The sequence below is a fragment of the Limimaricola sp. G21655-S1 genome (assembly GCF_027213785.1).
Classification (GTDB): Bacteria; Pseudomonadota; Alphaproteobacteria; order Rhodobacterales; family Rhodobacteraceae; genus Limimaricola.
This window is the reverse complement of sequence record NZ_JAPWGO010000002.1, coordinates 224566-280680: the sequence shown is the minus strand read 5'-3', so window position 1 is coordinate 280680 and position 56115 is coordinate 224566. Positions and strand designations below refer to the sequence as shown.

Sequence of the window (56115 nt, the reverse complement as noted above, 5' to 3'; positions counted from 1 at the left end):
CTTCACGGTGAAATCGCCGTCGAACTCCGCCTGCAGCGCCTTGGTGAGGCGGGGCAGGCTGTGCAGCCGGGCCACCTCGTACTCGTCCTTGTAGGACATCAGCTTGAACAGCGATTTTGCGGCAAGGCGGGTCAGTTCCTCGGCTTCCTCCGCGGGACGGGCTAGGCTCTTGCAGAAGTGCGAGAGCCGGTCGCGGTAGCGCTGCGCCCAGGCCGCGTCCTGGTAGTCCTCGAGAAAGGCGGCGCGGCGGTCGATCAGCCGCTCCAGCGGCTCTTCCCCGGCGGGCGCCTGACCCAGTGCCTCCCGCAGCAGCTCGGGGCGCGCCGCGAGCAGGCGGCCATAGGCGAGCGCCATGCGGTTCTTCTCGATCGCGACGCCGTTCAATTCGACCGCCTGCTCGAGCGCGGCGAGGCTCACCGGCACCATGCCGCTCTGCCAGGCATGGCCCAGCATGATGACGTTGGAGAACACCGCGTCGCCCAAGAGCGCCTCGGCGACGGCGTTGGCGTCGAAGGCGTCGAGCTTGTCGGCCCCCACCGCCGCGGCGATCGCCGCCTCTCGCGCATCGACCTTCAGATCGGCGTCGCGGTGCAGCACCAGATCGCCGGTCGGCATCTCGGCGCGGTTCAGCACCACGCGCGTACCACGGCGGTAGCACACGCTCGCCTTGGGCGATGACGATGCGACGATGTCGCAGGCGATCACCGCGTCGGCCGTGCCCGCCTCGATCCGCACCTGGTGGATATCGTCGGGGCTGCGGGCAAGGCGGATGTAGCTCAGCACGGTGCCGAATTTCTGCGCGAAGCCGGTGAAGTCGAGCACGCTCGACCCCTTGCCCTCGAGATGCGCCGCCATGGTGATCAGCGCGCCCACGGTGACGACGCCGGTGCCGCCGACGCCCGAGATCAAGAGCTCGTAGGGCGTCGACAGGGCGGGCAGGGTGGGCATCGGCAGATCGGCGGCCAAAGCCAGAGCGTCGATCCCCGCGCCTTCGCGCTTCTTGCGGGTCGCGCCCTCGACGGTGACGAAGCTGGGGCAGAAGCCTTCGAGACAGGAGAAGTCCTTGTTGCAGCTCGACAGGTTGATCTTCCGCTTGCGGCCGAACTCGGTCTCCTTGGGTTCGACGCTCAGGCAGTTCGAGGCGACCGAGCAGTCGCCGCAACCCTCGCAGACCAGCTCGTTGATATAGGCGAAGCGCTTGGGGTCCTCCATCGTGCCGCGCTTGCGGCGGCGGCGCTTCTCGGTGGCGCAGGTCTGCTCGTAGATGAGAACCGTGACGCCGGGGATCTCGCGCAGTTCGCGCTGAATCCGGTCGAGATCGCGGCGATGGTCGATGGTGGTGCCCTTCGGGAAATCGGCGTGATCGAACTTCAGCGGGTCGTCCGAGACCAGCGCGATCCGCTCCACCCCCTCGGCGCGGCAGGACTGGGCGATGCCTTGCACGCTGACGGGGCCGTCCACCGGCTGGCCGCCGGTCATGGCGACGGCGTCGTTGTAGAGGATCTTGTAGGTGATGTTGGCCTGCGCCGCGACGGCCTGACGGATCGCAAGGCTGCCCGAGTGGTACCAGGTGCCTTCGCCGAGGTTCTGGAAGATGTGGCGGCCGCCATTGAACTTCGACGCCGCGACCCAGGGCACGCCTTCGCCGCCCATCTGCGCGTAGCCCAGCGTTTCGCGATCCATCCATGACGCCATGACGTGGCAACCGATGCCCGAATTCGCCTGGCTGCCCTCGGGCAGCTTGGTCGAAGTGTTGTGCGGGCAGCCCGAGCAGAAATAGGGCGTGCGGGTCGCGCCGGGGATCGACAGGATCGGTGGCGGTGTCTCGGTGAGCGCCCGCGCCTTGGCCGGAAAACCCTCCTCGGGAAACAGCTTGTCGAGCCGCTTCGCGAGGGCGGGCAGCAGCACCTTGGGCGACAGTTCTCCGGTCCAGGGCAGCAGCGGGTTGCCCGGCCCGTCGAACTTGCCGACCATGCGCGCGGGCTTGTGGCCGGGCCAGTCGTAGAAATATTCCTTGAGCTGGCTTTCGATGATGCCGCGCTTTTCCTCGACGACGAAGACCTCCTGCTTTTCCTGCACGAAGTCGAGCGCAGCCTTGCGCGCCAGCGGCCAGACCATGCCGACCTTGTAGACGTCGATCCCGAGGCGGCGGCACTCGGCCTCGTCGAGGCCAAGCAGCCGCAGCGCCTCCATCAGGTCGAGATGGCCCTTGCCGGTGCTGACGATGCCGAAGCGGGCGTCGGGGATGCCATAGATCGCGCGGTCGATCGGGTTGGCCTCGGCAAAGGCCTGCACGGCGGCAAGCTTGTGCTGCATCCGTGCCTCGATCTCGGGGCTCGGCAGGTCCGACAGGCGCACGTGGAGCCCGCCCTGGGGCGCGGTGTAGTTCGGCTGTGCAAAATCGCGCGGGGGGAGAAGCTCGACCGATTGGCCGCTTTCGACCGTCTCCGAGACGGCCTTGAAGCCGACCCAGGTGCCGGAAAAGCGTGACAGCGCGAAGCCCCATTCGCCGAAGGGGAGGTATTCGGCGACCGAGGCCGGGTTCAGCACCGGCATGAACCACGCCATGAAGGCGACGTCGGATTGATGCGACATCGACGACGAGACGCAGCCATGATCGTCGCCCGCCACCACCAGAACGCCGCCCTTGGGTGACGAGCCATAGGCGTTGCCGTGCTTGAGCGCGTCGCCGGAGCGATCGACGCCCGGACCCTTGCCGTACCACATCGAGAACACGCCCTCGACTTCGGCACGCGGGTCGAGCGCGAGCTGCTGCGCGCCCAGAACCGCGGTGGCGCCGAGGTCCTCGTTCACGGCGGGCAGGAACTCGATGCGATGCTCTTCGAGCTGCGTCTTGCCGCGCCACATCTCCATGTCGAGCGCGCCCAGGGGCGAGCCGCGATAGCCGGAGACGAAACCGGCGGTGTTCATGCCTTCGGCTCTGTCGCGCCGGGCCTGATCGAGCATGATGCGCACCAGCGCCTGCGTGCCGGTCAGGAACACGCGCCCCTCGGTGCGCCTGTAGCGGTCCGACAACTGGTAGCTGCGGAAGCTGTGCGATTGATCTGTCATGGCGGAGTCCTCCCCGACTCTGGCTTGCTCCACTGTGGACCCGGCACGGTGGATATTGCTTTCAGTTTCGCGCGACTGGCGCTAGTTTGCGGAACGCCGTTTCATGCGGCCGCCTGTTCTCGGAATGAAATGGTCACATCTCTCGATCCTGCCGACATCCGTATCCTTGCCGCCTTGCAGGAGGATGGCCGGCTGTCGAATGCCGATCTGGCGGAAAAGGTCGGCATGTCCGCCTCCTCCTGCTGGCGCCGGGTGCGGGCGCTGGAAGAGGCCGGGGCGATCGAACGTCCCGGGGTCAGGCTCAACCCCGAGGCCTGCGGGCTGACGTTTCAGGCGATCGTGCATGTCAGCCTCGTACGTCACGAGATGCGGCCCGTGGAGGATTTCATCCGCGCCGTTCAGTCGCGGCCCGAGATCCAGGAATGCTACGCCACGACCGGTCAGGCCGATTATCACCTGAGGGTGCTCTGCCGCGACCTTGCCGCCTACAACGCGTTTCTCGAACAGTTCCTGTTTCGCCAGCCGGCGGTGGCCAGCGCGCAGACCAACATGGTGCTGCGCGCGGTCAAGACGCGCGGCGTGCTGCCGCTCTAGCCGGTCGTCACATCTGCGGCGTGGCGAGGTATTTCGGATCGTAGGCCGGGGCCTCGATCCGCCTCCGGCCCTCCTCGGCGCGGGGCAGGGGGTCGCAGGCCACGAGCTTTTCCCCCGCCTCCGCCGCGAGCCGGGTGTAGATCGCGGTGCCTTGGCTTTTCCACGCGACCTCTTCCTCGGTCAACTCGCGGATCACCTTGGCGGGCATGCCGACCACCATCGAGCGCGGCGGGATCTGCATCCCGGCCTTCACGAAGGCCAGCGCGGCGACGATGCTCTCGGCCCCGATGACCACGTCGTCCATGATCACCGCGTTCATGCCGACCATGGCGTTCTCGCCGACCCGGCAGCCATGCAGCACCGCGCCATGCCCGACATGGCCGCGTTCCTCGATCACCACGTCCTTGTTCGGAAAGGCGTGCATGACGCAGGTTTCCTGCAGGTTGGCGTTGGCCCCGACGACGACCCGGCCGAAATCGCCGCGCAGGATCGCGCCGGGGCCGATATAGGCGCCGGGGCCGACATGGGTGTCGCCGATCAGCACCGCCTCGGGGTGGACGAAGGCCGAAGCGTCCACCACCGGCACGACGCCGTCATAGGCATAGACCTTGGCCATCAGAGGTCGCGCTGTTGCTTGGCGACCAGCGTCAGCACGTCGTATTGCGCCACCACCTCGGCATCGTCGCGCAGCACGGTGCAGTCCCAGCGGACCTCGCCGTAATCATCCGTCTCGCGCGGGTTGATCTGCTTGGCGGTGAGCTGAACGCGCAAGCTGTCGCCCGCGTTCACCGGGGTCATGAAACGCAGGTTGTCGACGCCGTAATTGGCGAGCACCGGGCCTTCGTCGGGCTGCACGAAAAGGCCTGCGGCGAAGGAGACGATCAGGTAGCCATGCGCGACGCGGCCCTCGAAGAACGGGTTCCGCTGCGCCGCTTCCTCGTCCATGTGGGCGTAGAAGGTGTCGCCGGTGAAGTTGGCGAAGTGCTCGATGTCCTCGAGCGTGACCTTGCGCGCCTCGGTGACGATGGTGTCGCCGATCTCCAGCTCGGCCAGCGACTTGCGGAACGGGTGGACGTCCGTCTCGTTGCGGGTCGCGCCGGGCATCCACTGCCCGATGACCGCCGTGAGCTGGTCCGGCGTGCCCTGCAGCGCCGTGCGCTGCATGAAGTGCTTCACCGCGCGCATGCCGCCCAGCTCCTCGCCGCCGCCCGCACGGCCCGGGCCGCCATGCACCATCTGGGGCAGGGGAGAGCCGTGGCCGGTGGAGGTCTTGGCAGAGCGGCGGTTGCCGAACAGCACCCGGCCATGCAGCTTAGCGATGCCGCGGCCCAGCGTCTTCGCGACCTCGGTGTCGTCTGTGAAGACCGAGGCGACCAGCGAGCCCGCGCCCCGATTGGCGATCTCGATAGCCTCGTCGAGGCTGTCATAGGGCATCAGCGTGCAGACCGGGCCAAAGGCCTCGATCTCGTGCGGAGCCTTGGCGGTCAGCGGTGCGTCGCAAACCAGCACGCAGGGAGACACGAAGGCGCCTTTCTCCGGCACCGGCCCCGGCGCGATGGCGATGCGGGCCTCGGCACCGATCGCCTCGACGGCACGATGCACCTCCTCGACCTGATCGGTCGAGGCAAGAGCGCCCATGCGGGTGGCGGCGTCACCGGGATGGCCGATCACCGTCTTCTCGATCCGCGCCCGCAGCGCCTCGACCGCCGGTTCGACCAACGTGCGCGGCAGGATGGCGCGGCGGATCGCGGTGCATTTCTGGCCCGCTTTGGTGGTCATCTCGCGATGCACTTCCTTGACGAATAGCTCGAATTCCGGGCTATCGGGTGTGGCATCTTGACCAAGAATGCAGGCGTTGAGGCTGTCGGCCTCGGCGGTGAAGCGCACAGCGTTCTTGATGATCGCGGGCGTGTTGCGCAGCTTGCGCGCGGTGGCCGCCGAGCCGGTGAAGGTCACCACGTCCTGGCAGGTGACGCGGTCCAGAAGGTCGCCGGTGCGGCCGCAGATCAGTTGCAGCGCGCCTTCGGGCAGCTCGCCGGTTTCCAGCATCAGCCGCACGCAGGCCTCGGTGAGATAGGAGGTCTGGCTCGCGGGCTTCACGATGGCGGGCATGCCGGCGAGCCAAGTCGGGGCGAGTTTCTCTAGCATGCCCCAGACCGGGAAGTTGAAGGCGTTGATGTGGATCGCCACGCCTTCGAGCGGCATCAGCACGTGCTGACCGATGAAGCTGCCATCCTTCGACAGGATCTCGGGGTTTCCGTCGGGGATGACATGCGCATTGGGCAGCTCGCGGCGGCCCTTCGAAGCATAGGAGAGCATCGTGCCGATGCCGCCCTCGATATCGATCCAGCCATCCGAGCGGGTGGCGCCCGTCGCAGTGGAGATCGCGTATAGCTCCTCCTTGCGCTCCATCAGCGCCAGCCCGAGGCGCTTCATCATCATCGCGCGCTGATGCGTCGTCATCTCGCGCAAGGCCGGGCCGCCGACCTCGCGGCCGTGGCGCAGCATCTCTTCCATGTTGATGCCGGTGGCGTCGACCCGGGCGACCGGATCGCCGGTCGCGGCATCGGCGACGATCTGGCCCTCGCCGGTGCCGGCCTGCCAGCGGCCGGCAACATAGGACTCGAGGCGGCGCGGCTCGGTGGGAATGGCGTCCAGCATGCTCAGTGTCCTTCGTATTCGATGGTGATCTCGTCCGAGAGCGGCAGGCACTGGCAGGTCAGCACCAGCCCGTCCGCCACCTCGTTGTCCTCGAGCGCGTAGTTCTGCATCATCTCGACCTCGCCGGACTTCACCCGGCCGATGCAGGTCGAGCAGACCCCGGCCTTGCAGGAGAAGGGTGCGTCGATGTCATGCTCGCGCGCCGCGTCGAGCACCGACTGGCCGCTACGCGGCATCTGGAAGCTGCGCGACACGCCGTCGAGGATCACGGTGGCGCGGATCATGTCGCCGCTCTCGCGCGCGGCTTGGGCAGCTTGCCGCATCTTGGCGCGGCCCGGCTGGGCGGCGCCGAACAGCTCGAACTTGATCCTGTCCTTGGGCATGCCCGCCTCTTCGAGCGCGGTGGCCACGTCCTTCATCATCGCCTCGGGGCCGCAGATGAAGGCCATCTCGGCCTTCGGGCTGACCCATGGGCCGAACAGCGCGTGGCATTTCTCGGCGTCGATCCGGCCCGAGAACAGCTCGATCTCCTGCGCCTCGCCCGAGAAGATATGCACCACGTTCAGCCGGTCGAGATAGCGATCCTTCAGGTCGCCGATCTCGCGCTTGAACATCACCGAAGACAGTTGCCGGTTGCCATAGACCAGCGTGAAGCGGGCGGCGTCGGAGCCGGCAAGGATGCTCTTGGCGATCGACAGCACGGGGGTGATGCCGGAGCCGGCGGCGAAACCGAGATAGTGCTTCTCGCCCGCCTCCTCGGGGGCGTGAAAGCGGCCCTGTGGCGGCAGCGCGTCGAGCGTGTCCCCGACCTTCAGCTCGTGCTTGGCAAAGCTCGAGAACGCCCCGCCATCGACCTTCTTGATGCCGACCCGCAACCCCTCCTCGGGGGTGGCGCAGATCGAGTAGGAGCGGCGCAGCTCCTCGCCGTCGAAATCGCGGCGGAAGGTCAGGTATTGGCCCGGGCGAAACCGGAACTTGTCGCGGTCGCCCTTCGCGGGGGCGAGCGAGACCACCACGGCGTCGCGGGTGTCGTGGTCGATGCCAGTGACGGTCAGCGGATAGAACTCTTGCATCAGATCGCCTTGAAATAATCGAAGGGCTCGCGACAGTCGCGGCAGCGGAACTGCGCCTTGCAGGGGGTGGAGCCGCGCGCCGCGATCGCCTCGGTGTTCTCCGAGCCGCATAGCGGACAGGCGGCGCTTTGGGCCGAGAGCACGCCCGCGCAGTTGGCGGCATTCAGCTGCGGCGGCGCGATCCCGTAGTCGAGCAGCTTCTGCCGGCCCTCGGGGCTGATCCAGTCGGTCGACCAGGGCGGCGACATGCGACGGCGCACCTCGACCTTCTCGAGGCCCCGCTCGCGCAGCGCCGTCTCGATGTCGAGCGCGATCACCAGCGTTGCGGGACAGCCCGCATAGGTGGGCGTGACGTCGACCACCAGCGTGTCGTCCTCCCAACCCACGTCGCGAACGATGCCGAGATCGACCACCGAGATCGCCGGGATCTCGGGGTCGGGGACCTCGCCCAGCCAATCGCGCACTGTGTCGGTGTCCGGGCGCATCGCGCTCACCAACGGGCGTCGGGATAGCTGCGAGGGACCTGCTGCATCTCGGCCAGGATATAGCCCATCGTCTCGGTATGGATGCCGGTGCGGCCACCGGTGCGGGCGTGGCCGTTCGCCGGGATATCCAGCGTCGCGCGGGCCATCGTTGCGGCGGTCTCGGCCTCGAAGGCCCTGCGCACGCGGGCCAGATCCGGCAGCACGCCCTGCGCCGCCAGCGTCTCTTCGACCGCGTCGGTCGCCATCAGGTCGGCGGCATAGGGCCACAGCGCGTCGAGCGCGGCCTGCATCTTGGCCCGGCTCTCGTCCGAGCCGTCGCCCAGCCGCACGATCAGGTCGCGCGAGCGGTTGATGTGGTAGCGCACCTCCTTCACCGATTTCCGCGCCAGATCGCGGATCGCCTCATGGCCGCTCTCGCACAGCGCCTCCTGCATCGGCAGGTGCCAGGCGTCGAACAGGTATTGCCGCATCAGCGCATGGGCGAAATCGGTGTTGGGCCGCTCCACCAGCTGCGCGTTGAGGAACTGCCGCTCGGTGCGGAAGAAGGCGAGATCGTCGGGGGTGCGGCCGCGGCCCTCGGCCTCTGCCGCGATCTCGTACCACAGCTGGGTCTGGCCGATCAGGTCGAGCCCCATATTGGCGAAGGCGATGTCTTCCTCGAGCACCGGCGCGTGGCCGCACCACGCCGCCGTCTGCTGGCCGAGGATCAGCGTAGTATCGCCCATCCGCAGGCAGAAGGTGACAAGCGAGTCCATCACATCGCCCCCACATCGTCGGGGATCTCGAAGAAGCTCGGGTGGCGGTAGACCTTGGATTTCGGCGCGGCGAAGTTCTGCTCGGCGGTATCCGGATCGAAGGCGGTGATCTTGGCGGACTCGACCACCCAGATGCTCATGCCCTCGTTGCGCCGCGTATAGACGTCACGCGCGTTCTTCAGCGCCATCTCGGCGTCGGGCGCATGCAGGCTGCCGACATGCCGGTGCGACAGCCCGTGCTGACCGCGGATGAAGATCTCCCACAGGGGCCATTCCTTGCTCATGCCGCTCACTCCGCCGCGATGGTCTGTTGTTTCTCGGCATGGGCGATCAGCCCGTCGCGATACCACGCGCCGTCGTCCCAAGCCTTGTTGCGCGCCGCCAACCGGTCGCGGTTGCACGGGCCGTTGCCCTTGAGCACCTCGTAGAACTCGGACCAGTCCGGTTCGCCGAAATCGTAGCCGCCCTTCGCCTCGTTCCAGGCGAGGTCGGGGTCGGGCACGGTGAGGCCCAGCCATTCGGCCTGCGGCACGGTCTGGTCGACGAATTTCTGCCGCAGCTCGTCATTGGTGTTCTGCTTGATGCCCCATTTCATCGACTGCTCGGAATGCACCGAGTCCTTGTCCGAGGGGCCGAACATCATCAGCGACGGCCACCACCAGCGGTTCAGAGCGTCCTGCGCCATCGCCTTCTGGTCGTCGGTGCCCTGGCAGAGCTGGCGCATGATGTCGAAGCCCTGACGCTGGTGGAAGCTCTCTTCCTTGCAGACGCGGATCATCGCACGGGAATAGGGGCCGTAGGAGCAGCGCTGCAGCGGCACCTGATTCATGATCGCGGCACCGTCCACGAGCCAGCCGACCGCGCCGATATCGGCCCAGGTCAGGGTCGGGTAGTTGAAGATCGAGGAATACTTGGCCTTGCCCGACAAAAGCTGCGCGGTCATCTCGTCGCGGCTGATCCCCAGCGTCTCGGCGGCGCAGTAGAGGTAGAGCCCGTGCCCGGCCTCGTCCTGCACCTTGGCCAGAAGGATCGCCTTCCTTTGCAGCGACGGCGCGCGGGTGATCCAGTTGCCCTCGGGCAGCTGACCCACGATCTCGGAATGCGCGTGCTGGCTGATCTGGCGGATCAGCGTCTTGCGGTAGCCCTCGGGCATCCAGTCATTGGCCTCGATCCGCACGCCGCGATCGATCTTCTCCTGGAACTCGCGGTCCTTCTCGGATGTCTCGGCGGCCCCGGTCTCGACGAGCTGAGCGTACATGTCGGATCTCCTGCGGCTTGCAACGAGTCGGTTTCCGCACGGGATTCATCGACTCTCCCGAATTATGTGACATGTGATGTGGCACATTTCAAGTCACAAGATCGGATGCGTGTGATGTATCGTGACGGCGTTCCGCAGGGTGGAACTGCCCCGTCGGATCAGTGGTAGGAGAGATCGGCGATGCGACGGGCGATGCGGGTCGGATCGGCCCTGAGAGGGCCGTCGCGGTCGACGAAATCGCGCGCCACGGCGGCATCGGCGCCGGGGGTGAGGTGCAGGTAGAGCCGGGCGAACAGCGCGCGCACCTCCGGGCCCTGCCAATTCTCGGGCAACATCCCCAGAGGCAGCGCCGGGTCCGACAGCGCGATGTCGCGGTAGACATGCACCAGCAGCAGCCGTAGCCCCAGCGCCTCTTCGGGGCTGCAGGACACGCCGTCGAGCGGTGCGAAGCCCTCCATGAAACGCGCCATCCGTTCGGCCAAGGCGTCGAGCGGCCATGCCGCGCGAGCCATCTCGGTCAGGTCGTCCTCGGTGGTGGCGTGGAAATGCGGCGCGCCCAAGGGGGGCAGGGGGTCGCCGCGATTTGGCAGGATCGCGAGATAGGGCTCGGCCATCCCGAAGCGCAGTCGCGTCAGCCGTGTCACCAGCGCTTCGCGCCCCGGCCCCTGCGGCAACGCCACGAGATGCCAGCCCCTGAGCGGCGCGGCGCGGGGGCGGCGATAGATCAGCCGCGCGGCGCGCTGGAACTCCTTTTCCGCCGAGGCGGTGAGCCGGTAGTAGCTCTTGCGCCCGTCCTTCACCCCCTCGATCCGCTCGGCGGCGACGAGCCGCGACACGGCGGTGCGCACCCGGCTTTCACTCAGGCCGACGGCGGCGCAGGCCGAAATGATGTTGCCCATCCAGATCTCGCCGCCGCGTGGCGCCACCACATCGCCATAGAGCGTGACGATGAAGGCACCGGCGCTGACCGGATTGGCGGCGAGGACGTTGTGCAGGGCATCTGGCGACATGTCGGCTCCGGGTTGTGCGCGAGAACCGGTGTAGTGCCCTCGCGCCATGGGCACAATTCAGCCCTTGGGCCGCTCGTCGACGACGCGCTTCGCCTTACCCTCCGAGCGTGCGATGCTGCCACAGGGCTTGATCTCGACCTTGCAAGACACGCCGACCACGCTCTTGACGTGGCCCATCAGCTCGCGCGCGGCCGCCTGTGCCGCGGCCTCGTCGCCATCGGTCTTGCACTCGCAATGGATGCACATCTCGTCCATCCGGCCCTTGCGGGACAGGTGGATCTGGTAATGCGGGGCCAGCGCCGCGCATTTCAGGATCTGCTCCTCGATCTGGGTTGGGAAGACATTGACGCCGCGCAGGATGATCATGTCGTCGCTGCGGCCCGTTACCTTCTCCATCCGCCGCATCGACCGCGCGGTGCCGGGCAGCAGCCGCGTCAGGTCGCGGGTGCGGTAGCGGATGATCGGAAAGGCCTCCTTGGTGAGCGAGGTGAAGACCAGCTCGCCTTCCTGCCCGTCCTCGACCGGCTCCCCGGTCTCCGGATCGATGATCTCCGGGTAGAAGTGGTCCTCCCAGATGTGCAGACCGTCCTTGGTCTCGACGCATTCCTGCGCGACGCCCGGGCCCATCACCTCGGAGAGACCGAAGATATCGACTGCATCCATGTCGAAGGCCTGCTCGATTTCCTGGCGCATGGCGTTGGTCCAGGGCTCGGCCCCGAAGATGCCGGTCTTGAGCGAGCTTTCGCGCGGGTCGAGCCCGGCGGCGCGGTAGGCGTCGAGGATCGACAGCATGTAGGAGGGGGTGACCATGATGATCGAGGGCTTGAAATCCTCGATCAGCGTGATCTGGCGCTCTGTCATGCCGCCGGAGACCGGGACCACGGTGCAGCCCAGCCGCTCGGCCCCGTAATGCGCGCCAAGCCCGCCGGTGAAGAGGCCGTAGCCATAGGCGACGTGGCAGATGTCGCCCGGCGCGCCGCCCGCGGCGCGGATCGAGCGCGCCATCACGTCGGCCCAGGTGTCGATGTCGTTCTTCGTATAGGCCACGACCGTCGGCTTGCCGGTGGTGCCAGAGGAGGCGTGCAGCCGCGCGATCCGGCTTTGCGGCACCGCGAACATGCCGAAGGGATAGTTGTCGCGCAGGTCCTGCTTCACGGTGAAGGGGAATTTCTTGAGGTCCGAAAGCGACTTCAGATCGTCCGGGTGGACGCCGCATTCGTCGAACTTCGCCCGGTAGAAGGGCGAGCCCTCATAGGCGCGCCGGAGCGTCTGTTTCATCCGCTGGAGCTGCAGCGCCGCGATCTCGTCGCGCGAGGCGGTTTCGATCGGGTCGAGGGGCGCGCGGGCCCCGGTGGGTCTGGTGAGCATGTCGTCCTCCCTCGGCGCCCTCCCGCGGCGCCGGTCTCAGTTCACTTGGCGCGTGGCGTCACGATCCGCGAATTGCCGCGAAAGCTGGCGATCAGCGTGCCGTCCTCGCGATGCACCGCCACGTCGTAGAGCCCCGAGCGCCCGGCCCGCGTCACCTCGGTGCCGGTGCCGATCAGCACGTCGCCCAAGCGCCCCGGCGCGTGGTAGACGATGTCGCATTGCACGCCGACGGCCTGGTAGTCGTAGCTGTTGGCGGCGAAGGCGAAGACGCTGTCGGCGAAGGCGAAGGTCAGGCCGCCATGCAGCGTGCCATGGCCGTTCACCATGTCCTCGCGCACCCGCATCCGCATCACGGCGGTGCCGGGTCCGACCTCGAGAAGCTCCATCCCCATCGCCTTGCTGGCGGTGTCCTCGTCCCACATCTCCTGCGTGCGCTTCTCGGCCTGCGCCTGCGGGTCGAGCTTCATCTCCACTGCGCCGCTCATTGCGCGCGCCCGGTGAAGACCGGCTCCCGCTTCTCGGTGAAGGCGCGCACGCCCTCGGCATAATCGGGCGAGAAGCCCGCCTTGCGTTGCAGGTCGCGCTCCAGATCGAGGCTGGCGTCAAGAGTTTGACCACCCGCGGCCTGGATCGCCTGCTTGGTCAGCCCGTAGCCATAGGTCGGCCCCTTGGCCAGCGCGGCCGCGAGCGCCTCCGCCTCCTCCATCAGCGCCGTATCCGGCACGGCGCGCCAGATCAGCCCCCAATCGGCGGCCTGCGCCGCGCCCAGCGGCTGACCGGTCAGCGCCAGTGCCTTGGCGCGAGCTTCGCCAAGCGCCCGGGTCAGGGTCCATGTGCCGCCCGAATCCGGCACGAGCCCGAGCTTGGCGAAGGACTGGATGAAGCGCGCGCTCTCGCCCGCCAGAACGATGTCGCAGGCGATGGCGAGGTTGGCGCCGGCGCCGGCGGCGACGCCGTTCACCGCGCAGATCACCGGCTTGGGCAGGGCTCGGATGGCGCGCACCAGCGGGTTCCACAGCGTGCCGATCGTCTCGCCCAGATCCGGCGCGCCGCCCGCGGCATCGGGATGGCGCTGGCCGAGATCCTGACCGGCGCAGAAGCCGCGACCGGCCCCGGTGAGCAGCACCGCGCGCACCGCCTCGTCCTCGGCCGCCCGGCCGATCGCCGCGCGCAGCGCCGCATGCAGCTCGGGGGTGAAGGCGTTCAGGCGGTCGGGCCGGTTCAGCGTCAGGCGCAGCACGCCATCCGTCAGGTCCTCCAGAAGAACTGGCTCGGTCATGATCCCTCCCTCGCATCGCGCGCATCGCCACCGGCCTCTCCCTTCAAAGGGGCACGGAAACGCAGCGCTTTCGGAAAAAATGTGTTGCATGACGGTCGCGGCTGGTCAATGAATAAAGCGTCACGGAATGCCGAAAATATGTGCTGCGATGTGACGAAAGGGAGGAATGACATGACGAGACAAGCAGTTGCCGCCGGCGTCTCGGCGCTGGCCCTGCTGACGGCCGCGCCCGCGCTGGCCGAGATCAAGATCGGCGCCTCGCTCGCCGTCACCGGCCCGGCCGCCTTTCTCGGCGATCCCGAGGCAAAGACGCTGGAGATGCTGGTCGAGGAACTGAACGCCAATGGCGGCATCAACGGCGAAGAGGTCGAGCTGATCGTCTATGACGACGGTGCCGATCCGAACAAGGCGCGCACCTTCGCGACCCGTCTCATCGAGGAGGACGAGGTGGTCGCGGTGATCGGCGGCTCCTCGACCGGGGCCACCATGGCGATGGCGCCGCTCTTCGCCGATTACGAGATCCCGTTCATCTCGCTCGCCGGTGCCGTGGTGATCATCGACCCGGTGCAGGAGTTCGTCTTCAAGACGCCGCATACCGACCGCATGGCCTGCGAGAAGATCTTCGCCGACATCACCTCGCGCGGCATGACCAAGGTCGGGCTGATCTCGGGCACCGACGGCTTCGGCGCCTCGATGCGCGAGCAGTGCCTCGACGTGGCCGAGGCCTCCGGCGTCGAGATCGTCGCCGATGAGAGCTATGGCGGCAGCGACAGCGACATGACCCCGCAGCTCACCAACATCGCCGCCACCGAGGGTATCGAAGCGGTGGTGAATCCCGGCTTCGGCCAGGGCCCGGCGGTGGTGACCCGCAACTACGCCCAGCTCGGAATCGAACTGCCGTTCTATCAGAGCCACGGCGTCGCCTCCGACGAGTTCATCAAGCTTGCCGGTGACGCCGCGAACGGGCTGCGCCTGCCCGCGACGCCACTCTTGATCCCCGACCAGCTGGCCGAGGACGACCCGCAGCGCCAGCCGGTGCAGGACTACATCGCGGCCTATGAGGCGGCCCATGGCGAGAAGCCCTCGACCTTCGGCGGCTATGCCTATGATGCCTTCCACCTGCTGGTGAACGCGATCGAGCGGGCCGACTCGACCGATCCGGTCGAGATCCGCGACGCGCTCGAGGCGACCGAGGGCCATGCCGGCGTCACCGGCGTCTACAGCTTCACCCCCGAGGACCACATGGGTCTCGACCTTTCGGCCTTCCGGATCCTCGAGATCAAGGATGGCGGCTGGACCCCGGTCGAAGAGTAAGGATCTGCCTTGTCGGAGCTTCTGCAATTCCTCGTCTCCGGGGTCACGGTGGGCGCGATCTACGCGGCCATCGCCCTCGGGTTCACGCTGATCTACAACGCCTCCGGCGTCGTGAACTTCGCCCAGGGCGAGTTCGTGGTGATCGGCGGCATGACGGCGGCGGCGCTGATCGGCGCGGGCGTGCCGGTCTGGATCGCGGCGCCGCTGGCGGTGATCGCGGGTATGCTGGTGGGCGTCGCGCTCTACCGGCTGGCGATCCGACCCGCGCGCGAGGCGCCGCTGGTGTCGCTGATCATCATCACGATCGGCGCCAGCATCTTCCTGCGCGGCGCCATGCAGGCGGTCTTCGACAAGCAGATCCATCGCTATGACGGCTTCTCCGGCGACGCGCCCCTGCGCGTCGGGGGCGCCACCATCCTGCCGCAGAGCCTGTGGATCATCGGCGGCAGCATCGCGGTCTTCGCCTTTCTCGCGTGGTTCCTGAACCGGACCCGGGCCGGGCGTGGCATCCGTGCCACCGCCTCGAACCGCATGGCCGCAGCACTCGTCGGCATCAACACGGGCCGCGCGATGAACCTCTCCTTTGCGCTTTCGGCCGCCATCGGCGCGCTGGCCGGGGTGCTGGCGACGCCGGTCACCTTCACCAGCTACGATGTCGGCGTTCTGATGGCGCTCAAGGGCTTCTCGGCCACCATGCTGGGCGGCGTCGGCTCGCCTCTGGGCGCGCTGGCGGGCGGGCTGCTGATCGGGCTGATCGAGGCGATGACGGCGGGCTACATCTCCTCCGACTACAAGGATGCGAGCGCCTTCGTGGTCATTCTTCTCGTGCTGTTCCTGCGGCCCCAGGGCCTGTTCGGCGCGCGTATCACGGAGCGGGTGTGATGGCCGGGCAGGAGACGACCACCAGCGCCGCGCCGGTCGATACCGGGCGCGATGCGTATTTGCAGAACAAAGTCACAAGGCGGCGCGCCATCGGGCCGGGGCTTGGCACCTTCCTGGTCTTCGCGGTCCTCGTGGGGCTGGGCGCGCTGATCTTTCCGTCGAGCTATTTCTACCGGGTCGGTACGCTGGTCTGGATCAACACGCTTGCGGTCACCGGCATCGTGGTGCTGCTGGGCTATGTCGGCCTGGTCAGCCTCGGCCATGCCGGCTTCTTCACCATCGGCGCATATACCACCGCGATCCTGCCGAATTACGGCGTGCCGTCGCCGCTGGCGATGCTGTCGGGGGTGCTGCTGGCCGGTCTGCTGGCGCTCGTCGTCGGGCGGCCGATCCTGAAGCTTTCGGGCTATTACCTCGCCATCGCGACGCTGGGTCTGGGCATGCTGATCTGGATGGTGCTGTCGAAGGAGGCCTGGCTCACCGGCGGGCCGGACGGCATGACGGTCTCCGGCATGAACGCCCGCAACCTGTTCAAGATGGTGGGCCTCAATCTGAAATCCGCCGAAGCGTGGTACTGGGTCGCGGGCTTCACCGCCGCCATCGGTGCGGCGATCGCGGTCAACCTCGCGGGCTCCCCATCGGGGCGCAGCCTGCGGGCGATCCATGACAGCGATGTCGCCGCGCGTTCGCTCGGCATCGACGTGGCCCGCGCCAAGTCGCGCGCCTTCGTGATCTCGGCGCTCTACGCCGCCGTGGCGGGCGGCCTGCTGGCGCTGGCCAATGGCTACATCACCCCCGAGACGGGCGGCTTCATGCATTCCGTCGAGATGGTGACCATGGCGGTGCTGGGCGGGCCACCTCGGTGTTCGGCGCGCTGGTCGGCGCCCTGATCCTCACCGCGCTGCCGCAGGTGCTCACGGTCTTCGCCGATTACGAGCACATGGTGCTTGGCGGCATCATGGTGGTCACCATGATCGCGATGCGGCGCGGCCTCGTGCCCTTCATCGCCGATCTCTGGACCCGGAGGAAATCATGAGCCTCGACATCGACGGCCTCGGCATCGCCTTCGGCGGCATCAAGGCCGTGGACGGCGTGAGCTTCACCGCGAAACCGGGCGAGGTGACCTCGATCATCGGTCCGAACGGCGCGGGCAAGACCACGCTGTTCAACCTCGTCTCCGGGGTCTACCGCGCCAGCTCCGGCCGGGTCCGGATCGACGGGCAGGACGTCACCGGCCTCGCGGCCCACGATCTGGCCCGGCGCGGCATGGCCCGCACCTTTCAGAACCTGCAGGTCTTCCCGCAGATGAGCGCGCTCGACAACGTCATGACCGGCTGCCACATGCAGGAGAAATCCAACCTGCTCTCCGACCTGCTGGGCCTGCCCGGTGCGCGATGCGAGACCGAGCGGAGCCGCGCCAGCGCCATGGCCGCGCTGGAACGCGCGGGCCTCGCCGATCTGGCGCATCGCCCGGCCTCCGAGATGTCCTATGGACAGCTCAAGCGGCTGGAGATCGCCCGCGCGCTGGTCACCGGCTGCACCATCCTGCTGCTCGACGAACCGGCAGCGGGCTGCAACGCGGTCGAGACGCGCGAGGTCGACGACCTGATCCATGCCATCGCGGACGAGGGCAAGACCGTGGTGCTGATCGAGCACGACATGCGCATGGTGATGCGCATCTCATCGCACATCGTCGTACTCGATCAGGGCCGCAAGATCGCCGAAGGCGGGCCGGAGGAGATCCGCACAAACCCCCACGTCATCGCCGCCTATCTCGGCGCCCATGGCGCCGCCGAAGCCGAGGCCGCCGCCCATGCCTGAACCGCTTTTGTCCATCGAGGGCCTGCGCTCCGCCTATGGCCCGATCGAGGTGCTGCACGGCGTCGATCTCACCGTGAACGAGGGTGAGATCGTCTCGCTCGTCGGGGCCAATGGCGCGGGCAAGACCACCTTGATGCGGTGCATCTCCGGCGTGCAGCCGGTGAAATCCGGCTCCGTTCGATTTTCGGGCCACGACCTGACCCGCCAGCCCGACCACGCGCGCGCGGCTCTGGGCGTCGCGCATTCGCCGGAGGGGCGGCAGATCTTCGGCGATCTGAGCGTGGCCGAGAATCTGAGCCTGGGCGGCTATCATCGCACGGACGATCTCGGCGCGGACATGGACGAGGTCTATGGCCTCTTTCCGATCCTGCGCGACAAGGCGGCGCTGCCCGCAGGCGGCCTCTCGGGCGGCCAGCAGCAGATGCTCGCCATCGGTCGCGCCATCATGGGCCGCCCGAAGCTGATGCTGCTCGACGAGCCGTCGATGGGCCTGGCCCCGGTGCTGGTCGACCAGGTGCTGGCGGTGGTGAAGAGCCTCCGAGATCGCGGCGTGACGCTGTTGATGGTCGAGCAGAACGCCTATGCGGCGCTGTCGATCGCGGATCGCGGCTATGTCATGGAACAGGGCGAGATCACGCTCTCGGGCAATGCCGCTGAGCTGATCGCCGATCCGCGCATTCGGGAGGCCTATCTCGGGGCGTGACGCTTGCCTCCCCGAACGGAGGCGGCAAAGATCGCCGCGACCGTTTCAATGGAAGGGCGCTGCGCCATGACCATGTTTCGCGGGCTCTCCGCCTTTCCGATCACCCCCGCCGATGCCGATGGCCGCGTCGATTCCGAGGCGCTGGGCCGGATGGTGACGCGGCTCTGTGCGGCAGAGGTCGACAGCATCGGCCTGCTCGGAAGCACCGGCACCTATGCCTACCTTTCACGAGAGGAGCGCGACCGCGCCGTCGCGGCAGCGGCCGAGGCGGTGGCTGGCCGTATCCCGTTGATCGTGGGCGTCGGTGCGCTGCGCACCGATGCTGTCATGGCTCTGGCGCGGGACGCCGAGCGTGCAGGCGCGGATGCGCTGCTGCTGGCTCCCGTCTCCTACACGCCGCTGATCCCGGACGAGGTGTTCGAGCATTTCCGCGCCACCGCCGCCGCGACCGGTCTGCCGATCTGCATCTACAACAATCCGGGCACCACGCATTTCAGCTTCGACCTGCCGCTGCTGCAGCGACTGGCCGATCTGCCCGGCATTGCCGCCGTGAAGATGCCATTGCCTGCCGGCATTCCGCCTGCCGAGGATCTGGCCCGGCTGCGCGCGGCCCTGCCGGAGAGCTTTTCGATCGGCTATAGCGGCGACTGGGGCTGCTCGGAGGCACTGCTCGGAGGCGCGGATGCCTGGTTCAGCGTCATTGGTGGGCTGATGCCCGAGGCGGCCATGCAATTGGCGCGCGCCGCCTCCTCGGGCGACCGCGTGGAAACCGCCCGGATCGAGGCGCGCTTTGCGCCGATATGGGACCTGTTCCGGAGCTTCGGCAGCCTGCGCGTGGTCTATGCCATCGCGGGGTCGATGGGTTTGACCCGGGCTGATCCGCCGCGACCGATATTGCCGCTCGAAGGGCAGGATCTCGATCGCGTCGACGCGGCGCTCGAACATCTTTCTTCAACGGGATCCGTGGCCTGAACGGGAAACGCCGCCCGGAAGGGCGGCGTTTGAAGGTAATAGCGCGGTCGCGCCGGCTTCAGCCTTCCGGCGCCTCGGCCGAAGGCTTGCCGTCGCCTTCGGGAAAGAAGCAGGCCGATTTCTGCGTGGCGCCATCAAGCAGCGGGCGGACCTTGCGGCACTTGTCCTGCGCCTTCCAGCAACGCGGCGCGAAGGCGCAGCCCGGCGGCACGGCGAGCGGCGAGGGCAGTTCGCCCTCGAGCTTGATCCGCTCCTTGGCAGCCTCCGGATCGGCGCGCGGCGTCGCCGAGAGAAGCGCCTTGGTGTAGGGGTGCTGCGGATTGTCGAAGATCATGTCCTTCGGACCCGTCTCCACCGCCCGGCCCAGATACATCACCTTCACCTCGTCGGCGACGTGGCGAACCACCGACAGGTCGTGGCTGATGAAGAGATAGGCCAGTTGCATCCGCTCCTGCAGGTCGATCAGCAGGTTCAGCACCGAGGACTGGATCGACACGTCGAGCGCCGAGACCGGCTCGTCGAGCACCAGCACCTCGGGCTCCAGCATCAGCGCCCGGCCGATGGCGATGCGCTGGCGCTGGCCACCCGAGAACATGTGCGGGTAGCGGTCGAAATGCTCGGGCCGTAGGCCCACCAGACGCAACATCTCGCGCGCCTTGGCCTCGCGCTCGGATGTCGGCATCTGGGGGCGGTTGATCAGCAGGGGCTCCATCAGGATCTGGCCGATTCGCTGGCGCGGGTTGAGCGAGCCGTAGGGGTCCTGGAACACGATCTGCACCTTGGAGCGCAGGCTTTTCCACGCGTCCGGCGTGGCGTCGGTGCCCGAGATCGACAACTCGCCGCGGGTCGGCTCCTCGATCAGCGTCACGACCCGGGCGAGGGTGGACTTGCCGCAACCGGATTCGCCGACCACGGCCAGCGTCCGGCCCGGCGTCAGCTCGAAATCGAGATCCGACAGCGCGCGCACCACGCGCGGCTTGGAAAAAAGACCGCCGCCAACCTCGTAATGGCGGGTGAGGCCGCGCGCGGTGACGACGGGGCCGGTCTTGGCGGGCGATGTCGTGTCATGGGCGTCTGTGGTCACGGCACTCACGAGGCGAGCCTTTCGTCGGTGTTGAGCGGGTAGTGGCAGCGCGCGAGGCCGAGATCCGGCCCGCGCGGCTTGGGCGGCACCTTGCGGCAATGGTCGTCCGCATAGGGGCAGCGCGGCGAGAACAGGCAGCCCTGCGGCCGGTCGAACTGTCCCGGCACCACGCCGGGAATGGTCGGCAGCCGCTTGTCGGTGGCGCGCTCGGGCAGGGCCGCGAGCAACGCCGAGGTATATGGGTGGTGCGGCGACCGGAACAGCGGGCGCACCGGCTGCTCCTCGACCTTCTGGCCCGCGTAATGCACCGAGACGCGCTGCGCGGTCTCGGCCACCACGCCCATGTCATGGGTGATCAGCACCAGCCCCATGCCGGTCTCGTCGCGCAGCCTGACGAGCAGGTCGAGGATCTGCGCCTGGATCGTCACGTCGAGCGCAGTGGTCGGCTCGTCGGCGATCAGCAGCTTGGGATTGCACGAGATCGCCATGGCGATCATCACCCGCTGGTTCATGCCGCCCGACATCTGGTGCGGGAACGCCTTGAGCCGCTGCTCGGAGTCGGGGATGCCGACCAGATCGAACAGCTCCAGCGCGCGGGCCTGCGCGGCCTTGCGGTCCATGCCGAGATGGATGCGCAGCGCCTCGCGGATCTGGAAGCCCACGGTGAAGCAGGGGTTGAGCGAGGACATCGGCTCCTGGAAGATCATCGCGAGGTCCTTGCCGACGATCTTGCGGCGGGCCCGGGCCGACATCTTCGACAGGTCGTGCCCGTCGAAGATCATCTCGTCCGCCGTCACCTTGGCGGTCCAGGGCAAGAGCCCCATCAGCGCCAGCATCGACACCGATTTGCCGGAGCCGCTTTCGCCGACGATGGCCAGCACGTCGCCCTTGTCCACGTCGAGATCGACCTGGTCGACGGCGCGGAACCGGCCGCCGGTGGTCGCGAACTCGACCGAGAGGTTGCGCAGTCTCAGAAGACTCATGAGATCAGCTCCGCTTCAGTTTCGGGTCGAGCGCGTCGCGCAGACCATCGCCCATCAGGTTGATGGCGAGCACGGTGATCAGGATCGCGAGGCCGGGCAGGGTGACCACCCACCACGCGCGCAGGATGAACTCGCGCGCCTCGGCCAGCATCGTGCCCCATTCCGGGGTCGGCGGCTGCGCGCCCATGCCGAGGAAGCCCAGCGCCGCCGCGTCGAGGATCGCGGTGGAGAAGCTGAGCGCCGCCTGCACGATGATCGGCGCGAGGCAGTTCGGCAGCACCGTGACGAACATCAGCCGCCACAGCCCGGCACCCGCGACGCGGGCCGAGGTGACGTAGTCCTTGCCCAGCTCGCCGATCACGCTGGCGCGAGTCAGGCGCACGTAATGCGGCTGCAGCACGATCGCGATGGCGATCATCGCGTTCAGGAGCGACGGCCCGAGGATCGCCACCAGCACCAGCGCCAGCAAGAGCGACGGAAAGGCGAGGATGATGTCCATCAGCCGCATGATGATCGCGTCGAGCCATTTCGGCGAGAAGCCCGCCAGCAGGCCCAGGAGGATGCCGCCCGACGCCGCGACCACGACCACGACGATGCCCACGAAGAACGAGTAGCGCGCGCCGTTCAGCAGCCGCGAGAGCATGTCGCGGCCCAAGGGGTCGGTGCCCAGCGGGAAGCTCCAGTTGCCGCCCTCCTGCCACGCGGGCGGGATCAGCGCGAATTCGCGGAACTGCTGCGTCGGGTCGTGCGGCGCGATCCACGGCGCGGTGGCCGCGATGAACACGAAGACGACGAAGACCCAGAAGCCGAACACGGCGCCGCGGTTCTCGCGGAAATAGAACCAGAACTCGGAGAGCCGGCCGGGACGCTTCTCGACCTGGGTTTCCACCTCTTTGGAAAGTGCGTGGTCCATCAGCGCTTCCTGATCTTGGGATTGATGAGGCCGTAGAGCAGGTCGACGGTCAGGTTCACCACCATCACCATCACGGCGATGAGCAGCAGGCCGCCCTGCACGACCGGGTAGTCGCGGCGGAAGATCGAATCGACCATCCACTTGCCGATGCCCGGCCAGGAGAAGATCGTCTCGGTCAGGATCGCGCCGGCGAGCAGCGTGCCGACCGACAGGCCGATCACGGTGATGACCGGGATCAACGCGTTGCGGAGCGCGTGCAGCCCGTTGATCCGGCCCGGCGGCAGGCCCTTGGCCCGTGCCGTGCGGATGTAGTCCTCACCGAGGACCTCGAGCATGGCCGAGCGGGTCTGGCGCGCGATCACCGCGAGCGGGATGGTCCCGAGCACGATGGTCGGCAGGATCAGGTGTCGCACGGCGGAGGTGAAGGCGCCGTCCTGGCCCGAGATCAGGCTGTCGATCAGCATGAAGCCGGTGACGTCGTCGAAATAATAGAGCAGGTCGATCCGGCCCGAGACCGGGGTCCAGCCGAGATTGCCCGAGAACACGATGATCAGGAGCAGCGCCCACCAGAAGATCGGCATCGAGTAGCCCACCAGCGCGGTGGACATCAGCGTCCGGTCGAAGAACTTGCCACGGTTCATCGCGGCGATCACGCCCGCGGGAAGGCCCAGCGCCACCGCGAAGATCATCGCGCAGATCGACAGCTCCAGCGTCGCCGGGAACAGCGCGAAGAACTCGTCCCAGACCGGGCGCTTGGTGACGTAGCTGTTGCCGAGATCGCCCTGCAGCACGCCGGTCAGGTAATCCCAGTACTGCGCGAGGATCGGCCGGTCGAAGCCGAACTGCACGACCAGCTCGTCATAGCGTTCCTGCGTCATGCCGCGCTCGCCCGCCATGACGATGATCGGATCGCCCGGCAGCACGCGGATGAAGGCGAAGGAGATGAGGGTGACGCCGATGAAGGTCGGCAGGAAGGTCGCGAAGCGCGACAGCACGTAGCGCAGCATCTCAGCGGCCCGCCATGTCGGGGCCGGACCGCGCGAACGCGGCGCTGCCGTGGGAATCGAGGGTGACCATGCCGGTACGGGTCTCCTGTTGCGGGTGATCGGGCAATCGGGGTCTCGGTCGGCGGCAGAACCGTCGGTTCCGCCCTTGAAGCGCACCACGTATCACAGAGTTCACGGACTTGTCGAGTTTTCGTGATGCCTGACGCCGGGTCGTGACCCGAGCCTGCGCCCCCGGTGACGCGACGGTCAAGCGCCATGCCCCGGATATGCGAAAGGTCCGGGGCCATGACGGCCCCGGACCCCGGTTGCGCTGTCGCGCGGCTTATTCGGCGATCGAGACGTTGTCGAACAGGTGGCCGCCCAGCGGGTGCACCACGTAGCCCTCGACCTCTTCGCGCATCGGCATCGAGACGACCGAATGGGCGATGGTGGCCCAGGGTGCCTGCTCCTTGAAGACCATCTGCGCCTCTTCGTAGAGCGCGGCGCGCTCTTCCTGGGTGGACTTGGTCTTGGCCTCCTGGATCAGCGCCTCGAATTCCTCGTTGCACCACTGCGCGCGGTTCGAGCCGCCGACGCCGTCACAGCCGAGCAGCACGGCGAGGAAGTTGTCCGGGTCGCCATTGTCGCCGGTCCAGCCCAGCAGCACCGCGCCGTCGCGATCCTCTGCCTTGGAACGCTCGAGATACTCGCCCCACTCGTAGGAGACGATCTCCACGTCGACGCCGATCTCGGACATGTCTTCCTGGATCAGCTCGGCCATGCGCCGGGCGTTCGGGTTGTAGGGGCGCTGCACCGGCATCGCCCAGATCTTCATGCTCAGATCGCTGACGCCGGCTTCTTCCAGCATCTGCTTGGCGGCCTCGGGATCGTAGGGATCGTCCTCGACCGCGTCGTTGTAGGACCACATGGTCGGCGGGATCGGGTTCTTGGCGACCTTGCCGGAGCCCTGGAACACCACGTCGAGGATCGCCTGCTTGTCGATCGCCATGTTGAGCGCCTTGCGCACCTCGGGCTGGTCGAACGGCGCCTGCGTCGTGTTGTAGGCGAGGTAGCCGACGTTGAGGCCTTCCTGCTCCATCACCTCGATGCCCTCGGCCTCCTTCATCGCGGCGATGTCGGCGGGGTTCGGGTAGGGCATGACGTGGCACTCGCCCGCCTGCAGCTTCTGGTAGCGGACGGAGGCGTCGGGGGTGATCGCGAAGATCAGGTTCTCGACCTTGGCGGGCTCGCCCCAGTAGTCGTCGAAGCGCTCGTAGCGGATCACCGCGTCCTTCTGGTAGGCCACGAAGCTGAACGGGCCGGTGCCGATCGGCTGCTGGTTCAGCATCTCCGGGTTGTCCGCGACCGCGTCGGCATACTCGGCCGAGAGGATCGAGGCGAAGTCCATCGCCATGTTGGCGACGAAGGGCGCCTCGGGGCGGGTCAGCTTGAACTTGACGGTGTAGTCGTCGACCTTCTCGATGCTCTCGATCAGGTCGGGCATCGACATGCCCTGGTAGTATTCCCAGGTGCCGCCCGAGGCCATGTGGAACGGGTGGTCGTCCTTGCCCTGGCGCTCGAAGGAGAAGATCACGTCGTCGGCGTTGAAGTCACGCGACGGGGTGAACTGGTCGTTCGAATGGAATTTCACGCCCTGGCGCAGCTTGAAGGTGATCTCGGTGCCGTCCTCGGACACTTCCCAGCTCTCGGCGAGGCCGGGGACCACCTCGGTGGTGCCGGTCTTGAACTCGACCAGCTGGTTGTAGACCGTGTGCGACGAGGCGTCGAAAGTGGTGCCGGAGGTGTAGAGCGCCGGGTCGAAGCCCTCGGGGCTGCCTTCCGAGCAATAGACGAGGTTCTGCGCCTGGGCGGCGCCCGCAAGCGCGAGGGTGGCGGCGCCGGCGGCGAGCCATGTCTTCATCTTCATGTCGTTCTCCCTGTCAGCCCGACCTTCTCCGGCACATGTTTCGCCGGTTGGCCGATGCGTTGTGACGGCAGCCTGTCCCAGCGGGACGCGTCAGGCAAGACCCCCCGTTCCTCTGACCCGGCGGAAACGGGACGATCCGACCGGTTATTCGCCCCGCTTCCGGCGGCGCGGCCTGCCTTGCGGGCGCCTGCGCGGGGGGCCATGGTCGCGCGAGCAATTCCGGACCCCGATTCATGGCCTTCCAGTTCCGCTTTCCCGTGCGGCGCGCGGCGCGCCCCGCCCGCGCCGGGCACGACGCGCCGCCTGCCGCCATGCGGCCCGAGCCTCTGCTCGGCATGGCGCTGGTGGCGCTGACCGTCTGCGTCACGCTCAAGGATTGGGCTCCCGCGACCGGGGCGGGCCTCGCCGCGGCGCTGCTGGTGCCGGTCGTCGTGGCGCTGCTGGCATGGCGGTTGCGCGGGCGGCGGCTGGGCTTCGTGGTGGTGGCGCTTCTGGTCACGGCGGCGCTCTGGGCACAGGGCGGCGACTGGACCGCGCGAGTCCTCGCCGGCTTCGGCTCCGCGGCCTTCATCGGCGCCTTCTTCGTGGCGCTTGCCACGCTGCGCTCGGCGGCCGAGACCTCGCCCGCGATCCGGGCCTGCGGCCAGTACCTGGCGGCGCAGCCGCCGGGGCGGCGCTACCTCGCGCTGACGCTGGGAGGGCAGGCCTTCTCGGTGCTGCTCAATTACGGCTCGATCGCGCTTCTGGGGAGCCTCTCGGTCGCCAGTTCCGAGCGCGAGCCGGACCCCGAGATCCGGTTTCACCGCACCCGGCGCATGCTGCTGGCGATCCAGCGCGGCTTCGTGTCGGTGCTGCCCTGGTCGCCGCTCTCCTTCTCGGTCGCGATCACCGGCGCGCTGCTGCCGGGCGCGCCTTATAAATCCACGGTGCTGCCCGCGATGGTGACCGGGCTGATCGTCGCCGGCACCGGCTGGGCGATGGACCAGATCTTCAAGCCGAAGCTCTCGCGCACCCCGGTGCGCCACGCGCCCGAGGGCGGCCCGAAGGCGGTGCTGCCGCTGGTGCTGCTTCTGGCGCTGCTCGGTCTGCCGGTCTGGCTGCTGCACGTGGCCTTCGAGGTGCGGGTGGTCGGCGCGGTGCTTCTGGTGGTACCGCTTCTGGCGCTGGGCTGGGTGCTGTTGCAGGAGGGGCCGCGCGGGGCGCTCGCGCGGGCGGGCCGCTACACGGCGCGCGAACTGCCGCGCTACCGGCCCGAACTGACGCTGCTGATGATGGCGGGATATATCGGCACCGCGGGTGCGGGACTGCTGGCGCCGCATGTGGCCGAGTTCGCGCCGCTGATCGAGGCGCTGCCCGGACCGTTGATCCTTGGCCTGCTGGTCTGGTTCATCCCCGTGACCGGTCAGGTCGGCATGAACCCGATCCTCGCCGTGACGCTGCTGTTCCCGCTGCTGCCGTCTCCCGAGGCGATGGGGGTGAGCCCTGTCGCGCTGTTCATCGCGATCACCGCCGGCTGGGCGATTTCGGGGATCACCTCGCCCTTCACCGCGACGACGCTGCTCACCGGCAATTTCGCGGGCAAGAGCGCGCTGCATGTCGGGCTGAAGTGGAACGGCGCCTACGCGCTGGTCACCGGCGTGCTGCTGACGCTCTGGGCGGTGGGCTTCGGCCTTTGGTCCTGAACGCGCGATCTGGAACTTCTCCGCCGGGCACTGTATGTGCCAACCCCATCGACTGACGCAAGGTGAGGTACATGTTCGAGACACGCATCATGCGCGAGGAACTCGCGCGGCATTACGATCTCGCACCCTCGGTGGAGGCGGCGGAGCGCCAGGCCGATCTCTATGCCCGCATGGACAAGGTGCTGAGCCCGGTCGACTGGGCGATGCACGCCCCCTATGTCGAAGCGATCAACAAGCTCAAGCGCGAGCGCGACGCGGTGATCCTCGCGCACAACTACATGACGCCCGAGATCTATCATGGCATCGCCGACGTGGTCGGCGACAGCCTGCAGCTGGCGATCGAGGCCACGAAGGTCGAGGCGCAGGTGATCGTGCAATGCGGCGTGCATTTCATGGCCGAGACCTCGAAGATCCTGAACCCGGCCAAGACCGTGCTGATGCCCGACATGGAGGCTGGTTGCTCGCTGGCCGAGAGCATCACCGCCGAGGGCATCGCCGAGATGCGCCGCCGATACCCGGGCGCGCCGGTGGTGAGCTACGTCAACACCACCGCCGAGGTGAAGGCCGCCTCGGACATCTGCTGCACCTCGGCCAATGCGCTGCAGATCGTCGAGGCGATGGAGAGCGACACGGTCATCATGACCCCCGACCAGCACCTCGCGCGCAACGTGGCCAAGGCTTCGTCGAAGCGCATCGTCAGGTGGGAGGGCAGCTGCATCGTGCACGAGCAGTACACCGCCGAGGAGATGCGCGCCTACCGCGCCGCGGACCCGGAGGTGAAGATCATCGCCCACCCCGAATGCACGACCGAGGTGACCGCCGAGGCCGATTTCACCGGCTCCACCAGCGGCATCATCGACTGGATCGACCGCGAGCGCCCGAAGAAGGCGCTTCTGGTCACCGAGTGCTCGATGGCCTCGAACATCACCGACGCGTTCCCGGACGTGGCGTTCCAGAAGCCGTGCAACATGTGCCCCTACATGAAGATGATCAGCCTCGAGAAGGTGCTGTGGTCGCTGCACACCCTGTCGCCCGAGGTGGTCGTTCCCGAGGAGGTCGCGGTGCCGGCGCGCCGCGCGGTGGAGCGGATGATCGAGCTGTCGCGCAGCCTGGCCAAGGCCTGATCTTGACGATGACCCGCCTGCGCACCGAGCGCGTCGTCATTATCGGTGCCGGTCTCGGCGCGATTTCCGCGGCCCTCGCTCTGGCGCCGCGCCCGGTATTGATGATCGCGCCGGAGCCGCCGGGGCAGGGCGCGAGCAGCGCCTGGGCACAGGGCGGCGTCGCCGCCGCCATGGACGCCGCCGACAGCCCCGAGGCCCATGCCGCCGACACGGTGGCGGCGGGCGCGGGCACCGTCGACGCCGCCATCGCCGATCTCGTCACACGGGCGGCGCGCGAGCATATCCACGAGCTGACCGGCCTCGGCACGCCCTTCGACCGCGATGCGCAAGGCGGCTACGTGCTGTCGCGCGAGGCGGCGCATGGCGCGGCGCGTGTGGTGCGGGTCAAGGGCGATCAGGCCGGTCGGCAGATCATGGACACGCTGATCGCGGCGCTGGCGCGCACGCCGTCGGTGCAGATCTTGCCCGGCGCGCTGCTCACCGGCATCGCGGCCTCCGGTGGTCGGGTCACGGGGGTAGAGATCGAGGCCGTGGCGGGTTCGGCCCCGGTGACCATCGAGGCCCCCGCCGTGCTGCTCGCCGGCGGCGGTTCGGGCGGGCTGTGGCTGCACACGACCAACCCGCCCCGCATCCGGGGCCAGGTGATCGGCGCCGCGGCGCGCGCGGGCGCCATGATCGCCGATGCCGAGTTCGTGCAGTTCCATCCCACCGCCATCGCGACGGGCGAGGACCCGCTGCCGCTCGCCACCGAGGCGCTGCGCGGCGAGGGGGCGTGGCTGGTCAACGGTGCGGGCGAGCGCTTCATGACGGCGCAGCATCCCGATGCCGAACTGGCCCCGCGCGACATCGTCGCCCGCGCCGTCTTTGCCGAGCGGCAGGCGGGCCGCAACCCGGCGCTCGACACCCGCGCCGCCCTTGGCCCGAGCGTGGTCGAGAAGTTCCCGGCGGTGGCAGAGGCCTGCGCGCGGGCCGGGATCGACCCGGTCGCGGGGACCATCCCGGTCGCGGCCGCCGCGCATTACCACATGGGCGGCGTCGAGACAGACGCGCGGGGACGCAGCAGTCTCGAAGGCCTCTGGGCCTGCGGCGAAGCGGCTTCGACCGGTCTGCACGGGGCGAACCGCCTCGCCTCGAACGGGCTCCTGGAGGCGCTCGTCTTCGCACGTCGCTGCGCCGAGGACATCATGGGCCGGACGGGCATGCCCGTCACCGCGCCCGAGATCGCCGTCGCCTTCGGCCCCGGCGGCCATGGTCCTGCACCCGAAAACGTGGCCGCTTTGCGCCGCCTGATGACCGACCATGTCGCGGTGCTGCGCGACGGGCCCGGGCTGCGCCGCGCGCTCGCGGGCATCGCGGCGCTGGAGGCTGCCGAACCCGCGCCCGCCTTCCGCACCATGACCGCGACCGCGACGCTGATCGCCGCCGCGGCCCTGCGGCGCACCGAAAGCCGGGGCGGCCATTGCCGCACCGATTTCCCCGATACCGACCCCGCGCAGGCGCATCGCAGCCGCCTGACGCTCGAAGGTGCCCTGAAGATCCGCGCCGAATGCGCCGCCACGGAGACCGCATGACCCTGATCCCCGACCTGTTGCTCGAGCCGATGGTGCGCCATGCGCTGCACGAGGACCTGGGCGCCTATGGCGACGTCACCACCCGCGCCGTGATCCCGCCCGACACGACCTATGCCGCGCGGATCAACGCGCGCGAGCCGGGCGTGGTCTCGGGGCTTCAGATCGCGGCCATCGCGTTTCGCCTCGTCGATCCGACGCTGCGGGTCACCACCCGCCTCGCCGACGGCGCGGCCTGCGCCCCCGGCGACACGCTGATGGAGATCGAGGGCTCGGCCGCCTCGATCCTCTCGGCCGAGCGCGTCGCGCTCAACTTCGCCGGGCGGCTCTCGGGCATCGCCACGCTGACCGCCGGTTTCGTGAAGGAGACGGCCGGCACCGCCACCCGCGTCACCTGCACCCGCAAGACCACGCCCGGCCTGCGCGCCGCCGAGAAGCTCGCGGTGCTGCATGGCGGCGGCTTCAATCACCGCTACGGCCTGTCGGACGCGATCCTGATCAAGGACAACCACATCGCGGCGGCGGGCGGCATCCGCGCCGCGCTGCGGGCCGCGACGGCCTCGGCCTCGCACATGCTCAAGATCGAGATCGAGGTCGATACGCTGGACCAGCTCGCCGAGGTGCTCGAGGTCGGCGGCGCCGATGTCGTGCTGCTCGACAACATGTCGACCGCCGATCTGGCCCGCGCCGTCGAGATGGTCGGCGGGCACCTCGTGACCGAAGCCTCGGGCAACATGCGGCGCGAACGGGTGGCCGAGGTCTGCGCCACCGGGGTCGACTACGTCTCCTCCGGCGCGCTGACCCATTCGGCGCGCACCCTTGATCTCGGGCTCGACTTCTAGGCGGCGAGCGCCTTTTCCGGTGCGGGCGAGGCAGCCGCGACCCGCGCCGCGGCATCGCGATCGGCGGGCCAGTACTGCCGCGCGGCGGCGAAGGCGAATTGCAGCGCCAGACCGGCGCCGAGCATCATCGTGTCGAGCGCGAAGTTCTCGCCGGTCTCGGTCTTGATGCCCTGGATCAGGTAGATGGTGATCGAGCCCAGAGCGAAGACCGGCAGCGCCTGCCGCCCTAGAAGCGCGAAGGGGGCCGCGAGCCGCGAGGCGCAGGCGCGGCGCACCGCGCCCCATGATGCCAGCACGTAGAACAACGCCAGCAGGTGCAGCAGCCGCGGCAGGTTCAGATATGGCTTGTTGAAGCTGGTCATGAAACCCGGCACGCCCTGCTGGTTCGCCATCCAGAGCAGGTGATTGCCGGTCTTGCCAAAGCCCGGAAGGTTCATCCAGGCCAGCGACAGCACCAGAAAGGCCACGGCCACCCCCATGATCCAGCGCCGCGCGGGCACGAGCCTGCGACCCTGCTTGGCCATGATGCCCGTGACGAGGCCCAGTACGAAAAGTAGCTGCCAGGCCGGCGGGCTGAACTGCCAGCCGCCCGTGGGATAGTTGGGCAGCGTCAGCCGGAAATGCGCCGCCGCCATCCACAGGAGCGCCGAAGCCGCGAGGGTCCAGAGCGGTCGCCGCACCGCCGCCCAGAGCACAAGCGGCGCCGCCATCAGCAGCACGAAATAAAGCGGCAGGATGTTGGCATAGCCGATCTGGAAGCCGAGCGTCGGGACACCGATCAGAAAGCCCAGCGGATCACGGAACAGCAGACCCATCCCGTGCTTCCACAGCATGGCGGGCATGTCGGCGAAGCGCGCCAGCGCCGCCGCGATCATCAGCGCGGACAAGGTGATCAGCAGGTGCACGAGATAGAGCGTCCAGGCCCGGCGCCAGATCTTCGCCACGCCCTGCCACGGCCAGCGGACCCGGAAGCCCGCCGAATAGGCCAGACCGGCCGAGATCCCCGCCATCAGCACGAAGCCCTCGGCGGCATCGGAAAAGCCGAAATTGCGGCTGGTCCAGTCTTCCCAGAAATTGCCCGGCACGTGGTTGATGAAGATCATCACCAGCGCCAGCCCGCGCAGCACGTCGAGCCGGGGGTCCCGGGGTTTCGGCAGCTGGCGCGCGACCGGGATCGAGACGGTTTGCTCAGGCATGTTGCGGCTCCTGCCGGGGGTGGGCGGCCTCGCTGTCGCTCAGCGGGGCCCAGGCCGCGAGAACCTCGTCCTGCTGGCCGAGGATCGGGTCGGGTCGGGTTTCGGACGGCACCGCGAACAGCGCGCGGCAGGGCAGGGAGGTGGCCCAGATCACCAGCGGCGCCGCGATCATCGGCCCCGCCACCGGGATCAGCCAGCCCACCAGCTCGGGCGACAGCCGCCAGGTGGCGGCCAGACCGGCAAGGCCCGCGACCGAGATCCAGCGGCTCGCCTGCCAGCTCTCGACGAGGCCCAGACGGCCCTCGCCGCGCGCCGAGGCCGGCCAGCCGCCATCCCGGCCCGATAGCACCTGCAGCACCGAGCGGGTCTGGAACATCAGGAAGATCGGCGCGGTGACGCTCGACAGCGCGATCTCGGCCAGGGTCGAGGCCATGAGGCGCACCGACCCGCCAAACCCCGCCGCGCGGCCCGACCGGATCGCCTGCACCGCGATCATCAGCTTGGGCAGGATCAACAGCCCGAGCACGCCGATGATCAGCCCGGCGGTGCGGGTGGTCTCGTTGGGCGGCAGCACCGGAAAGGACCAGCCGGGGAGCGGGAAGTAATCCGGCTCGACCCGCAGCGCCGGGGCGATGATCGTCGTGGCGAGGAAGCCCAGCCAGAACAGCGACGAGACATAGGCGAGAATGCCCTGCAGGAACACGAAGCGGCTCCAAGGGCGCAGCCCCGGCGCCGTCAGCAGCCGCGCGTGCTGCAGGTTGCCCTGACACCAGCGGCGATCGCGCTTGGCGTGGGCGAGGATGTTCTCGGGCCCCTCCTCGTAGGAGCCCGCGAGATCCTCGTCGAGCCGTACGATCCAGCCTGCCCGCGCCAAGAGCGCCGCCTCGACATAGTCGTGGCTCAGGATATGACCGCCGAAGGGCGGCGGCCCGGCGAGGTCGGGCAGCGCGCAGCTCTCTGCGAAGGCGCGCATCCTCACCATCGCGTTGTGGCCCCAGAACGGTCCGGTCTCGCCCTGCAGCCGCGCCACGCCGCGCGCGAAGATCGGCGAATGCAGCGCCGCCGAGAACTGCATCGCTCGCCCGAAGACGGAGCCGGCACGGATCACGCCGGGAAGGCTCTGCAAGAGCCCGAGCCGTGGCTCGCCCGCCATGCGGCGCGCCATCTCGATGATGGTCTCGGCCGACATCAGGCTGTCGGCGTCGAGGATCAGCGCATACTCGTAGGCCGCGCCCGAGCTCTTGATGAAATCCTCGATATTGCCCGCCTTGCGACCGGCATTGGAGGTCCGGCGGCGGTAGAAGATGCGCCCTTCCGCGTCACGCGCCCGCAGCAGCGTAAGATACCACGCCGCCTCGCGCGTCGCGCCCTGCGCCGAGCGGGTGTCGGACAGGACCGCGAAATCGAACAGCCCGGCCTGCGGCATCCGGGCCAGCGCCGCGTCCATCGCGGCGATGCGCGAGAAGGTCGCGCGCGGGTCCTCCTCGTGCACCGGCACGAGGATCGCGCAGCGTCCCTGCGGCTCGGCGCGGCGTGGCGCGCGCGCGCGGCCCGGCCACAGGCCGAGCACGGCCTGCGCCGCGCCCCAGCTCAGCCAGAAGGTGGCCATCAGGATCAGCAGGCTGCGCGCGAACTCGACCCAGAGCCCGCCGGTCTGGCGCTGGGCGAAGAACAGGGTGAAGGCACCGGCCGCGAGCGCGAGGCTCGCGCCCAGCGCCGCGACCCGTGCCCGCATCGGGCCTGTCGGGGACATGTCAGGCGTCCAGACGCGGTGCCAGAAGTGCCCGCAGGCGGGCCAGCAGGGCGGGCGTCGCCGTCCGCTCCAGCCGCTGGCGCGGCATGGCCAGCGGGGCGTCGGGCAGCGCGCCGCGCTCCGCGGCCTCCGCTTCGAGGCGGGCGGTGTCGAGGTCGGGCAGCGAAAGGGTCCGGTCGAGCATCAGGCGTTGATCCACTGATAAAGCCAGGTTTCCGAGAGCTTGCGGCCGAAACCGGCCACATGCGCGGTCAGTTCGACCGTAGCGTCGGGCGGGGCGGAGACATCAAGCACCGCGCGCCACTGGCCGCTGGCCTCGATCCGCTCCAGCGTCTGCGACAGGATCTCGCCGCCATGCGCCTCGGCCTTGAGTTCGACCTCGGCCTCGGCCGAAAGGCGCTCCAGCGCGCCGCCCTTGAGATCAATGACGAATTTCCGGGTGCCGGCCACGCTCTCGACGCCCGAGACACCGCCCGTTCCGGCCCGGGTCTCGGCCACATGGGCGGTCTCGGAAGCGGTGTCGGCGGACAGATCGCCCCAGCGCAGACGGTAGGCGAACTCGCGCTCATCGCCTGCGGCAATTTTGCCTTCGGGCACCCAGAAGGCGACGATGTTGTCGTTTGCCTCGAGATCGGTCGGAATCTCGACGAGCCGGACCGCGCCGCGGCCCCAGTCGCCGATCGGCTCGACCCTGAGCGAGGGGCGCCGCTCGTAACGTGCGCCGCTATCCTGATAGTTCTCGAAATCGCGGTCGCGCTGGTACAGGCCGAAGGCGCGCGGACTTTCCTCGCCGAAATAGGACGAGGCGAGGCGCGGCGGGTTGTTGAGCGGACGCCACAGCACGTCGCCGTCGCGCCGCTCGATCCTCAGCCCGTCGCTGTCATGCACGGCAGGGCGGTAATCGTCGAACTCGGTCCGGTTCTTCTCGGAGAACAGGAACATCGAGGTCAGCGGCGCGACGCCGAGCTGCTCCGGGCTGCGGCGGAAGAACAGCCGCGCGGTCACCTCGATCTCGGTGTCCTGCCCGGGCGTCACCACGAGGCGGTAGGCTCCGGTCAGTGTCTCGCCCTCGAGCGCGGCATAGATCGTCACCTGCCGATCGCCCGGCTCCAGCCAGAACCGGCTGAAGCGCGGGAATTCCTCGGCGCGCGAGGTGGCGGTGTCGACGGCGACGCCGCGCGCGCTCAGCCCGTAGCGGCTGTCGCGGCCCAGAGCGCGGAAGTAGCTGGCGCCGAGAAACGCCACCAGCTCGTCCTCGCGATCGGGCCGGTTAAGGGGCGCGTTGAGCCGGAAGCCCGCGACGCCCGGAAGCTCGGCGATCTTCTCGGCCTTCTCGGAGAGGCGGCCGTGATAGTCGAAATCCTGCGTGTCGAAGCGCATCGGCCGGGCCATGCCATCGCGCAGCTGGTAAAGCCGCACCGGCTCTTCGAACAGCCATCCCATGTGGAAGGCGTGCAGCCGGAACGGCGTCTCGGCGCCGCGCCAGCGCGCGTTCTCGGGCTTGAAGGCGATGAGGCGATAGTCGTCGTAACCCAGCGGGCCCAGGGGCAGGGCGGGGCGCTCCACCGGGGCGGGGGGCTCGGCGGCGAGGGCCCGCATCTCTGCGGTCAGCATCTCGAAGTCGAAGGGGGTCGCCACCTCCTCTTCGGCCGGGGGGATCACCCTCGGGCGATCGGTCTGGGCACGGAGCGGTGCGGCACCGCCGAGGCCGGCCAGAAGCGTGGCCGAGGCGCCGATGGCGCGCAGCAGGCTCCGGCGGTCGAAGCGCGGTGAAGTCGTCGGGAAATCGGGCATGGCTGGTCTTTTAGGCGTTTGGGGCGCAACGGGAATCGCCCTGCGCGTTTCGTCTTCCCATGAGGCAGCCGGGCGCAGGTTGCAATGCGCTTGTCGGTCTACCAGCCATGCATTGGCGGCACTTGGCCAAGTCTGATCAGCCCTGCGGCGGCAAGTGGATCTCGTGCCTCATTCCAGGCAGGCTATGGCTCTCGAGCCGGGCCCCGATCTGCGCGCAGAGCCCGGCCACGAGCCGCGACCCCATGCCCGATCCGGAGCCGGGATACGACGTCGTCTCGGGCGTGTCGGGCGCGGGCCCCTCGGGGCCGTACCCGTCATCCTCGACCACCACCAGAAGCCCACCATCCGCCTTGCGGGACAGCCCGAGGCGGATCAGTCCCGCGCCTTGCGGGAAGGCGTGCTTGATGGAGTTGGTGACCAGCTCGTTGATGACGATGCCGAGCGGCACGGCGAGGTCGAGATCGAGATCGAGGGGCTCGGCGGTGCAGTCGAGCCGGATGCCGGTGCCCTCGAGCAGGGAGCGGCGTAGCTTGCCCGCGAGATCCTCAAGATAGCCGCAGAAGCTGACGCGCCCGGCGCCCTCGGAAAAGCCGAGCTGCGCGTGCAGCGCCGCCACCGCCTCGATCCGCTCGATCGCCGTCGCAAAGGAGTCCGGGCCCTGGAACCGTCCCGCCTCCAGCCGCAGCATCGACAGGATCAGGTGCAGGTTGTTCTTCATCCGGTGGTTCAGCTCGGCCAGCAGCGTCTGGCGATGCGTGAGCGCCGCCTCGCGCTCGGCCTCGTGGCGCTTGGTTTCGGTGATGTCGGTGATGGCGCCGATGAGCCGGCGACTACCATCGGCGAGCCGGACCAATCGGCCGCGCATGCTGACCCAGCGTTGCGGACCATCGGGCGGCGCAAGGCGGTAGACCCGCGCCATTTCGGCACCCTCGACACGGGCGTTGCACATGTCCTGGCACACCGCGTCGCGATCCTCCGGGTGGACCCGGTCGAGATAGTCTTCGAACGGGCGCGGGCCCTCGTTTTCGGACAGATGGAACATCGCCTGCGCGCGGGTCGAGGCGGCGATCAGGCCGGTTTCGGGGTCGAACTCCCAAGTGCCGATCGCCGCGATCTCGATGCTCATTCCCAGCATCATGGCCGAGCGTTCGAGCGCGGCTTCGCGTTCGCGCTGCTCGGTGATGTCGAGCATCACCCCGTCCCAGATCAGCGCGCCATCCGCGCGTGGGCGCGGTTGCGACAGGGAGCGGATCCAGCGGCTTTCGCCGTCGGGCAGCACCAGACGTCCCTCGCAGTCCAGCCGGCCCATGGTGCTCACGGCCTCGGCATAGCGTGCCTGCATCGCAGGCAGATCCTCGGGGTGGACCATCTGACCCAGCGCCGCGGCGCCGAAACGGGCCGTGCCGCCGTTCTCCCGTTCGCCGGCACCGCTGAAGAGCGGGTATTCGGCCCGTCCGCCGGGATGCACGATCCGCTGGAAGATATAACCCGGGACATTCTCCGTGACGCTGCGCAGCCGCGCCTCGTTCTCGGCAAGGGTCATTTCGGCCTCGCGGCGGGCCGTGATATCGACACAGCTGCCGATGAACCCGATCAGCTCGCCATCCGGCGCGAAGCGCGGTGCGCCGGTATCCAGCATCCAGCGCCAGACGCCATCATGCCGGCGCAGCCGGTACTCCACCTGATAGGGCCGCCCCGCCGACAGCGCGATCCTGTAGGTGTCGAGCTTGTCGTGGTCCTCATGATGGATGCCCGTGAACCAGCCCCGGCCCAGTTCCTGCGACAGGGTCCGGCCGCGAAACTCGAGCCAGGCGCGGTTGAAGTGAACACCGCCGCAGACCGGATCGGCCACCCAGGTCGGCGACGGCAAAAGATCGAGCGATGCCGCGAGCGCCTCGTCCTCGATCCCCGCGCCGCAGCGGTGGAGTTCCGTCACGCAGCTCTGACTCATATGCACCGCCACTCATGTACCACTACTTTAGCATAGGTCGATTTTCAGGGCGCGACCAAGCGCTCTCTGCATGGAAACGGAACCGGCGATTTGCCGCCTATCGCCGGGGCGGATCGACTCGCTTCGATGCGTGGGAAGGTCGCTTTTCGGACAGTTTCCGCCGCCATCGGAATTGACCCGTGGTCATCGCCCGGGATCGGCTGGTCGGGTTCAGAGGAGAGATTCATGGGACCTCACGCCGCCCCGTTCGAGCGAGCCGAATACGAGCGCCGCCTTGCCGCGACCCGCCGTGCCATGGCCGAGGCAGGCATCGACGTGCTCTTCGTCACCGACCCGTCGAACCAGAACTGGCTCACCGGTTATGACGGATGGTCGTTCTATGTGCATCAGGGCGTGATCCTGCCGCTCGACGGAGAGCCCTGCTGGTGGGGCCGGATGCAGGACACCGCCGGGGCGCTGCGCACCGTCTGGATGAGCGAGGCCTGCATTCTCGGCTATGACGACCGTTACGTGCAGTCGGCCACGCGTCACCCGATGCAGGATCTCGCGGCGCGGCTGATCGGCATGGGCCATGGCGGCGCGCGGATCGGCGTCGAGATGGACAACTACTACTACTCCGCCCGGGCCCATGCGGTGCTGGAGACCGGGCTGCCCGAGGCGGAATTCATCGATGCCACGGCACTGGTGAACTGGCGGCGGCTGGTGAAGTCGGCCCCCGAGATCGCGCTGATGCGGCGCGCGGCGCGGATTTCCGAGACCATCGCCCGGCTGGCGATCGAACTGGCCGAACCGGGGCGGCGCAAGAACGAGCTTGTGGGCGAGGTGATGCGTGCCGCCGTGCGCGGGGTCGGCGAGGATTGGGGCGATTACGCCGCCATCGTCCCTTTGATGCCGTCCGGCGCCGATGCCAGCGCACCGCACCTGACATGGAACGGCGAGGAGATGCGCCGCGGCGAGGCGACCTTTTTCGAACTGTCGGGCTGCGTCCGCCGTTACCACGCGCCGCTGTGCCGCACGGTCCATCTCGGCGAGCCGCCCGCCGACATGGCCCGCGCCGCCGAGGCGCTGACCGAGGGGCTGGAAGCCGGGCTGGAGGCGGCGCGGCCCGGCAACACCACGCAGGACATCGCCGCGGCGTTGCACGCGCCGCTGCGGCGCATCGGCATCCACCGGCCGAACCGCTGCGGCTATCCGGTGGGGCTGAGCTACCCGCCCGATTGGGGCGAGCGGACCGCGAGCCTGCGCAAGGGCGACCTGACGGTGCTAGAGCCCGGCATGACCTTTCATTTCATGCCGGGCATCTGGATGGAGGGCTGGGGGCTGGAGACCACCGAGACGATCCTGATCCGCGACAGCGGTCCCGCCGAAACGCTGTGCGATCTCGACCGCAAGCTCTTCGTGAAGCCGTGAGCGTCTTCGAGCAGGCGATCGCGCTTCTGTCCGAGATGGTGGCGCATCCGACCGTTTCGGACCGGTCCAACCGCGCCTTGGCCGAAATGCTGGCGGAGCGGCTGGCCGGGCAGGGGGCGCGGGTATCGCTCTTTCCCGACGCGAGCGGCGACAAGCTCAATCTCGTGGCGTCCTTCGGGCCAAAGGCGGAGGGCGGGCTGATGCTCTCGGGCCATCTCGACGTGGTGCCGCCCGGGGAGGGGTGGTCCTCGGACCCGTTCCGGCTTCGGCGGGCGGAGGGGCGGCTTTACGGGCGCGGTACCTGCGACATGAAGGGGTTCAACGCCGCCTGCGTGGCGATGGCGCCGCGCTTCGCCGGCTGCGGTGCGCCGGTGCATCTCGTCTTCACCCATGACGAGGAGGTGGGCTGCCTCGGCGCGCGGGCGCTGGCCGAAATCCTGGTCCGCGAAGGACCGCGCCCGGCGCTGGCGATCATCGGCGAGCCGACGCGGATGCGGGTGATCGAGGGGCACAAGGGCTGCCACGAGTACACCACGCGTTTCACCGGACGCGACGGCCATGGCTCGGCCCCCGACCGCGGCATCAACGCGGCCCAGGCGGCGGCGCGCTTCGCGCTCCGGCTCGAGGCGCTGGCACAGGAACTGAAGGCGATGCGCCCCGGGGGCGTCTTCGATCCGCCATGGGCCACGATCAGCGTCGGGCGGATCATGGCGGGCACGGCGCGCAACGTGATCGCGGGGCAGGCGGAGGTCGAATGGGAGATGCGCCCGGTCGATGCGGCCGAAGCGTCGCACGTGAAACGCCAACTCGCGGCATATGAGGCGGCGGAGCGGGCTGCCCATCCGGGGCTCGGCATCGAGACCGAGATCTTCGGCGAGGTAGCGGGGCTCGAGCCGCGCGCCGCCAATGCCGCGCGCGACCTGCTCTTGGGGATCGTCGGCGGTGCCCCGGGCCTCGTGCCCTTCGGGACCGAGGCCGGGATCTGGCAGGCGCTGGGCATGGATGCGGTGCTGTGCGGACCCGGCGACATCGCGCAGGCGCATCGCCCGGACGAGTATCTCGAAGAGCGCCAGCTCGCCGCCTGCCTCGACATGCTCGACGGCCTGGCCGCGCGCCTCTAGGGACGCGGCCAGCTTGTGGACTTACCGCGCGGCGGCAGGAGCGTCGTCGCCCTCGGTCATGGCGCCGTGATCCATATCGCCATGGTCCATCTCGCCCTTATTCATCGCGCCATGACCCATGGCCTCATGATCCATGTCGCCGTGATCCATGCCCTCGCGAGGGGTGCCCGCCTCGGGGCGCGGCTCGACCACGAACTCGACCTCGACCGGCCCCGCCATCTCGAAGACCAGCGTCGCGGCAAAGCGCCCATCGACCTCGAACGGGTTCTCGAGCCCCATGAACATCACGTGGCCGCCCCGACCGGGGGCGAGGGTCACCGTTTCGCCCGGCGCGATCTCAATGCGCTCCAGCGGCTGCATCGTCATCATGCCATCGGTCTCCACCGCCTCGTGCAGCGCGACCTTCGGAAAATCGGCCTCCACCGCGATCAGCGCATCGGCGGCATCGCCATCGTTGCGGATCGCGAAATAGCCGGCACCGGTAGTGGCGCGCTCGGCCGTCTCGATGGCAAAGGGGTGCAGCACGGTCAGGTCGCCGCTGCCGTAATCATGCGCCTGCGCCGCACCGGCGAGGCCGATGGCGGCGAGAAGGGCGAGGGGGCGAAGGGTCATGGGGGATCTTCCTGAATGCAGGGGCGTTTCGCGCATTGCACATAACAGCGGCACCCTGCCCGAAAAAGCGACCCGGCGTCGCAGCCCGACCGGCCCGACGGCGCGGGTCGCATTGACCCCATGCCCTTCCTCTGCGCCTCTGGCGCCCTAATCTGAGGCGTGATTCCGACGAAAAGGGCCATGGACATGACGCAGCCATCCGTATCGCGCGACGCCAACGCGCTCGCGCCGTTCGTGGGGGCCGTGGCGCGCGGGCCGGGGCGGGGTCGTCACCTGACCCGCGAGGAGGCGGCGCAGGCGCTGCGGCTGATCCTCGACGGGACCGCCGCGCCAGAGGCGGCGGGGGCGCTGCTGATGGTGATGCGCTATCGCGGCGAGGACGCGGCCGAGATCGCGGGCTTCGCCGACGCGCTGGCGAGCGGCGAGGACTGGCGCCGGGCCGCCCCCGATCTCGACTGGCCCTCCTATGCCGCCGGGCGGACCCGCGGCCTGCCTTGGTTCCTGCTCGCCGCCAAGCTGGTGGCGGGGGCGGGGCACCGCGTCGCGCTGCATGGCTGGAACGCGCATCGCCACGAGATTCGCGATGCGCTGCCGGGCCTTGGCATTCCCGTGGCCGAGACCGGTGACGCGCTGGGCCGCGCGCTCGACAGCGCCTCGATCGCCTATGTGCCGCTGGAGGCCTGGTCGCCCGACGGCTACCGGCTGATCCGCCTGCGCGAGGTCTTCGGCCTGAGATCCTGCATCAACACCGTGCTTCGGGTCGCAAACCCGTTTGGCGCACGGGCACAGGTCCAGGGCGTGTTCCACCCGCCCTATCGCGGGCTGCAGGCCGATGCGGGCGCGCTGATGGGGCAGGAAAACCTGCTCATCCTCAAGGGCGCCGGCGGCGAGTTCGAGCGCAACCCCTCGAAGGAGATCGAGCTGTTCGGCCTGCTGGGCGGGGCGGAGGTCGATCTGACCGCGCAGGCGCTGCGCGACGAGACGAGGCGGCTCGCCGATCCGGGCGGGCGGCCTGAGGATCTGCGCCGGCTCTGGATCGGCGAGAGCGACGATGCCTTCGCCACGGCGCTGGTCACCGGGACCGCCGCGCTGGCGCTTCTGGCGCTGGGCGCCGCGCCGGGGCTGGCGCGGGCCGAGGCGCTGGCCGAGGCGCTCTGGCAGGCCCGCGACCGCGCCGCGCTGCCCGGAAAGGACGCGGCATGAAGGCCTTCCCGATGTTCCTCGCCACCACGGGGCGGCGCATCGTGATCCTTGGGGGCGGCGAGCAGGCGGCGCAGAAGGCGCGGCTGGTGATCCGCACCGATGCCGAGATCGTGGTGGCGGGGTTCGAATTCGACGAGGAGCTGCGCGCGCTGGCCCAAGAGGGGCGGGTGCGGCTCGAGGATGCCAAGGAGATCCGGGCCGGTCTGTTCGAGCGCGCGGCGCTGGTCTTCGTGGCCACCGGCTCGGCCGGGGCGGACGGGGCGCTGCACGCGCTCGCCAAGGCGCTGGGCGCGCCGGTGGTCAACGTGGTCGACCGCCCGGCCTTGTGCGACGCGCTTACCCCCTCGATCGTCGATCGCGACCCGGTCGTCGTCGCGATCGGCACCGAGGGCACGGCGCCGGTGCTGGGGCGGCAGATCAAGACCGCCGTTGAAACCATGCTCGAGCCGCGGCTCGGCGCGTTGGCGGCGCTGGCGGGTCGCATGCGCGGCGCGGTCGGGCAGCGTTTCTCGGCCCGGGCGCGGCGCGATTTCTGGGTCTGGGTCTTCTCCGGTCCGGTACGCGCGGCCCATGCGGCGGGCTCCGAACGCCGCGCCGCGCAACTGCTCAAGGCGCGGCTCGACGAGGGCCCCGGCCCGGTCGAGGGCTCGGTGGCCTATGTCGGCGCCGGGCCTGGCGAGGCGGATCTGCTGAGCCTGCGCGGCGTGCGCCGGATGCAGGAGGCGGATCTCGTGGTGCATGGCCCCGACCTGCCGCCGGCGCTGCTCGAACTGGCCCGGCGCGACGCCGAGCGCCGCGTCTCCGACGATCCGGTGGGCGCGGGGCTGGCGGCGGCGCAGGAGGGCGCGCGGGTCGTGGTGCTGGTGCCCGGCGCCGCCGCCACGCTGCCCGAGCCGCTGCAGGCCGCCCGCATCGCCGTCGAACACGTGCCGGGGGTGGGCTAGACCACGGTGACGTGGGTGCCAATCTCCACCGCGTCGTAAAGCGCGATCACGTCCTCGTTGCGCAGTCGGATGCAGCCGTTCGAGACCGAGCTGCCGATGGTCTCGGGGTCGGTGGTGCCGTGGATGCGGTAATAGGTGTCGCGCCCGTTGCGATAGAGATAGAGCGCCCGCGCCCCGAGCGGATTCTCCGGGCCGCCCGGCACGCCATCGGCGTATTGCGCGTATTTCTCCGGCTCGCGCCCGATCATGTCGTCGGTCGGTCGCCATGACGGCCATTCCGCCTTGCGCTGGATCACCGCCGCGCCCTTGAACTCGAGCCCGGCGCGGCCGACGCCGACGCCGTAGCGCATCGCGATCCCGGGCCGGCGGATGTGGTAGAGATGGAAGTCCTCGGGGATCACGTAGATGTCCCCGGGCATCAGCCCCGGATGGACCCGCACCTCGGTCGGCAGGAGCGCGGCGCGGTCATGGGCGCGCGCAGTCCGTGCGATCGGCGCCATGAGCCCGGCAAGGAGAAGGCTGCGGCGTGTGATGCTCATCTGATCGTCCTCATCAGTCCTTCGGCCCGGCCCGCGCCGCCATGTTCGTGCGGCGGCGGCCGGCCCGGATGTCTCAGCCGACGGCTTTCGCCGGATAGCCCGCCTTGGCGAGCTTGGCGCGCACCGCCTCGTCCGGTGCGGCGCTGGCGATCTCGGCGGTGCGGCTCTCCAGATCCACGGCAACGCTGGCCGAAGGGTCGAGCTCGCGCATCGCGGTTTCCACGGCGGCGCGGCAATGGCCGCAGCTCATGTCGGGGATCGAGTAGGTCGCCATCGGTGCCTCCTGCGAAAGATGTGCATTCGATATGAGGGGGCGCGAGGCGCTCGGGTCAAGTCCGCCCCGCTGTTATCCGATGCCAGGCGGGGCCACGTCTTGACCTTCCCATGACTGGAACCCTAAGTGTCGCACCGGCCCACCGAAGGATCGCCGGATGACCGTCCAACCGCTCGCATTCCAGATCGACAACATGTCCTGCGCCTCCTGCGTCGGCCGGGTGGAGCGCAGCCTGCGCGCCGTGCCGGGTGTGACCGAGGCCCGCGTGAACCTCGCCTCGGAGCGGGCCGAGGTGCTGGGCGGGCAGGCGGAGGAACTGGTGGCGGCGCTTGACCGCGCGGGCTACCCGGTGCGCCGCGAGACGGTGCGGCTGCGCGTCGAGGGCATGTCCTGCGCCTCCTGCTCGGGCCGGGTGGAACGCGCGCTCGCCGCTGTGCCGGGGGTGATCGCGGCACGGGTCAATCTCGCGGCGGAAACGGCTGAGATCGAGCGCTTCGCCGGATCGGCCGGAATGCCGGAACTGATCGGGGTGGTGAGGGCCACCGGTTACGCGGCACGGGACGCCGAGGATCGGGCTGCCATGGAGGCACCTCGCGATCGCAAGGCAGAGGAGGCGGCGGAACTGAGCCGCCGCAGCTGGATCGCGGCGGCGCTGGCCCTGCCTGTGGTGGTGCTCGCGATGGGCGCGCACATGGTCCCGGGTTTCCACATGGCGATCGAGGCTTCGATCGGCATGCGAGGCAGCTGGCTGATCCAGTTCGTCCTGACGAGTCTGGTGCTGGCGGGGCCGGGCCGGGTGTTCCTGACGCGCGGATTGCCGGCATTGTGGCGCCGTACCCCCGACATGAACAGCCTCGTCGCGCTCGGCACGCTGGCGGCATGGGGCTATTCGAGCGTCGCCACCTTCGCGCCAGCCCTGCTGCCGGAAGCGGCGCGCGCGGTCTATTTCGAGGCCGCCGGAGTGATCGTCACCCTGATCCTGCTGGGCCGGGCGCTCGAGGCGCGGGCCAAGGGCCGCAGCGGCGCCGCGATCCGCGCGCTTGTGGACCTGCAAAGCCCGGTGGCGCGGGTCGAGCGCAATGGCGAGACGATCGAGATCGACGCGGGCGATCTGCAGCCCGGCGACGTGATGCTGGTGCGCCCCGGCGACCGGATCGCCACCGATGGCGAGGTGATCTCGGGCGAGAGCCGGGTCGACGAGGCGATGCTGACCGGCGAGCCGCTCCCTGTGGCCAAGCGCGCGGGCGACGCGGTCACCGGCGGCACGGTCAACGGCACCGGCGTTCTGCGGGTGCGCGCCACCCGTGTCGGCGCCGAAACCCGCCTCGCGGGGATCATCCGCATGGTCGAGGCGGCGCAGGGGGCGAAGCTGCCGATCCAGGGGCTGGTCGACCGCATCACGCTGCGCTTCGTGCCGGCGGTGCTGGGGCTGGCGGCGCTCACCGTCCTGCTCTGGCTGGGCTTCGGGCCCGAGCCGTCACTGACCCATGCGCTGGTCGCCGGGGTGTCGGTGCTGATCATCGCCTGTCCCTGCGCCATGGGCCTCGCTGTGCCGACCTCGATCATGGTCGGCACGGGGCGCGCGGCCACGCTCGGCGTGCTGTTCCGGCGCGGCGATGCGCTGCAGGCGCTCGACGGGGTGCGCATGGTGGCTTTTGACAAGACCGGCACCCTGACCGAAGGCCGCCCGGCGCTGACCGATCTCGATCTGCTGCCGGGACATGACGAGGCGGAGATCCTTGCCCTCGTCGGGGCGCTGGAGCGGCAGTCCGAGCACCCGCTCGGCGCGGCGATCGTGGCGGCAGCGCAGGCACGCGGGCTGCCGATGGAGACCGCCGAGGCGGTCGAGGCGATGCCCGGGCGCGGCCTCAGGGGGCATGTCGGCGGGCGGGCGCTGCTGGTCGGCAATGCGCGGCTGCTCTCGGAGGCGGGGATCGACGCCGCGCGGCTCGAACCGCTGGCCCGGGCGCAGGCCGAGAGGGGGCGCACGCCCGTGCTGGTCGCGATCGACGGCGTGGCGGTGGCGGCGCTGGCCGTGGCCGATCCGGTTCGCGTCGAGGCGCGCGCCGCCGTCGCGGCGTTGCGCGACATGGGGCTGGAGGTGGCGATGATCACCGGCGACACCCGCGCCACCGCAATGGCCATCGCCGCCGATCTCGGCATCGATCATGTCGAGGCCGAGGTGCTGCCCGAGGGCAAGCTCGCCGCAATCGAGGGCCTGCGCGCCCGCGGTCCGGTGGCCTTCGTGGGCGACGGCATCAACGACGCCCCGGCGCTCGCCTCGGCCGATGTCGGGATCGCCATGGGATCGGGCACGGAGGTCGCGATCGAGAGCGCCGAGGTGGTGCTGTCCTCGGGCCGGATCGGCGCGGCGGTCGATGCGCTGGCCATCAGCCGCAAGGTCATGCGCAACATCCGGCAGAACCTCGGCTGGGCCTTCGGCTACAACGTCGCGCTGATCCCGGTGGCGGCAGGGGTGCTCTACCCGTGGAACGGCATGCTGCTGTCGCCCGTGCTGGCGGCGGCGGCGATGTCGGCCTCTTCGGTGCTGGTCTTGTCGAACGCGCTGCGGCTGCGGGCCATGAAACCCGTCATGGGAGAGACGTCATGAACATAGGAGAGGCCGCGCGCCGGGCTGGTCTGCCCGCCAAGACGATCCGCTACTACGAGGATATCGGGTTGGTCGCGCCGCATCGCGATGGCAATGGCTATCGTCGTTTCGGCGAAAGTGAGGTGCACAAGCTCGCCTTTCTGGCCCGGGCCCGATCCCTGGGCTTCTCGATCGATGACTGCCGCATGCTGCTGTCGCTCTACGAGGATCGGGGCCGGGCCAGCGCCGAGGTGCGCGGCCTTGCCCAGCGCCACGCCAAGGAGATCGACGCCCGCATCGCGCGGCTGAAGGAGATGCGCGCGACGCTGGGCGAACTGATCGAGGCCTGCGCCGGTGACGAGAGGCCGGACTGCCCGATTCTCAAGGATCTCGCCGGGGGCTGAGCGCTCAGAACTCGCGCGGGCCGCCGTCCTGCCAGGGCTTCACGAGGTTGCCGAAGCGGGTGAAGCGGCCCTCGAAGCTGAGGTCGACCGAGCCGATCGGGCCGTGACGCTGCTTGCCGATGATGACTTCGGCCTTGCCGTGCAGCCGCTCCATCTCGTCCTGCCAGACCGCCATCTTGTCCATCTCGTGGTCGCCCGGCTTCTCGCGCTCCTTGTAGTACTCCTCGCGGAACACGAACATCACCACGTCGGCGTCCTGCTCGATCGAGCCGGATTCCCGCAGGTCCGAAAGCTGCGGCCGCTTGTCCTCGCGGCTTTCCACCTGACGCGACAGCTGCGACAGCGCGACGACGGGGATGTCGAGTTCCTTGGCGATGGCCTTCAAGCCTTGGGAGATCTCGGAGATCTCGTTCACCCGGTTCTCGCCCTTGCCGGTGCCCTTCACCAGCTGGAGATAGTCCACGAACAGCGCGTCGAGCCCGTGCGTCCGCTTGAGACGGCGGGCGCGGGCGGCGAGCTGGGAGATCGGCAGGGCCGGGGTGTCGTCGATGTAGAGCGGACAGCTCTCGAGCTGCTTGGCGGCATCGACGAAGCGGCGGAACTCGGCCTCGGTCATGTCGCCGCGGCGGATCTGCTCGGACGGCACCTCGGAGGCCTCGGAGAGAATACGCGCGGCCAGCTGTTCGGCCGACATCTCGAGACTGTAGAAGCCGACGACGCCGCCATTCACGGCGCCCTCGGTGCCGTCATGGGTGATGCCACGCTTGTAGGCCTTGGCGATGTTGAAGGCGATGTTGGTCGCGAGCGATGTCTTGCCCATCGAGGGACGGCCCGCGAGGATCAGGAGGTCCGAACGGTGCAGGCCGCCGAGCTTCTTGTCGAGATCGACGAGACCGGTGGAGACGCCGGCGAGGCCGCCATCGCGCTGATAGGCGGCATTGGCGACCTTCACCGCGTCGGTCACGGCGCGCAGGAAGGACTGGAAGCCCGATTCCGAGCTGCCCTGCTCGGCCAGCTTGTAGAGCTTCTGCTCGGCCTCGACGATCTGCTCCTTGGGCTCGGAGGAAACCTCGACCTTGGCGGCGCGGTCGGCGATGTCGCGGCCGAGCATGATCAGCTCGCGCCGGATCGCGAGGTCGTAGATCATCTGCGCGTAGTCGCGCGCGGCAAAGCCCGAGATCGCGGCGCCGGCGAGGCGCGCGAGATAGGCCGGGCCGCCCAGCTCCTTGAGCCCCTCGTCATCCTCGAGAAAGGTCTTGAGCGTGACAGGCGACGCCAGCGCGTTCTTGGCGATGCGCTGGGCGGCGACGTCGAAGATGCGGGCGTGGACCGGGTCGTAGAAATGGTCCTTCGACACGATCATCGCGATCCGGTCGAACACGTCGTTGTTGGTGAGGATCGCGCCCAGAAGCTGCTGCTCGGCCTCGATCGAATGCGGCATCTGGTCCGGCTTCGCCTCTTCGAGCGCACCCGGACGGAATGTCGTGATCTCGTTCATCGCTGCTACCCCTTGGCCCGCGCGCCGTGCCCGCGGCGCGTATCGTCGCTGATAGGATGCGACGGGGCGGGGACGCAACTTGTATAAGGCTGTGGATAACCGGTGGAGAAGCCGCGCCCTGCCACATCTTGGCGCGGATCGCGGCTTCGGGTCAACATCTGGTTTCCGCCGGGGCAGGCGGGATCGGCCATTGCTGGCCGACCGTCACCTCTCAGCCACGCGCCGCCGCCCAGCCCGTCGGGTTGCGGAGGTAGCGCTCGACCTCGTCGAGGGTCCCGGCGTCGAAGGCCTCAGAAGCGCGGGCCTCGGCCAGAACGTCCCACCAGGTGCACAGGTGGATGAGGCCGATGCCCTTTTCCGCCAGCGCCTCGGTCACGCCCTCGAAGATGCCGTAATAGAAGATCACGGCGGTCCAGTCGCAGGACGCCCCGGTCTCGCGGATCGCCTCGACGAAGCTCAGCTTCGAGCCGCCATCGGTGGTCAGGTCCTCGACCAGGATCGCGCGCTGGCCCTCGGTCATCACGCCCTCGATCCGGGCATTGCGGCCATAGCCCTTCGGCTTCTTGCGCACATAGGTCATCGGCAGCGCCAGCCGCTCGGCGATCATCGCGCCGAAGGGGATGCCCGCGGTTTCGCCGCCCGCGACGTTGTCGAAGGCCTCGAAGCCCGCCTCGCGCATGATCGACACGGCCAGGAAATCCATCACCGTGGCGCGGATCCGCGGAAACGAGATCAGCATCCGGCAATCGACATAGGTCGGCGCCTGCTTGCCGGAGGCATGGGTGAAGGGCTCGGTCGCGTTGAACTTCACCGCGCCGATTTCCAGCAGCATCCGCGCGGTCAGCCGCGCGATCTCGTCCTTCGGGGGGTAGCCGGTGGGGATCATCTCGAACTCTTCGTGTAGGGAATGCGTCGGGGGAGGGTCAGTCTTCGACGCGCCAGTGCAGCGCGAAGCCGGGGTCGAACACGGTCACGGGGCCGTCGCCGGTCTCGATCCGCTCGGGATAGGTCACGGGCGTGCCCCGGACCAAGGTGATGGTGTCCTCGTTGACGGGAAGCTTGTAGAAGCGCGGTCCGTTGAGCGAGGCGAAGGCCTCGAGGTGGTTCAGCCGGCCCGCCGCCTCGAACACCTCGGCGAGGCAGGACATGGTGTTGGGCGCGGTGAAGATCCCGGCGCAGCCGCAGGGTTGCAGCTTGGCCGGATCGCTGTGCGGCGCGCTGTCGGTACCGAGGAAGAAGCGCGGATCGCCCGAGACCGCCGCCTGCACCAGCGCCACGCGATGCCGCTCGCGCTTGGCGACCGGCAAACAGTAGTAATGCGGCTTGATGCCCCCGGCGAGGATGTGGTTGCGGTTGATGATCAGGTGATGCGTGGTGATCGTCGCAGCGAGGTTGCGGGGGCTGTCGCGCACGTAATCCACCGCGTCGGCGGTGGTCACATGCTCCATGACGACGCGCAGCTCCGGCGTCTTGCGGCGGATCGGCTTCAGCACCTTGTCGATGAACACCGCCTCGCGATCGAAGATGTCGATCGCGGAATCGGTCACCTCGCCATGCACGCAGAGCGGCATGCCGATATCGGCCATCGCCTCGAGCACCGGGCGAACCTTGTCGAAGTCGCGCACGCCGGAGGCCGAGTTGGTGGTGGCACCGGCCGGGTACAGCTTCACCGCCGTCGCGATGCCCGCGCGATGCGCCGCGCGCACGTCCTCGGGATCGGTGTCCTCGGTGAGATAGAGGGTCATCAGCGGCGTGAAGCCCGATCCCTCGGGCAGGGCGGCGCGGATCCGCTCGCGATAGGCCTCGGCCTGCGCGGCGGTGACCACGGGCGGCACGAGGTTGGGCATGATGATGGCCCGGCCGAAATGGCGGGCGCTCTCCGGAGCCACGGCCCGAAGCATCGCGCCGTCGCGCAGGTGCAGGTGCCAGTCGTCCGGGCGGCGGATCGTGATCCGGTCTGGGCGTAGGTCTTTCATGGCCGACCTCCTACACCGGGCCGCGCGGCCTGACCATAGGTCACGACCCTCACGGTCCTCGGGTCAGCTGGCGCGCGAAACCGGGCCCGTGGCGCGTGGCGCGGAGCCGGGCAGAGCCTCTAGGCGACGCGCGTAATGCGCGGCCTCGGGCGTGGCGAGGCCATGGCGGCACAGCCGCGCCAGCCGGGCCGGGCGGTCGGCCGATTCGAGCTGTCGCAGCAACCCGCGCAGGTAAAGCGCGTTCTCGCGCCGGGCGCGCCAGAGCCGGGCAAAGGCCGCGCGGTCGAGCCGGTCCTCCATCGCCAGTTCGAGCAGTTCGGGGACGAGGCCCGCCTGATCGAGGATCTGCTCCAGTCGGGCCCCGGCATGGGCCGCGCGCAGCGTCGTGACGTTGGGCCTGCGAAACAGCGCGGCGTGGACCGCGTCGGCGGCATGGCGCGGGTCGTGGATCACCGTCACCCGCTCGGCGGCGTCGATCATGTCGGGGGCGTAACCGTAGCGGCTGGTGAAATCGAGCCTGCGCGCCGCGAGGTGGCGCCGGTCCCAGCCCGCCACCTCCGGGTCCAGCGTGGCGATGGGGCGCAACGCCAGCACCCGCGCCCCCGGCGAAGCGACCGAGAAGGCAGCGGCGGCATAGCCGGTCGCGTGGTGGCCGTAGAACAGCACCCGCTCGAAATCCTCGAAGAAGCCCTCGTCGATCAGCCGGTCGACATAGTTCCAGACGCGCGGCGCCCTGAACCATCCCTCGTTGTCGCAAATCAGCACCAGCAGAGACCACCCGGTCCTTTGCAGCATCTCGAACCCGCGTGGCAGGCCGCGCGGGTTGCGGCGAATCGCGTCGCGCGTCTCGAAGCTGACCAGCAGCCGAGGCCCGGCATCGATGAAGAGCGCCGCATGGTCCGATCCGAGCCGCTCGTAATAGCCATGCTCCTCGCCGATCGCGTCGATGCCCTGCTGCCAGGCCTCGACGGGCAGGCCGCTCAGATCGATCTCCGGATCGGGCAACATTTCGTTCATCTGGCGCTCCAGCGGCTGGGGGAGGTGGGGACTGTCCCTTGGCTTTCTAAAATCCTGCGCGATTACGGCGGAAATTGGCAAGGCCGGTGCTCTTATTCCGTCCTGTGGCGCCGCGACCATCCCATGACGCCACACTGTTATTGCATAGCGCGCCCCCTCACGGACCCATGCCGCCACCGCCCGCGTTGCACTGGCAATGCCGGTCCCGTCCGACGCGGAGCGGTCCGAGAGGAGATTCTGATGAAACGAAGCTACCGCACGACCACGGCCCTCGTGGCCAGCCTGTCGCTCATGCTGCCGAACCTCGCGCCGCTGGCCTCCGCCCAGCAGGGCGGCGAGGCGCTGTTCTGCTCCGACGGGGCGACCCCGCCCTGCGAAGGCGAAGCCGATCCGCAAGGCACGCCGCTGATCGAACTGCGGGCCCGCGTGCTGCAGAAGCTCGCCGAATCCGGCCAGATCGACGCGGAGACGGCCGCGGAGGCCGGTCTCGATTTCGACCTGCTGCTGAGCGGCGACCGCGAAGCGATCCAGCAGGCGCTGCGCGCCGCCCGTTCCGCGAACCGGGCCGCTGCCAATGCAGCCGACACGGCCACCGAGGCAGTCGAAGGCGCCGCCGATGCGGCCGCTGACGCCGTGACCGGTGCCGCGGCGCAGGGCGAGGGACAGGCCGAACAGGCGCAGGCCGAGGCAGACGCACAGGCGGCCGAAGCAAAGGCCGCCGAGGAAGCAGCACGAGCCGAGGAGGCCCAGGCTGCCGAACGCGCTGCAGCCGAGGAGCAGATCCGTCAGGAGGCCGAGGCACAGGCCGAAGCAGAAGCGCAGGCTGAAGCGCAGGCAGAGGCCGAGGCTGCCGAAGCACAGGCGCAAGCCGAGGCCGAACAGCAGGCCGAAGCCGAGGCAGAAGCCCAGGCTGCGGCCGAAGCCGAAGAACAGGCCGCTGCCAACAAGGCAGAGCGCAAGGCTGCCAGGAAGGCTGCCAAGAAAGCCGCCAAGCAGGCCGAGATCGAAGCCGAGGCGCAGGCCGCTCTCGAGGCGGAGGCGGGCAGCGCCGAAGGCGAGCAGGCCGAGGCCGGTGCCGCCGAGGAGGCCGCGCCGAAGCTGACCGCCGAGGAGCGTGCCGCGCGTCGCGCCCAGCGTGAGGCCCGCCGTGCCGAGCGCCGCGCCAATGCCGAAGAGCAGGACGTCGACCCGACCGCGCAGGAGCCGCAGCAGGCCGTCGCGGCAGCGGCCGCTTCGAACGAGGCCGAGGTCGCCGAGGTTACCGAGACCGAGATCGACGAGGAGAACTCGCGTCAGAGCGACGAGGAATTCGCCGCGAAGGTGAACGCGAATGCCGCCGCCGAGGCGCAGGCCACCGAGGCCGAGGATGATGACGACGGTCTCTCGGACTTCCAGAAGGCGCTGCTTCTGGGCATCGGTGCCGTCGCCGTCGGCTCGCTTCTCAACAATGGCCGCGAAGTCGTCGCCAATACCGGCGACCGGGTGGTGGTCGAGGGCGACAACGGGCTCGAGATCTACCGCGACGACGACGCGCTGCTGCGCCAGCCCGGCGCCGACCTTCGGACCGAGACGTTCAACGACGGTTCGACCCGCACCACGCTGACCCGCGAGGACGGCACCAAGGTGGTGACGATCCGCGACGCGCAGGGCCGCGTGCTGCGTCGCAGCCGGATCTTCGCCGACGGCACCGAGATCGAGCTGTTCGACGATCTGGCCCAGACCGAGCCGGTCGATGTGCGTTCGCTGCGCGAGATCGAACCGGCGCCGGTGACGCTCTCGGCTGCCGAGGCCGACCGGGCCGCGCTTCTGGAGGCGCTGCGCACCGAGGCTGCGGTCGATACGGGGCGCAACTACAGCCTGCGGCAGGTGCGCGAGATCGAGGCGGTGCGCTCGCTGGTGCCGGCCATCGATCTCGACACGCTCACCTTCGCCACCGGTTCGGCGGCGCTGCGGCCCGAGCAGGCCTCGACGCTGGTCGATCTCGGTCTCGCGATCGAGGATCGGCTGGCCGAGAACCCGCGCGAGGTGTTCCTGATCGAAGGTCATACCGACGCCGTGGGCAACGACGCCTACAACCTCGCCCTGTCGGATCGCCGGGCCGAGACGGTGGCGCTGGCGCTGACCGAGAACTTCGACATCCCGCCCGAGAACCTCGTGGTGCAGGGCTATGGCGAGCGGTTCCTGAAGGTCGAGAGCGAGGGCGACGTGCAGGCGAACCGCCGCGCCACCGTGCGCCGGATCACGCCGCTGCTGCAGCAGGTGGCGTCCGCGCAATAAGGCCGAAGCGAGGGGCTTCGCGCCCGACGAGGACGGGCCGCTCCGAAAGGGGCGGCCCGTTAGCGTTCTGCCAAGCCACTCAATACCGACAACCGCCCCGCAAGCCGGGCGCCGATTCCGCTTCGGCAATCCAGGCCGAATCAGCCGTCAGTTGTACGTTCCACGGTCTCGCCGTGCTCGGAGCCGAGCCAGAAACGACAAAGGCCGCCCCGATGGGCGGCCTTTCGCATCGGCGCTTACGCGCGAGGCGGATTATTTCTGGGTCGGCCCGATCATCATGACCATCTGGCGGCCTTCCATCTTCGGCATGTTCTCGACCTTGCCGATCTCGGCCACGTCGGAGGCGACGCGCTCGAGCAGCTCGCGGCCGAGCTCCTGGTGCGCCATCTCGCGGCCCCGGAAGCGCAGCGTGACCTTGACCTTGTCGCCGCCTTCGAGGAACCGCAGCACGTTCCGCATCTTCACGTCGTAATCGTTCGTGTCGGTGTTGGGGCGGAACTTGACCTCCTTGATTTCGAAGGTCTTCTGGTTCTTGCGGGCCTCGGCCTCTTTCTTCTGCGTCTCGTATTTGAACTTGCCGAAGTCCATGATCTTGCAGACCGGGGGCGTGGCATTGGGCGAGATCTCGACGAGGTCGAGACCGGCCTCTTCGGCAAGGGCCAGGCCACGCTCGGGGCTGACGACGCCGATATTCTCGCCGTTCTGTCCGATCAGTCGGATTTCGGCCACGCGAATACGATCGTTGACGCGGGGGCCGGTGTCGCGCGTTGGCGGCGCGTTGTGAGGTCTGCGGGCTATGGTGCAAGTCCTTCGGTTGTTCGATTGGGTAGGGCGAAAGGTAATCGCCCCGGTAGTGCGATTCAAGCCGCAAAACAAGGCCAATGCGCCTGTTCCGCTTCCCTCTCGCGGTGGCATCTGGCATGACCCGTGCTATGTGGGCCGACAAAGGTTCAGGATTTTCAGCAAGGATGAGCGCAATGATGAAAATTGTCGGCATCATCGCCGCCGCGGTGCTCGCGGTCGTCGTGGTGACTACGATCTGGGGCGGTGACGACGCCGAGGTCACGACCAATCAGGCCACCGACGAGGAAGTCGGCCAGCTGGCGGAGCCGCCGACCGCCGACATCGCCGGCGAAGAAGCCGAGGCGCCCGCCGCCGACATCACCCCCAATGACGAGGCCGGCGAGATCACCCCGCCCGAAGGCGGTGCCGCCGATACCGAGGCGCTGACCGAAGAGGTCGAGGAAGAGACCATCCCCGCGCCCGAGGGCGCGGAGCCGGTGATCCTGATGGATGATGTGAACCTCGCCGAGGAAGTCGAGCAAGAGGCCGAGGAAACGCTCGGTACCGAGGCCGCCGGCAGCAACGAAGGTCTCGCGATCCTCGACGCGGCGCTCGAGCCCGAAACCTTCGACTACGAGGCGGTGCAGCAGGCGATCGCCGACAGCGCGCTCGAAAGCGAGCGCCGCGAGCAGCTGGCCACCGCGCTGGAGCGCGCGCGCCGCTATCCCGCGATTCGCGATTCGCTGCTCGAGGACATCCGCGCCGAGCTGGGCGTCGAGTGAGGGTGGCGCGGCCCGGATGACCGGGCCGCCCATCGCCAGCAAGGCAAAACGAAAACGCCGCGCGGATCGCTCCGCGCGGCGTTTTTTTATGTCGATGCGGACGGGCTCAGCCGACGAAGGCCTTCTCGATCACGAACTCGGCCGGGTCGGAATTGGCGCCCTCGCGCAGGCCGGCCTTCTCGAGCAGCTCCTTGATGTCGAGGTTGAAGGCGAGGCTGCCGCAGACCATCGCCCGGTCGGTCTCGGGATCGAGCGCCGGCACGCCCAGATCCGAGAACAGCTCGCCATTCTCGATCAGATGCGTGATCCGGCCCATCTTCGGGCTCTCCTCGCGCGTGGTGGTCGGATAGTAGACCAGCTTGTCGAGGTTCTCCTCGCCGATCAGCTCGCGCAGCATCTCGTCGGTCTTGACGCTCTCGACCAATTCGCGGCCATAGGTCAGCTCGGCCACGTCGCGGCAGGTATGGGTGACGATGACCTGCTCGAACTTCTCGAAGGTCTCGGGATCGCGCAACAGCGAGGCGAAGGGCGCGAAGCCGGTACCGGTCGAGAACAGCCACAGCCGCTTGCCCGGGATCAGCGCGTCATGGACCAGCGTGCCCACCGGTTTGGGGCGCAGGATGACGTGGTCGCCTTCCTGGATATGCTGCAGCTTCGAGGTGAGCGGGCCGTCGGCGACCTTGATCGAGTAGAATTCCAGCTCTTCGTCCCAGTTCGGCGAGGCGATGGAATAGGCGCGCATCAGCGGCTTGCCGTTGTCGCCCATCAGGCCGATCATCACGAATTCGCCCGAGCGGAAGCGCAGGCTCGCCGGCCGGGTGATCCGGAACGAAAACAGGCTGTCAGTGTAGTGACGCACGGCGGTCACGACCTGTCCGTCGGGAGATTGTGCGACGCGGGCGGCGTTGGTCTGGGTCACTGGGCTTTGCTCGGTCATGTCTTTCTCGTTCGGCTCGAATAGGGGAGGAGGCGTTACGGGTAAAGGCGGCTCAACCGCGCAGCCGCGCCTGGTAGTGATGGGCCTGCCAGTCGGCACGGGCGCGCCACTGGTCCTCGGGCTGGCGCTGCGCCAGATCGTCGGAGATCTCGACCTCGTCGAAACCCGAACGCCGGGCCATGGCGTATTGATCCGCGATCACGTGGCCCGCGGCGCGCAGCCGACCGGTGAAGCCCAGGGAGCGCAGGTCACGCGCATGGGTGAAGCCGCGCCCGTCGGAAAAGGCGGGAAACAGCACCCGGATGGCGGCGATCTCGCCCAGACGCCCGATCAGCTCGCGCGGGTCGTCGCCGGGGGCGATCTCGACGGCGGTGTCGGCCGCGTTCACCTCGGCCAGCGGCACGAAGCTGCCGGTGAAGTCGTCTGGGGCGAAGCCCTTGTCGGTCACGATCACGGTCATCTCGTCCTCTCGGGGCCGGGCCCCTGTTCATCAGTCTTCAAATCTGCGGCTTCGCCGGGAGGTTTCAGGCTTCGGCGGGCTTGCCGCGTACCATCTTCCCGTTCACGAAATGAATGCCGCACTCTTCCTTGTCGCTGTCGCGCCAGCGACCGGCACGGGGGTCTTCGCCGGGCGCGACCTTGCTGGTGCAGGGTGCGCAGCCGATCGAGGGGTAGCCCTGCGCCACCAGCGGGTGCCG

The 56115-nt window shown here is 68.9% G+C and carries 51 protein-coding genes and 1 pseudogene (2 of these 52 cut by a window edge); 19 read left to right on the top strand and 33 right to left on the bottom strand.

Annotated elements, in window-relative coordinates:
• Positions 1-3072, bottom strand: the 5' portion of a protein-coding gene (locus O4G76_RS03770) for an indolepyruvate ferredoxin oxidoreductase family protein (protein ID WP_269396059.1). The gene continues 372 nt to the left of window position 1, outside the view; 3072 of the gene's 3444 nt are visible here — the first part of the coding sequence; the start codon lies at positions 3070-3072; its stop codon lies off the left edge, out of view.
• A 129-nt stretch (positions 3073-3201) separates the two neighbouring features.
• On the opposite strand from O4G76_RS03770, the gene O4G76_RS03765 reads away from it, so the two are divergent.
• Positions 3202-3666 carry an Lrp/AsnC family transcriptional regulator gene (locus O4G76_RS03765; RefSeq protein WP_269396058.1) on the top strand — a complete coding sequence of 155 codons (465 nt, stop codon included), beginning with the start codon at positions 3202-3204 and terminating at the stop codon, positions 3664-3666.
• A gap of 7 nt (positions 3667-3673) precedes the next feature.
• Here the strand turns inward: O4G76_RS03765 and O4G76_RS03760 are convergent, their stop codons facing one another.
• The 11 genes from O4G76_RS03760 to paaG all read right to left on the bottom strand — a co-directional run bounded on the left by O4G76_RS03760 (position 3674) and on the right by paaG (position 13555).
• Positions 3674-4282 carry a transferase hexapeptide repeat family protein gene (locus O4G76_RS03760; RefSeq protein ID WP_269396057.1) on the bottom strand — a complete coding sequence of 203 codons (609 nt, stop codon included), beginning with the start codon at positions 4280-4282 and terminating at the stop codon, positions 3674-3676.
• Positions 4282-6327, bottom strand: a complete 2046-nt coding sequence (gene paaZ / locus O4G76_RS03755; protein ID WP_269396056.1) for a phenylacetic acid degradation bifunctional protein PaaZ — start codon at positions 6325-6327, stop codon at positions 4282-4284. Before paaZ ends, O4G76_RS03760 begins: the two co-directional genes overlap by 1 nt.
• Before the next feature lie 2 nt (positions 6328-6329).
• Positions 6330-7400: a ferredoxin--NADP reductase gene (locus O4G76_RS03750; RefSeq protein ID WP_269396055.1), complete on the bottom strand. Its 1071-nt coding sequence runs from the start codon at positions 7398-7400 to the stop codon at positions 6330-6332.
• Entirely contained in the window at positions 7400-7885 is a 486-nt protein-coding gene (gene paaD / locus O4G76_RS03745) for a 1,2-phenylacetyl-CoA epoxidase subunit PaaD (RefSeq protein WP_269396163.1), read from the bottom strand. Before paaD ends, O4G76_RS03750 begins: the two co-directional genes overlap by 1 nt.
• Before the next feature lie 5 nt (positions 7886-7890).
• Complete coding sequence (gene paaC / locus O4G76_RS03740; RefSeq protein WP_269396054.1) at positions 7891-8640, bottom strand: 1,2-phenylacetyl-CoA epoxidase subunit PaaC; 750 nt, start codon at positions 8638-8640, stop codon at positions 7891-7893.
• Entirely contained in the window at positions 8640-8924 is a 285-nt protein-coding gene (gene paaB / locus O4G76_RS03735) for a 1,2-phenylacetyl-CoA epoxidase subunit PaaB (RefSeq protein ID WP_269396053.1), read from the bottom strand. Before paaB ends, paaC begins: the two co-directional genes overlap by 1 nt.
• Positions 8925-8929: 5 nt before the next feature.
• A complete protein-coding gene (gene paaA / locus O4G76_RS03730) occupies positions 8930-9898 on the bottom strand; it encodes a 1,2-phenylacetyl-CoA epoxidase subunit PaaA (RefSeq protein ID WP_269396052.1) in 969 nt (322 codons plus the stop codon).
• Between the two features lie 158 nt (positions 9899-10056).
• Positions 10057-10908, bottom strand: a complete 852-nt coding sequence (locus O4G76_RS03725) for a PaaX family transcriptional regulator C-terminal domain-containing protein (protein WP_269396051.1) — start codon at positions 10906-10908, stop codon at positions 10057-10059.
• Positions 10909-10965: 57 nt separating this feature from the next.
• A complete protein-coding gene (gene paaK / locus O4G76_RS03720; RefSeq protein ID WP_269396050.1) occupies positions 10966-12276 on the bottom strand; it encodes a phenylacetate--CoA ligase PaaK in 1311 nt (436 codons plus the stop codon).
• 41 nt (positions 12277-12317) lie between these two features.
• Positions 12318-12761, bottom strand: coding sequence for a hydroxyphenylacetyl-CoA thioesterase PaaI (gene paaI, locus O4G76_RS03715; protein WP_269396049.1), 444 nt, complete (start codon positions 12759-12761; stop codon positions 12318-12320).
• Entirely contained in the window at positions 12758-13555 is a 798-nt protein-coding gene (gene paaG / locus O4G76_RS03710) for a 2-(1,2-epoxy-1,2-dihydrophenyl)acetyl-CoA isomerase PaaG (protein WP_269396048.1), read from the bottom strand. The genes paaI and paaG overlap by 4 nt, the downstream gene beginning before the upstream one ends.
• Positions 13556-13726: 171 nt before the next feature.
• On the opposite strand from paaG, the gene O4G76_RS03705 reads away from it, so the two are divergent.
• The 6 genes and pseudogenes from O4G76_RS03705 to O4G76_RS03675 all read left to right on the top strand — a co-directional run bounded on the left by O4G76_RS03705 (position 13727) and on the right by O4G76_RS03675 (position 19247).
• Positions 13727-14869 carry an ABC transporter substrate-binding protein gene (locus tag O4G76_RS03705; RefSeq protein WP_269396047.1) on the top strand — a complete coding sequence of 381 codons (1143 nt, stop codon included), beginning with the start codon at positions 13727-13729 and terminating at the stop codon, positions 14867-14869.
• Between the two features lie 9 nt (positions 14870-14878).
• On the top strand, positions 14879-15751 hold the full coding sequence (locus O4G76_RS03700) for a branched-chain amino acid ABC transporter permease (protein WP_269396046.1): 873 nt from the start codon (positions 14879-14881) through the stop codon (positions 15749-15751).
• Positions 15751-16787, top strand: a pseudogene (locus O4G76_RS03695) (branched-chain amino acid ABC transporter permease). The gene O4G76_RS03700 and the pseudogene O4G76_RS03695 overlap by 1 nt, the downstream one beginning before the upstream one ends.
• Positions 16784-17572: an ABC transporter ATP-binding protein gene (locus O4G76_RS03685; RefSeq protein WP_269396043.1), complete on the top strand. Its 789-nt coding sequence runs from the start codon at positions 16784-16786 to the stop codon at positions 17570-17572. The pseudogene O4G76_RS03695 and the gene O4G76_RS03685 overlap by 4 nt, the downstream one beginning before the upstream one ends.
• Positions 17565-18275: an ABC transporter ATP-binding protein gene (locus tag O4G76_RS03680; protein WP_269396042.1), complete on the top strand. Its 711-nt coding sequence runs from the start codon at positions 17565-17567 to the stop codon at positions 18273-18275. Before O4G76_RS03685 ends, O4G76_RS03680 begins: the two co-directional genes overlap by 8 nt.
• Positions 18276-18341: 66 nt before the next feature.
• Positions 18342-19247 carry a dihydrodipicolinate synthase family protein gene (locus tag O4G76_RS03675; RefSeq protein ID WP_269396041.1) on the top strand — a complete coding sequence of 302 codons (906 nt, stop codon included), beginning with the start codon at positions 18342-18344 and terminating at the stop codon, positions 19245-19247.
• Between the two features lie 58 nt (positions 19248-19305).
• Here the strand turns inward: O4G76_RS03675 and O4G76_RS03670 are convergent, their stop codons facing one another.
• From O4G76_RS03670 to O4G76_RS03650, 5 genes are all read right to left on the bottom strand, one after another.
• Entirely contained in the window at positions 19306-20340 is a 1035-nt protein-coding gene (locus tag O4G76_RS03670) for a dipeptide ABC transporter ATP-binding protein (protein ID WP_269396040.1), read from the bottom strand.
• Positions 20337-21314, bottom strand: a complete 978-nt coding sequence (locus tag O4G76_RS03665; protein ID WP_269396039.1) for an ABC transporter ATP-binding protein — start codon at positions 21312-21314, stop codon at positions 20337-20339. Before O4G76_RS03665 ends, O4G76_RS03670 begins: the two co-directional genes overlap by 4 nt.
• A gap of 4 nt (positions 21315-21318) precedes the next feature.
• Positions 21319-22227 (bottom strand): ABC transporter permease subunit, encoded by a 909-nt coding sequence (locus O4G76_RS03660; RefSeq protein ID WP_269396038.1) that lies wholly within the window; start codon positions 22225-22227, stop codon positions 21319-21321.
• Positions 22227-23234 carry an ABC transporter permease subunit gene (locus O4G76_RS03655; RefSeq protein ID WP_085895662.1) on the bottom strand — a complete coding sequence of 336 codons (1008 nt, stop codon included), beginning with the start codon at positions 23232-23234 and terminating at the stop codon, positions 22227-22229. The genes O4G76_RS03660 and O4G76_RS03655 overlap by 1 nt, the downstream gene beginning before the upstream one ends.
• A 322-nt stretch (positions 23235-23556) precedes the next feature.
• A complete protein-coding gene (locus O4G76_RS03650) occupies positions 23557-25140 on the bottom strand; it encodes an ABC transporter substrate-binding protein (RefSeq protein WP_269396037.1) in 1584 nt (527 codons plus the stop codon).
• Between the two features lie 233 nt (positions 25141-25373).
• On the opposite strand from O4G76_RS03650, the gene O4G76_RS03645 reads away from it, so the two are divergent.
• The 4 genes from O4G76_RS03645 (at position 25374) to nadC (ending at position 30356) form a co-directional block, all read left to right on the top strand.
• Complete coding sequence (locus O4G76_RS03645) at positions 25374-26822, top strand: hypothetical protein (RefSeq protein WP_269396036.1); 1449 nt, start codon at positions 25374-25376, stop codon at positions 26820-26822.
• Between the two features lie 71 nt (positions 26823-26893).
• Positions 26894-27946, top strand: a complete 1053-nt coding sequence (gene nadA / locus O4G76_RS03640; protein WP_269396035.1) for a quinolinate synthase NadA — start codon at positions 26894-26896, stop codon at positions 27944-27946.
• Between the two features lie 8 nt (positions 27947-27954).
• On the top strand, positions 27955-29517 hold the full coding sequence (locus O4G76_RS03635) for an L-aspartate oxidase (RefSeq protein WP_269396034.1): 1563 nt from the start codon (positions 27955-27957) through the stop codon (positions 29515-29517).
• A complete protein-coding gene (nadC, locus tag O4G76_RS03630; protein WP_269396033.1) occupies positions 29514-30356 on the top strand; it encodes a carboxylating nicotinate-nucleotide diphosphorylase in 843 nt (280 codons plus the stop codon). The genes O4G76_RS03635 and nadC overlap by 4 nt, the downstream gene beginning before the upstream one ends.
• Here the strand turns inward: nadC and O4G76_RS03625 are convergent.
• From O4G76_RS03625 to O4G76_RS03605, 5 genes are all read right to left on the bottom strand, one after another.
• Positions 30353-31552, bottom strand: coding sequence for an OpgC family protein (locus tag O4G76_RS03625; protein ID WP_269396032.1), 1200 nt, complete (start codon positions 31550-31552; stop codon positions 30353-30355). The two genes, nadC and O4G76_RS03625, sit on opposite strands and share 4 nt — an antisense overlap.
• Positions 31545-33305: a glucans biosynthesis glucosyltransferase MdoH gene (gene mdoH / locus O4G76_RS03620; protein ID WP_269396031.1), complete on the bottom strand. Its 1761-nt coding sequence runs from the start codon at positions 33303-33305 to the stop codon at positions 31545-31547. The genes O4G76_RS03625 and mdoH overlap by 8 nt, the downstream gene beginning before the upstream one ends.
• 1 nt (position 33306) lies before the next feature.
• A complete protein-coding gene (locus O4G76_RS03615; RefSeq protein WP_269396030.1) occupies positions 33307-33489 on the bottom strand; it encodes a hypothetical protein in 183 nt (60 codons plus the stop codon).
• Positions 33489-35099, bottom strand: coding sequence for a glucan biosynthesis protein (locus O4G76_RS03610; protein WP_269396029.1), 1611 nt, complete (start codon positions 35097-35099; stop codon positions 33489-33491). Before O4G76_RS03610 ends, O4G76_RS03615 begins: the two co-directional genes overlap by 1 nt.
• Positions 35100-35235: 136 nt before the next feature.
• Positions 35236-37050: a PAS domain-containing protein gene (locus O4G76_RS03605; RefSeq protein WP_269396028.1), complete on the bottom strand. Its 1815-nt coding sequence runs from the start codon at positions 37048-37050 to the stop codon at positions 35236-35238.
• A gap of 225 nt (positions 37051-37275) precedes the next feature.
• On the opposite strand from O4G76_RS03605, the gene O4G76_RS03600 reads away from it, so the two are divergent.
• Together O4G76_RS03600 and argE are read left to right on the top strand one after the other, a co-directional pair.
• Positions 37276-38460: a M24 family metallopeptidase gene (locus tag O4G76_RS03600; protein ID WP_269396027.1), complete on the top strand. Its 1185-nt coding sequence runs from the start codon at positions 37276-37278 to the stop codon at positions 38458-38460.
• Positions 38457-39581, top strand: a complete 1125-nt coding sequence (argE, locus tag O4G76_RS03595) for an acetylornithine deacetylase (protein WP_269396026.1) — start codon at positions 38457-38459, stop codon at positions 39579-39581. Before O4G76_RS03600 ends, argE begins: the two co-directional genes overlap by 4 nt.
• A 21-nt stretch (positions 39582-39602) precedes the next feature.
• Here argE and O4G76_RS03590 read toward each other — a convergent pair whose 3' ends face one another.
• Complete coding sequence (locus tag O4G76_RS03590) at positions 39603-40193, bottom strand: copper chaperone PCu(A)C (RefSeq protein ID WP_269396025.1); 591 nt, start codon at positions 40191-40193, stop codon at positions 39603-39605.
• A gap of 186 nt (positions 40194-40379) precedes the next feature.
• On the opposite strand from O4G76_RS03590, the gene O4G76_RS03585 reads away from it, so the two are divergent.
• Positions 40380-41396, top strand: coding sequence for a glycosyl transferase family protein (locus O4G76_RS03585; protein WP_269396024.1), 1017 nt, complete (start codon positions 40380-40382; stop codon positions 41394-41396).
• A complete protein-coding gene (locus O4G76_RS03580) occupies positions 41393-42340 on the top strand; it encodes an NAD(P)-dependent oxidoreductase (RefSeq protein WP_269396023.1) in 948 nt (315 codons plus the stop codon). The genes O4G76_RS03585 and O4G76_RS03580 overlap by 4 nt, the downstream gene beginning before the upstream one ends.
• Here the strand turns inward: O4G76_RS03580 and O4G76_RS03575 are convergent.
• Both O4G76_RS03575 and O4G76_RS03570 read right to left on the bottom strand, forming a co-directional pair.
• Complete coding sequence (locus tag O4G76_RS03575; RefSeq protein WP_269396022.1) at positions 42337-42879, bottom strand: L,D-transpeptidase; 543 nt, start codon at positions 42877-42879, stop codon at positions 42337-42339. The genes O4G76_RS03580 and O4G76_RS03575 overlap by 4 nt on opposite strands.
• A 73-nt stretch (positions 42880-42952) precedes the next feature.
• Positions 42953-43153, bottom strand: a complete 201-nt coding sequence (locus O4G76_RS03570; protein WP_269396021.1) for a heavy-metal-associated domain-containing protein — start codon at positions 43151-43153, stop codon at positions 42953-42955.
• A 157-nt stretch (positions 43154-43310) separates the two neighbouring features.
• On the opposite strand from O4G76_RS03570, the gene O4G76_RS03565 reads away from it, so the two are divergent.
• Both O4G76_RS03565 and cueR read left to right on the top strand, forming a co-directional pair.
• Positions 43311-45764 carry a heavy metal translocating P-type ATPase gene (locus O4G76_RS03565; protein WP_269396020.1) on the top strand — a complete coding sequence of 818 codons (2454 nt, stop codon included), beginning with the start codon at positions 43311-43313 and terminating at the stop codon, positions 45762-45764.
• Complete coding sequence (cueR, locus tag O4G76_RS03560) at positions 45761-46147, top strand: Cu(I)-responsive transcriptional regulator (RefSeq protein WP_269396019.1); 387 nt, start codon at positions 45761-45763, stop codon at positions 46145-46147. Before O4G76_RS03565 ends, cueR begins: the two co-directional genes overlap by 4 nt.
• Before the next feature lie 4 nt (positions 46148-46151).
• Here cueR and O4G76_RS03555 read toward each other — a convergent pair whose 3' ends face one another.
• From O4G76_RS03555 to O4G76_RS03540, 4 genes are all read right to left on the bottom strand, one after another.
• Entirely contained in the window at positions 46152-47645 is a 1494-nt protein-coding gene (locus O4G76_RS03555) for a replicative DNA helicase (protein ID WP_085895678.1), read from the bottom strand.
• Positions 47646-47856: 211 nt separating this feature from the next.
• Positions 47857-48531, bottom strand: a complete 675-nt coding sequence (locus tag O4G76_RS03550) for an orotate phosphoribosyltransferase (RefSeq protein ID WP_269396018.1) — start codon at positions 48529-48531, stop codon at positions 47857-47859.
• Positions 48532-48568: 37 nt separating this feature from the next.
• A complete protein-coding gene (pyrC, locus tag O4G76_RS03545; protein ID WP_269396017.1) occupies positions 48569-49621 on the bottom strand; it encodes a dihydroorotase in 1053 nt (350 codons plus the stop codon).
• A 63-nt stretch (positions 49622-49684) separates the two neighbouring features.
• Entirely contained in the window at positions 49685-50638 is a 954-nt protein-coding gene (locus O4G76_RS03540; RefSeq protein WP_269396016.1) for a hypothetical protein, read from the bottom strand.
• Positions 50639-50878: 240 nt separating this feature from the next.
• Here O4G76_RS03540 and O4G76_RS03535 point away from each other — a divergent pair, with 240 nt between their 5' ends.
• Positions 50879-52915 carry an OmpA family protein gene (locus O4G76_RS03535; RefSeq protein ID WP_269396015.1) on the top strand — a complete coding sequence of 679 codons (2037 nt, stop codon included), beginning with the start codon at positions 50879-50881 and terminating at the stop codon, positions 52913-52915.
• A 252-nt stretch (positions 52916-53167) separates the two neighbouring features.
• On the opposite strand, the gene infC is transcribed toward O4G76_RS03535, so the two are convergent.
• Positions 53168-53713 carry a translation initiation factor IF-3 gene (gene infC / locus O4G76_RS03530; protein ID WP_373568006.1) on the bottom strand — a complete coding sequence of 182 codons (546 nt, stop codon included), beginning with the start codon at positions 53711-53713 and terminating at the stop codon, positions 53168-53170.
• A 179-nt stretch (positions 53714-53892) separates the two neighbouring features.
• Here infC and O4G76_RS03525 point away from each other — a divergent pair, with 179 nt between their 5' ends.
• Positions 53893-54480, top strand: coding sequence for a hypothetical protein (locus O4G76_RS03525; protein ID WP_269396013.1), 588 nt, complete (start codon positions 53893-53895; stop codon positions 54478-54480).
• Between the two features lie 106 nt (positions 54481-54586).
• Here the strand turns inward: O4G76_RS03525 and O4G76_RS03520 are convergent, their stop codons facing one another.
• The 3 genes from O4G76_RS03520 to O4G76_RS03510 all read right to left on the bottom strand — a co-directional run.
• On the bottom strand, positions 54587-55417 hold the full coding sequence (locus O4G76_RS03520; RefSeq protein WP_269396012.1) for a ferredoxin--NADP reductase: 831 nt from the start codon (positions 55415-55417) through the stop codon (positions 54587-54589).
• A gap of 52 nt (positions 55418-55469) precedes the next feature.
• Positions 55470-55877, bottom strand: a complete 408-nt coding sequence (locus O4G76_RS03515) for a DUF934 domain-containing protein (protein WP_269396011.1) — start codon at positions 55875-55877, stop codon at positions 55470-55472.
• Between the two features lie 64 nt (positions 55878-55941).
• Positions 55942-56115: the 3' end of a phosphoadenylyl-sulfate reductase gene (locus tag O4G76_RS03510; RefSeq protein ID WP_269396010.1), read on the bottom strand. 570 nt of this gene lie beyond the right edge of the window; 174 of the gene's 744 nt are visible here — the last part of the coding sequence; its start codon lies beyond the right edge, outside the window; its stop codon occupies positions 55942-55944.

Coding starts and splice junctions, on each gene's coding strand:
- O4G76_RS03765 (WP_269396058.1), top strand. CDS start 3,202: ATGGTCACATCTCTCGATCCTGCCGACATCCGTATCCTTGCCGCCTTG.
- O4G76_RS03760 (WP_269396057.1), bottom strand. CDS start 4,282: ATGGCCAAGGTCTATGCCTATGACGGCGTCGTGCCGGTGGTGGACGCT.
- paaZ (WP_269396056.1), bottom strand. CDS start 6,327: ATGCTGGACGCCATTCCCACCGAGCCGCGCCGCCTCGAGTCCTATGTT.
- O4G76_RS03750 (WP_269396055.1), bottom strand. CDS start 7,400: ATGCAAGAGTTCTATCCGCTGACCGTCACTGGCATCGACCACGACACC.
- paaD (WP_269396163.1), bottom strand. CDS start 7,885: ATGCGCCCGGACACCGACACAGTGCGCGATTGGCTGGGCGAGGTCCCC.
- paaC (WP_269396054.1), bottom strand. CDS start 8,640: ATGGACTCGCTTGTCACCTTCTGCCTGCGGATGGGCGATACTACGCTG.
- paaB (WP_269396053.1), bottom strand. CDS start 8,924: ATGAGCAAGGAATGGCCCCTGTGGGAGATCTTCATCCGCGGTCAGCAC.
- paaA (WP_269396052.1), bottom strand. CDS start 9,898: ATGTACGCTCAGCTCGTCGAGACCGGGGCCGCCGAGACATCCGAGAAG.
- O4G76_RS03725 (WP_269396051.1), bottom strand. CDS start 10,908: ATGTCGCCAGATGCCCTGCACAACGTCCTCGCCGCCAATCCGGTCAGC.
- paaK (WP_269396050.1), bottom strand. CDS start 12,276: ATGCTCACCAGACCCACCGGGGCCCGCGCGCCCCTCGACCCGATCGAA.
- paaI (WP_269396049.1), bottom strand. CDS start 12,761: ATGAGCGGCGCAGTGGAGATGAAGCTCGACCCGCAGGCGCAGGCCGAG.
- paaG (WP_269396048.1), bottom strand. CDS start 13,555: ATGACCGAGCCAGTTCTTCTGGAGGACCTGACGGATGGCGTGCTGCGC.
- O4G76_RS03705 (WP_269396047.1), top strand. CDS start 13,727: ATGACGAGACAAGCAGTTGCCGCCGGCGTCTCGGCGCTGGCCCTGCTG.
- O4G76_RS03685 (WP_269396043.1), top strand. CDS start 16,784: ATGAGCCTCGACATCGACGGCCTCGGCATCGCCTTCGGCGGCATCAAG.
- O4G76_RS03680 (WP_269396042.1), top strand. CDS start 17,565: ATGCCTGAACCGCTTTTGTCCATCGAGGGCCTGCGCTCCGCCTATGGC.
- O4G76_RS03675 (WP_269396041.1), top strand. CDS start 18,342: ATGACCATGTTTCGCGGGCTCTCCGCCTTTCCGATCACCCCCGCCGAT.
- O4G76_RS03665 (WP_269396039.1), bottom strand. CDS start 21,314: ATGAGTCTTCTGAGACTGCGCAACCTCTCGGTCGAGTTCGCGACCACC.
- O4G76_RS03660 (WP_269396038.1), bottom strand. CDS start 22,227: ATGGACCACGCACTTTCCAAAGAGGTGGAAACCCAGGTCGAGAAGCGT.
- O4G76_RS03655 (WP_085895662.1), bottom strand. CDS start 23,234: ATGCTGCGCTACGTGCTGTCGCGCTTCGCGACCTTCCTGCCGACCTTC.
- O4G76_RS03650 (WP_269396037.1), bottom strand. CDS start 25,140: ATGAAGATGAAGACATGGCTCGCCGCCGGCGCCGCCACCCTCGCGCTT.
- O4G76_RS03645 (WP_269396036.1), top strand. CDS start 25,374: ATGGCCTTCCAGTTCCGCTTTCCCGTGCGGCGCGCGGCGCGCCCCGCC.
- nadA (WP_269396035.1), top strand. CDS start 26,894: ATGTTCGAGACACGCATCATGCGCGAGGAACTCGCGCGGCATTACGAT.
- O4G76_RS03635 (WP_269396034.1), top strand. CDS start 27,955: ATGACCCGCCTGCGCACCGAGCGCGTCGTCATTATCGGTGCCGGTCTC.
- nadC (WP_269396033.1), top strand. CDS start 29,514: ATGACCCTGATCCCCGACCTGTTGCTCGAGCCGATGGTGCGCCATGCG.
- O4G76_RS03625 (WP_269396032.1), bottom strand. CDS start 31,552: ATGCCTGAGCAAACCGTCTCGATCCCGGTCGCGCGCCAGCTGCCGAAA.
- mdoH (WP_269396031.1), bottom strand. CDS start 33,305: ATGTCCCCGACAGGCCCGATGCGGGCACGGGTCGCGGCGCTGGGCGCG.
- O4G76_RS03615 (WP_269396030.1), bottom strand. CDS start 33,489: ATGCTCGACCGGACCCTTTCGCTGCCCGACCTCGACACCGCCCGCCTC.
- O4G76_RS03610 (WP_269396029.1), bottom strand. CDS start 35,099: ATGCCCGATTTCCCGACGACTTCACCGCGCTTCGACCGCCGGAGCCTG.
- O4G76_RS03605 (WP_269396028.1), bottom strand. CDS start 37,050: ATGAGTCAGAGCTGCGTGACGGAACTCCACCGCTGCGGCGCGGGGATC.
- O4G76_RS03600 (WP_269396027.1), top strand. CDS start 37,276: ATGGGACCTCACGCCGCCCCGTTCGAGCGAGCCGAATACGAGCGCCGC.
- O4G76_RS03590 (WP_269396025.1), bottom strand. CDS start 40,193: ATGACCCTTCGCCCCCTCGCCCTTCTCGCCGCCATCGGCCTCGCCGGT.
- O4G76_RS03585 (WP_269396024.1), top strand. CDS start 40,380: ATGACGCAGCCATCCGTATCGCGCGACGCCAACGCGCTCGCGCCGTTC.
- O4G76_RS03580 (WP_269396023.1), top strand. CDS start 41,393: ATGAAGGCCTTCCCGATGTTCCTCGCCACCACGGGGCGGCGCATCGTG.
- O4G76_RS03575 (WP_269396022.1), bottom strand. CDS start 42,879: ATGAGCATCACACGCCGCAGCCTTCTCCTTGCCGGGCTCATGGCGCCG.
- O4G76_RS03570 (WP_269396021.1), bottom strand. CDS start 43,153: ATGGCGACCTACTCGATCCCCGACATGAGCTGCGGCCATTGCCGCGCC.
- O4G76_RS03565 (WP_269396020.1), top strand. CDS start 43,311: ATGACCGTCCAACCGCTCGCATTCCAGATCGACAACATGTCCTGCGCC.
- cueR (WP_269396019.1), top strand. CDS start 45,761: ATGAACATAGGAGAGGCCGCGCGCCGGGCTGGTCTGCCCGCCAAGACG.
- O4G76_RS03555 (WP_085895678.1), bottom strand. CDS start 47,645: ATGAACGAGATCACGACATTCCGTCCGGGTGCGCTCGAAGAGGCGAAG.
- O4G76_RS03550 (WP_269396018.1), bottom strand. CDS start 48,531: ATGATCCCCACCGGCTACCCCCCGAAGGACGAGATCGCGCGGCTGACC.
- pyrC (WP_269396017.1), bottom strand. CDS start 49,621: ATGAAAGACCTACGCCCAGACCGGATCACGATCCGCCGCCCGGACGAC.
- O4G76_RS03540 (WP_269396016.1), bottom strand. CDS start 50,638: ATGAACGAAATGTTGCCCGATCCGGAGATCGATCTGAGCGGCCTGCCC.
- O4G76_RS03535 (WP_269396015.1), top strand. CDS start 50,879: ATGAAACGAAGCTACCGCACGACCACGGCCCTCGTGGCCAGCCTGTCG.
- O4G76_RS03525 (WP_269396013.1), top strand. CDS start 53,893: ATGATGAAAATTGTCGGCATCATCGCCGCCGCGGTGCTCGCGGTCGTC.
- O4G76_RS03520 (WP_269396012.1), bottom strand. CDS start 55,417: ATGACCGAGCAAAGCCCAGTGACCCAGACCAACGCCGCCCGCGTCGCA.
- O4G76_RS03515 (WP_269396011.1), bottom strand. CDS start 55,877: ATGACCGTGATCGTGACCGACAAGGGCTTCGCCCCAGACGACTTCACC.